Origin of the sequence: Paenibacillus glycanilyticus NBRC 16618 (assembly GCF_004000805.1) — a bacterium.
In the GTDB taxonomy this organism is placed as follows: domain Bacteria; phylum Bacillota; class Bacilli; order Paenibacillales; family Paenibacillaceae; genus Pristimantibacillus; species Pristimantibacillus glycanilyticus.
This window is the reverse complement of record NZ_BILY01000029.1, coordinates 1-56,912: the sequence shown is the minus strand read 5'-3', so window position 1 is coordinate 56,912 and position 56,912 is coordinate 1. Positions and strand designations below refer to the sequence as shown.

55 protein-coding genes and 1 other annotated feature are annotated in these 56,912 nt (G+C 52.1%); of the genes, 41 read left to right on the top strand and 14 right to left on the bottom strand.

The annotated features are described in order from the left end of the window. The first annotated feature begins 74 nt into the window (after nt 1–74). Genes PGL01S_RS21120 through PGL01S_RS21110 form a run of 3 tightly spaced genes read left to right on the top strand, consistent with a single transcriptional unit; the run spans nt 75 to nt 3,293 of the window. On the top strand, nt 75–1,433 hold the full coding sequence (locus tag PGL01S_RS21120; protein ID WP_127496556.1) for an ammonium transporter: 1,359 nt from the start codon (nt 75–77) through the stop codon (nt 1,431–1,433). A gap of 40 nt (nt 1,434–1,473) precedes the next feature. After that, nucleotides 1,474–2,541, top strand: coding sequence for a DUF294 nucleotidyltransferase-like domain-containing protein (locus PGL01S_RS21115; protein ID WP_127496555.1), 1,068 nt, complete (start codon nt 1,474–1,476; stop codon nt 2,539–2,541). 17 nt (nt 2,542–2,558) lie between these two features. After that, the gene (locus PGL01S_RS21110) at nt 2,559–3,293 is read left to right on the top strand and encodes a 3'-5' exonuclease (RefSeq protein WP_127496554.1); all 735 of its coding nucleotides are present in this window, start codon (nt 2,559–2,561) and stop codon (nt 3,291–3,293) included. Here PGL01S_RS21110 and PGL01S_RS21105 read toward each other — a convergent pair. Together PGL01S_RS21105 and PGL01S_RS21100 are read right to left on the bottom strand one after the other, a co-directional pair. Further along, a complete protein-coding gene (locus PGL01S_RS21105) occupies nt 3,279–3,710 on the bottom strand; it encodes a M67 family metallopeptidase (RefSeq protein WP_127496553.1) in 432 nt (143 codons plus the stop codon). The genes PGL01S_RS21110 and PGL01S_RS21105 overlap by 15 nt on opposite strands. A 58-nt stretch (nt 3,711–3,768) precedes the next feature. Beyond that, entirely contained in the window at nt 3,769–4,974 is a 1,206-nt protein-coding gene (locus tag PGL01S_RS21100) for an MFS transporter (RefSeq protein WP_127496552.1), read from the bottom strand. A gap of 128 nt (nt 4,975–5,102) precedes the next feature. Here PGL01S_RS21100 and PGL01S_RS21095 point away from each other — a divergent pair, with 128 nt between their 5' ends. After that, nucleotides 5,103–5,636 (top strand): TlpA family protein disulfide reductase, encoded by a 534-nt coding sequence (locus tag PGL01S_RS21095; RefSeq protein ID WP_015843748.1) that lies wholly within the window; start codon nt 5,103–5,105, stop codon nt 5,634–5,636. 50 nt (nt 5,637–5,686) lie between these two features. Here the strand turns inward: PGL01S_RS21095 and cimA are convergent, their stop codons facing one another. Beyond that, on the bottom strand, nt 5,687–7,303 hold the full coding sequence (gene cimA, locus PGL01S_RS21090) for a citramalate synthase (protein ID WP_127496551.1): 1,617 nt from the start codon (nt 7,301–7,303) through the stop codon (nt 5,687–5,689). A 174-nt stretch (nt 7,304–7,477) separates the two neighbouring features. Here cimA and PGL01S_RS21085 point away from each other — a divergent pair, with 174 nt between their 5' ends. Together PGL01S_RS21085 and PGL01S_RS21080 are read left to right on the top strand one after the other, a co-directional pair. Next, nucleotides 7,478–8,746, top strand: a complete 1,269-nt coding sequence (locus PGL01S_RS21085; RefSeq protein WP_127496550.1) for a DNA polymerase IV — start codon at nt 7,478–7,480, stop codon at nt 8,744–8,746. Between the two features lie 147 nt (nt 8,747–8,893). Further along, a complete protein-coding gene (locus PGL01S_RS21080) occupies nt 8,894–9,130 on the top strand; it encodes a ferredoxin (RefSeq protein WP_015843751.1) in 237 nt (78 codons plus the stop codon). 74 nt (nt 9,131–9,204) lie between these two features. On the opposite strand, the gene PGL01S_RS30930 is transcribed toward PGL01S_RS21080, so the two are convergent. After that, nucleotides 9,205–9,345, bottom strand: coding sequence for a hypothetical protein (locus PGL01S_RS30930; RefSeq protein ID WP_164775541.1), 141 nt, complete (start codon nt 9,343–9,345; stop codon nt 9,205–9,207). Between the two features lie 173 nt (nt 9,346–9,518). On the opposite strand from PGL01S_RS30930, the gene PGL01S_RS21075 reads away from it, so the two are divergent. The 6 genes from PGL01S_RS21075 (at nt 9,519) to PGL01S_RS21050 (ending at nt 16,172) form a co-directional block, all read left to right on the top strand. Then, on the top strand, nt 9,519–10,616 hold the full coding sequence (locus tag PGL01S_RS21075) for a quinone-dependent dihydroorotate dehydrogenase (RefSeq protein WP_127496549.1): 1,098 nt from the start codon (nt 9,519–9,521) through the stop codon (nt 10,614–10,616). Between the two features lie 17 nt (nt 10,617–10,633). Then, on the top strand, nt 10,634–11,440 hold the full coding sequence (yjbM, locus tag PGL01S_RS21070; RefSeq protein WP_127496548.1) for a GTP diphosphokinase: 807 nt from the start codon (nt 10,634–10,636) through the stop codon (nt 11,438–11,440). Between the two features lie 153 nt (nt 11,441–11,593). Next, nucleotides 11,594–12,604, top strand: coding sequence for a substrate-binding domain-containing protein (locus tag PGL01S_RS21065; protein WP_127496547.1), 1,011 nt, complete (start codon nt 11,594–11,596; stop codon nt 12,602–12,604). Between the two features lie 121 nt (nt 12,605–12,725). Then, nucleotides 12,726–13,943 carry an AGE family epimerase/isomerase gene (locus tag PGL01S_RS21060; protein ID WP_127496546.1) on the top strand — a complete coding sequence of 406 codons (1,218 nt, stop codon included), beginning with the start codon at nt 12,726–12,728 and terminating at the stop codon, nt 13,941–13,943. A 19-nt stretch (nt 13,944–13,962) separates the two neighbouring features. Further along, nucleotides 13,963–15,171 carry a glycoside hydrolase family 130 protein gene (locus PGL01S_RS21055; protein WP_127496545.1) on the top strand — a complete coding sequence of 403 codons (1,209 nt, stop codon included), beginning with the start codon at nt 13,963–13,965 and terminating at the stop codon, nt 15,169–15,171. Between the two features lie 41 nt (nt 15,172–15,212). After that, nucleotides 15,213–16,172, top strand: a complete 960-nt coding sequence (locus tag PGL01S_RS21050; RefSeq protein WP_127496544.1) for an acetylxylan esterase — start codon at nt 15,213–15,215, stop codon at nt 16,170–16,172. A 45-nt stretch (nt 16,173–16,217) separates the two neighbouring features. Here the strand turns inward: PGL01S_RS21050 and PGL01S_RS21045 are convergent, their stop codons facing one another. Then, the gene (locus tag PGL01S_RS21045; RefSeq protein WP_127496543.1) at nt 16,218–16,673 is read right to left on the bottom strand and encodes a MarR family winged helix-turn-helix transcriptional regulator; all 456 of its coding nucleotides are present in this window, start codon (nt 16,671–16,673) and stop codon (nt 16,218–16,220) included. Between the two features lie 187 nt (nt 16,674–16,860). Between PGL01S_RS21045 and PGL01S_RS21040 the strand changes: the two genes are divergently transcribed. Both PGL01S_RS21040 and PGL01S_RS21035 read left to right on the top strand, forming a co-directional pair. Continuing rightward, the gene (locus PGL01S_RS21040) at nt 16,861–18,861 is read left to right on the top strand and encodes a YhgE/Pip domain-containing protein (protein ID WP_164775545.1); all 2,001 of its coding nucleotides are present in this window, start codon (nt 16,861–16,863) and stop codon (nt 18,859–18,861) included. 77 nt (nt 18,862–18,938) lie between these two features. After that, nucleotides 18,939–19,514 (top strand): xanthine phosphoribosyltransferase, encoded by a 576-nt coding sequence (locus tag PGL01S_RS21035; protein WP_127496541.1) that lies wholly within the window; start codon nt 18,939–18,941, stop codon nt 19,512–19,514. A gap of 44 nt (nt 19,515–19,558) precedes the next feature. Here PGL01S_RS21035 and PGL01S_RS21030 read toward each other — a convergent pair whose 3' ends face one another. Beyond that, nucleotides 19,559–20,887 carry an FAD-dependent oxidoreductase gene (locus PGL01S_RS21030; RefSeq protein WP_127496540.1) on the bottom strand — a complete coding sequence of 443 codons (1,329 nt, stop codon included), beginning with the start codon at nt 20,885–20,887 and terminating at the stop codon, nt 19,559–19,561. A 363-nt stretch (nt 20,888–21,250) separates the two neighbouring features. Here PGL01S_RS21030 and PGL01S_RS21025 point away from each other — a divergent pair, with 363 nt between their 5' ends. From PGL01S_RS21025 to PGL01S_RS21015, 3 genes are read left to right on the top strand one after another with little or no spacing between them, the layout of a single operon-like run. Then, the gene (locus PGL01S_RS21025; protein ID WP_127496539.1) at nt 21,251–22,855 is read left to right on the top strand and encodes an RsmF rRNA methyltransferase first C-terminal domain-containing protein; all 1,605 of its coding nucleotides are present in this window, start codon (nt 21,251–21,253) and stop codon (nt 22,853–22,855) included. Between the two features lies 1 nt (nt 22,856). Then, nucleotides 22,857–23,606: a pseudouridine synthase gene (locus PGL01S_RS21020; RefSeq protein ID WP_127496538.1), complete on the top strand. Its 750-nt coding sequence runs from the start codon at nt 22,857–22,859 to the stop codon at nt 23,604–23,606. Nucleotides 23,607–23,634: 28 nt separating this feature from the next. Next, the gene (locus PGL01S_RS21015) at nt 23,635–24,432 is read left to right on the top strand and encodes a Cof-type HAD-IIB family hydrolase (protein ID WP_127496537.1); all 798 of its coding nucleotides are present in this window, start codon (nt 23,635–23,637) and stop codon (nt 24,430–24,432) included. 94 nt (nt 24,433–24,526) lie between these two features. Here PGL01S_RS21015 and PGL01S_RS31300 read toward each other — a convergent pair whose 3' ends face one another. The 3 genes from PGL01S_RS31300 to PGL01S_RS21000 all read right to left on the bottom strand — a co-directional run bounded on the left by PGL01S_RS31300 (nt 24,527) and on the right by PGL01S_RS21000 (nt 27,949). Continuing rightward, nucleotides 24,527–24,622, bottom strand: a complete 96-nt coding sequence (locus tag PGL01S_RS31300) for a dihydroorotate dehydrogenase (RefSeq protein WP_127496536.1) — start codon at nt 24,620–24,622, stop codon at nt 24,527–24,529. Nucleotides 24,623–24,829: 207 nt separating this feature from the next. Next, the gene (locus PGL01S_RS21005) at nt 24,830–26,221 is read right to left on the bottom strand and encodes an RsmF rRNA methyltransferase first C-terminal domain-containing protein (RefSeq protein ID WP_127496535.1); all 1,392 of its coding nucleotides are present in this window, start codon (nt 26,219–26,221) and stop codon (nt 24,830–24,832) included. A gap of 21 nt (nt 26,222–26,242) precedes the next feature. Next, on the bottom strand, nt 26,243–27,949 hold the full coding sequence (locus tag PGL01S_RS21000; RefSeq protein WP_127496534.1) for a DEAD/DEAH box helicase: 1,707 nt from the start codon (nt 27,947–27,949) through the stop codon (nt 26,243–26,245). A gap of 142 nt (nt 27,950–28,091) precedes the next feature. Between PGL01S_RS21000 and PGL01S_RS20995 the strand changes: the two genes are divergently transcribed. From PGL01S_RS20995 to PGL01S_RS20975, 5 genes are read left to right on the top strand one after another with little or no spacing between them, the layout of a single operon-like run. Beyond that, the gene (locus PGL01S_RS20995; RefSeq protein ID WP_127496533.1) at nt 28,092–28,289 is read left to right on the top strand and encodes a YwbE family protein; all 198 of its coding nucleotides are present in this window, start codon (nt 28,092–28,094) and stop codon (nt 28,287–28,289) included. A 19-nt stretch (nt 28,290–28,308) separates the two neighbouring features. Next, complete coding sequence (locus PGL01S_RS20990; protein WP_127496532.1) at nt 28,309–28,611, top strand: hypothetical protein; 303 nt, start codon at nt 28,309–28,311, stop codon at nt 28,609–28,611. Between the two features lie 17 nt (nt 28,612–28,628). Further along, complete coding sequence (locus tag PGL01S_RS20985) at nt 28,629–29,393, top strand: GNAT family N-acetyltransferase (protein WP_164775544.1); 765 nt, start codon at nt 28,629–28,631, stop codon at nt 29,391–29,393. Nucleotides 29,394–29,401: 8 nt separating this feature from the next. Continuing rightward, nucleotides 29,402–30,061, top strand: a complete 660-nt coding sequence (locus PGL01S_RS20980) for a LysE family translocator (RefSeq protein WP_127496530.1) — start codon at nt 29,402–29,404, stop codon at nt 30,059–30,061. A 29-nt stretch (nt 30,062–30,090) separates the two neighbouring features. Next, nucleotides 30,091–30,717, top strand: coding sequence for a HEAT repeat domain-containing protein (locus tag PGL01S_RS20975; RefSeq protein ID WP_244935683.1), 627 nt, complete (start codon nt 30,091–30,093; stop codon nt 30,715–30,717). 68 nt (nt 30,718–30,785) lie between these two features. Here the strand turns inward: PGL01S_RS20975 and lplA are convergent, their stop codons facing one another. Continuing rightward, nucleotides 30,786–31,775 (bottom strand): lipoate--protein ligase, encoded by a 990-nt coding sequence (lplA, locus tag PGL01S_RS20970; RefSeq protein ID WP_127496529.1) that lies wholly within the window; start codon nt 31,773–31,775, stop codon nt 30,786–30,788. Between the two features lie 97 nt (nt 31,776–31,872). Beyond that, entirely contained in the window at nt 31,873–33,087 is a 1,215-nt protein-coding gene (locus PGL01S_RS20965; protein ID WP_127496528.1) for a nitrate/nitrite transporter, read from the bottom strand. 448 nt (nt 33,088–33,535) lie between these two features. Here PGL01S_RS20965 and PGL01S_RS20960 point away from each other — a divergent pair, with 448 nt between their 5' ends. The 6 genes from PGL01S_RS20960 to PGL01S_RS20935 all read left to right on the top strand — a co-directional run bounded on the left by PGL01S_RS20960 (nt 33,536) and on the right by PGL01S_RS20935 (nt 40,440). After that, nucleotides 33,536–34,840, top strand: a complete 1,305-nt coding sequence (locus PGL01S_RS20960) for a molybdopterin molybdotransferase MoeA (RefSeq protein ID WP_127496527.1) — start codon at nt 33,536–33,538, stop codon at nt 34,838–34,840. Then, nucleotides 34,837–36,873 (top strand): nitrite reductase large subunit NirB, encoded by a 2,037-nt coding sequence (gene nirB, locus PGL01S_RS20955; protein WP_127496526.1) that lies wholly within the window; start codon nt 34,837–34,839, stop codon nt 36,871–36,873. The genes PGL01S_RS20960 and nirB overlap by 4 nt, the downstream gene beginning before the upstream one ends. Next, nucleotides 36,858–39,020 (top strand): assimilatory nitrate reductase catalytic subunit NasC, encoded by a 2,163-nt coding sequence (gene nasC, locus PGL01S_RS20950; protein ID WP_127496525.1) that lies wholly within the window; start codon nt 36,858–36,860, stop codon nt 39,018–39,020. Before nirB ends, nasC begins: the two co-directional genes overlap by 16 nt. Next, nucleotides 39,017–39,619, top strand: coding sequence for a molybdenum cofactor guanylyltransferase (mobA, locus tag PGL01S_RS20945; RefSeq protein WP_127496524.1), 603 nt, complete (start codon nt 39,017–39,019; stop codon nt 39,617–39,619). Before nasC ends, mobA begins: the two co-directional genes overlap by 4 nt. A gap of 2 nt (nt 39,620–39,621) precedes the next feature. After that, the gene (gene mobB / locus PGL01S_RS20940) at nt 39,622–40,134 is read left to right on the top strand and encodes a molybdopterin-guanine dinucleotide biosynthesis protein B (RefSeq protein ID WP_127496523.1); all 513 of its coding nucleotides are present in this window, start codon (nt 39,622–39,624) and stop codon (nt 40,132–40,134) included. A gap of 96 nt (nt 40,135–40,230) precedes the next feature. Next, the gene (locus PGL01S_RS20935) at nt 40,231–40,440 is read left to right on the top strand and encodes a DUF5316 family protein (protein WP_127496522.1); all 210 of its coding nucleotides are present in this window, start codon (nt 40,231–40,233) and stop codon (nt 40,438–40,440) included. 43 nt (nt 40,441–40,483) lie between these two features. Here PGL01S_RS20935 and PGL01S_RS20930 read toward each other — a convergent pair whose 3' ends face one another. Continuing rightward, a complete protein-coding gene (locus PGL01S_RS20930; protein WP_127496521.1) occupies nt 40,484–42,418 on the bottom strand; it encodes an ATP-binding protein in 1,935 nt (644 codons plus the stop codon). A gap of 148 nt (nt 42,419–42,566) precedes the next feature. Between PGL01S_RS20930 and PGL01S_RS20925 the strand changes: the two genes are divergently transcribed. The 4 genes from PGL01S_RS20925 (at nt 42,567) to arsC (ending at nt 45,759) form a co-directional block, all read left to right on the top strand. Then, a complete protein-coding gene (locus tag PGL01S_RS20925) occupies nt 42,567–43,298 on the top strand; it encodes an alpha/beta fold hydrolase (RefSeq protein WP_127496520.1) in 732 nt (243 codons plus the stop codon). 62 nt (nt 43,299–43,360) lie between these two features. Continuing rightward, nucleotides 43,361–43,819 (top strand): MarR family winged helix-turn-helix transcriptional regulator, encoded by a 459-nt coding sequence (locus tag PGL01S_RS20920; RefSeq protein WP_127496519.1) that lies wholly within the window; start codon nt 43,361–43,363, stop codon nt 43,817–43,819. A gap of 76 nt (nt 43,820–43,895) precedes the next feature. Then, on the top strand, nt 43,896–45,308 hold the full coding sequence (locus tag PGL01S_RS20915) for an arsenic transporter (RefSeq protein ID WP_127496518.1): 1,413 nt from the start codon (nt 43,896–43,898) through the stop codon (nt 45,306–45,308). Nucleotides 45,309–45,327: 19 nt separating this feature from the next. Then, the gene (gene arsC / locus PGL01S_RS20910; protein ID WP_127496517.1) at nt 45,328–45,759 is read left to right on the top strand and encodes an arsenate reductase (thioredoxin); all 432 of its coding nucleotides are present in this window, start codon (nt 45,328–45,330) and stop codon (nt 45,757–45,759) included. A gap of 13 nt (nt 45,760–45,772) precedes the next feature. Here arsC and PGL01S_RS20905 read toward each other — a convergent pair whose 3' ends face one another. Continuing rightward, nucleotides 45,773–46,228 (bottom strand): RNA helicase, encoded by a 456-nt coding sequence (locus tag PGL01S_RS20905; protein WP_127496516.1) that lies wholly within the window; start codon nt 46,226–46,228, stop codon nt 45,773–45,775. 133 nt (nt 46,229–46,361) lie between these two features. Between PGL01S_RS20905 and PGL01S_RS20900 the strand changes: the two genes are divergently transcribed. The 5 genes from PGL01S_RS20900 to leuS all read left to right on the top strand — a co-directional run bounded on the left by PGL01S_RS20900 (nt 46,362) and on the right by leuS (nt 52,799). Beyond that, nucleotides 46,362–46,688: an aminotransferase yhxA gene (locus PGL01S_RS20900; RefSeq protein WP_127496515.1), complete on the top strand. Its 327-nt coding sequence runs from the start codon at nt 46,362–46,364 to the stop codon at nt 46,686–46,688. A gap of 2 nt (nt 46,689–46,690) precedes the next feature. Continuing rightward, on the top strand, nt 46,691–47,935 hold the full coding sequence (locus PGL01S_RS20895; RefSeq protein ID WP_127496514.1) for a glutathionylspermidine synthase family protein: 1,245 nt from the start codon (nt 46,691–46,693) through the stop codon (nt 47,933–47,935). Nucleotides 47,936–47,949: 14 nt separating this feature from the next. Continuing rightward, nucleotides 47,950–48,393 carry a DUF350 domain-containing protein gene (locus PGL01S_RS20890; protein ID WP_127496513.1) on the top strand — a complete coding sequence of 148 codons (444 nt, stop codon included), beginning with the start codon at nt 47,950–47,952 and terminating at the stop codon, nt 48,391–48,393. Between the two features lie 282 nt (nt 48,394–48,675). Beyond that, complete coding sequence (locus PGL01S_RS20885) at nt 48,676–50,022, top strand: stalk domain-containing protein (RefSeq protein WP_164775543.1); 1,347 nt, start codon at nt 48,676–48,678, stop codon at nt 50,020–50,022. Nucleotides 50,023–50,072: 50 nt separating this feature from the next. Further along, nucleotides 50,073–50,290 (top strand) — a binding site (T-box leader). A 73-nt stretch (nt 50,291–50,363) separates the two neighbouring features. Further along, nucleotides 50,364–52,799, top strand: coding sequence for a leucine--tRNA ligase (gene leuS, locus PGL01S_RS20880; RefSeq protein WP_174806583.1), 2,436 nt, complete (start codon nt 50,364–50,366; stop codon nt 52,797–52,799). 49 nt (nt 52,800–52,848) lie between these two features. Here the strand turns inward: leuS and comER are convergent, their stop codons facing one another. Then, a complete protein-coding gene (comER, locus tag PGL01S_RS20875; protein ID WP_127496510.1) occupies nt 52,849–53,688 on the bottom strand; it encodes a late competence protein ComER in 840 nt (279 codons plus the stop codon). A 110-nt stretch (nt 53,689–53,798) separates the two neighbouring features. On the opposite strand from comER, the gene PGL01S_RS20870 reads away from it, so the two are divergent. From PGL01S_RS20870 to PGL01S_RS20855, 4 genes are all read left to right on the top strand, one after another. Next, the gene (locus PGL01S_RS20870; RefSeq protein ID WP_244935682.1) at nt 53,799–54,320 is read left to right on the top strand and encodes a ComEA family DNA-binding protein; all 522 of its coding nucleotides are present in this window, start codon (nt 53,799–53,801) and stop codon (nt 54,318–54,320) included. A gap of 155 nt (nt 54,321–54,475) precedes the next feature. Further along, the gene (locus PGL01S_RS20865; protein WP_127496509.1) at nt 54,476–55,777 is read left to right on the top strand and encodes a homocysteine synthase; all 1,302 of its coding nucleotides are present in this window, start codon (nt 54,476–54,478) and stop codon (nt 55,775–55,777) included. 107 nt (nt 55,778–55,884) lie between these two features. Continuing rightward, the gene (locus tag PGL01S_RS20860) at nt 55,885–56,415 is read left to right on the top strand and encodes a deoxycytidylate deaminase (RefSeq protein ID WP_127496508.1); all 531 of its coding nucleotides are present in this window, start codon (nt 55,885–55,887) and stop codon (nt 56,413–56,415) included. Between the two features lie 89 nt (nt 56,416–56,504). Continuing rightward, nucleotides 56,505–56,912, top strand: a 408-nt coding sequence (locus PGL01S_RS20855; RefSeq protein WP_164775542.1) for a DUF4131 domain-containing protein, incomplete at its 3' end; no start/stop codon positions are given.

The following is a 56,912-nucleotide window of genomic DNA, read 5'->3' as shown; positions in this document are numbered from 1 at the left end:
AGGTGTTCCTGACTATAATGACATTAAGTCTTTCCTAACATGTTAGTAAACATCACATTAAGGGAGTGGTCGTATTGATTAAGAAAATGGTGTTAACTTTAGCTGCGTTATGCTTGGTGTTCCCGGCTATGGCGTTTGCCGATGACCCAACGGCAGGAACACTTAACATGGGAATTAACTCGCTGTGGGTAATGGTAGCCTTCGTGCTCGTATTGCTCATGCAAGGCGGTTTTATCCTTTTAGAAACAGGCTCCACCCGAATGAAAAACGCTGGCCACGTTGCCGGCAAAACGATTTTCACGGCAGGACTTGCGGCATTGATTTACTGGGCGGTTGGTTACGGCTTCGCATTTGGCGCCGACAGCTCGATTAACGGATTTATCGGATTCGGCGATTTCCTGTTTGATCCTTCTATTATTAGCGTAGATGACGGTCTTCCTACTACCTTGTTCTTCCTGTTCCAATTGGCTTTCGCTGCTGTATCGTTGTCCATCGCATGGGGCGGCTTCGCGGAACGAGCTAAATTGTCCTCTTACTTTATCTTTACTATTGTTTTCGTTGGCGTTATTTATCCAATCGTGGCTCACTGGATCTGGGGCGGCGGCTGGCTTGCAAAAGACGGCGCGCAAGATTTCGCGGGTTCTACCGTTGTTCACTTATCAGGCGCGCTTGCGGCATTCGCGGCAACTGTTCTGTTGAAACCTCGTATCGGCAAATTTAACAAAGACGGTTCCGCTAATGAAATTTCCGGTCACAACCAAGTGTTTACTGCACTTTCCGTATTGCTGCTGTGGGTTGGCTGGTTCGGCTTTAATGCTGGTTCTACTCTTGCAATCGGCGATGGCTTCTTTGGTTATGTAGGCTTTACTACTATGCTGGGCGCCGGCGCCGGCGCCGTTGCGGCTCTTCTGATCTCATGGGCGGTTAATGGCAAAGCCGACATTACGACTATGCTGAACGGTACTCTTGCCGGTCTGGTTGCCATTACGGCTTCTTGCGCATTCGTAGAGCCTTGGGCTGCCGTTGTTATCGGTTTGGTAGCAGGCGTGCTTGTATTCTACAGCGCGAAATTCTTCGAGAAAATCAAAGTCGACGATCCGATCTATGCGATGTCGGTGCATGGCGCCGCAGGTATCTGGGGTACGCTGGCTAACGGTATTTTCGCAACGGACGAATTGGCTGCAAAAGTTGGCGTTGGTCAAGGCGGTCTGATCGATACAGGCAGCTGGCACCAATTGGGCGTTCAGGCGCTGTCGGTTCTGGTATGCGGAGTGTTTGTCCTTGCAGCATCGTTCTTGGTTCTTTTCCTCATTAAAGTAGCAATCGGCTTCCGCGTAACGGAAGAGCAAGAAATTATCGGTCTTGACCTGAGTGAGCACGGCGCTTATGGTTATCCTGAGCAACTTAAAAAAGGTCAAGGCATCCAAGGTTAAGGCAAGGTTTGTTGGACTGACCTGAGGGGAGAGGCGGCGGATGGGCGATCCGGTGCGTGTGCAGCTTCTGAAGCAAATCGGCAAAGCCGATAACGTGAATGTACTGCGCAATTTGCGGGATCAAGTACACGAGCATATGAAAGGTATTCTCCAGATGAGTCCGGTCGAACAATTCAACGAACAATTAAATGAGCTGCATGATACGCTTATCTGCCGCTCAATCATATTAGCGGAAGCGGAAATGGCACGGTTGGGGATGGGTTCTCCCCCCGTGCCTTACGCGTATCTATTGTTCGGCAGCGGAGGACGTCTGGAACAGACGCTGTCGAGTGATCAGGACAGCGGTATTGTGTTTGAAGACTCCGCAAGCGATTCGGAGGAAACAACGGCTTATTTTCAGCAATTAACCTCAATCATCGTCTCGATGCTGCATCAGTCCGGTTATCCGTTATGCGAAGGCAATGTGCTGAGCAACAACCCGGAATGGTGCATGTCGTTAACCGAATGGAAGGTCAAGCTGAATGGCTGGTTTGGAGAACCTTCCTGGGAAGCTGTGCGGTACTTGTTGATTTTGGCGGACGGAAGGTCGGTTTACGGCGATCATCGTCTCGCATTTGAGCTAAGAGATCAATATTTCAATAATGTAATAGAGTATCCGAATATCACGCGGCGAATGCTGGACAATACCATGCGTCATAAAGTGCTGCTCGGATTATTCGGTCATTTGCTGAAGGAACAATACGGATCGGATGCCGGCAGTCTGGATATCAAATACGGCGCTTATATCCCCCTAGTGAACGCGATTCGGCTTCTGGCCGTTCAAGCGGGCATCCGCGAGACGTCAACGTTGTCCCGAATCCGCACGCTTGCCCTCCACGATCAATTGCCATCGGAGGAGGCTGCGGCATATGAGCAGGCCTTCCTGCTCTTTCTCCGGCTTCGGTTAATGACAACGGAGCAGAATGAGGACGGCCTATATGCCAACAACGGTAAGCTCTCCAGCCGGAGCTTGTCGAGAGAAATGACCGAGGAGCTGAAGAGCGCGTTAAAAACCGGCAAGAAGCTACAGCGCAAAGTGTTTAAAAGGACAACGGGAAGGCTTATGTAAGGCGGTGATGAAAGGGAATGAAGGAACCAAAAGGCGTCGGACGGATGTGGAACCTGTATAAAATGGGAGGCTTTACGCCTGCCCTTGCTTCCATGCTGGGCTCGCAAAATGCGCAGCAGATGGCGTTTATCCGTTCCATCAACAAGGAGCAGCGCAAACAGTCCATGCTGGATACCCCTCTGAGGGAGCTCGATATCGTTGTTTTTGATTTGGAGACGACCGGTTTTTATCCTTCTAACGGCGACGAGATCATATCGTTTGGGGCTGTCCATATGAAAGGTCTTGAGCTTGACGAATCCAGGCAGTTCCATAGTCTGGTCAATCCGAAGCGCCGTATTCCAAGGCAAATTATCGAGCTGACGGGGATAACGAACGAGATGGTGCAGGATGCGCCCGATCTGATGCAGGTTCTCCATGATTTCATGGAGTTTATCGGAAGGAGGCTGTTGATTGCGCATGCCGCCGGACACGATAAGCAATTTTTGAACGCAGCATTATGGCGGACCTCCAAGGTCAGCTTGAATCACCGGGTATTGGACACCATGCTCGTTGCCAAATGGCTGGAGCCGAAGCGGGCTTCCTATGCGCTCGACGATCTTCTGGAGGACTTTGGGATTCCGATTACCGAGCGTCATCATGCCCTGCAGGACTCCCTGATGACGGCGAAGCTATGGCAAAAGTTTCTTGTCCGGATTTTGGACCGGAATATTACGACATTAGGGGATTTATACGCTTATTTAAGCAAGCACTAGAGCAAGCGGACGAAAGTTTTGTCCATCCATCCGGAAAGGCTGGACAACTGCCGCGGGACTGCCCGGCATAGAGATTATCCAATAAGAGAGCCCATCATCGGAGACCGGCAAGCCAAGCCAATCGCGTTTGGAAGGAACTGCCGATGAAATGGGATGGGAGTGGAAAAAACCGACGAGCGACTGTCGGTTTTTTTGTATGTCGTAATACGCGGATACCCATTCCCCGGGATGAAACCGGAATGAGCGAATGGGCTCTTCGTGTACATTCGATATCATGTAAACATGGGTAACAACCGCGGGGCTGTCTGGCGTCGCGGCCGCTCCTGCTAGAACACCGCATGCCTCCTGCGGCAGCGATTTTTGGCAAAAGCCAAGCAGCTGTTCGTATGCTGGACGTGTTATGGCAATGGAAAGCATGTAAGCCGGATGCTCCTTTCCTGAAGGTACAGCTCATTATACATGCCCCAGGAACGGTTTAGCTAGCCGGATTAGCCGTTTTTTCCGGATGCAGAAGACGAATTGCGAACAGTAAGGCGACAATAGCCAACACGGCCAAAAGGATAAACAGAGCGGTAACCGAACGGTCCGCGAGCCAACTGAACAGCGGAGGGCCTGCGGCAACGCCGAAAAACCTTAAGCTATTATAGAAGGAGGTTACAATCCCCCGGTGAGAGCTGTCGACGGAGCCTGTAATCCATGTGTTTAGGCAGGGAAGAAGCAATCCTGTGCCTACGCTGCTTATTGTGATGAAACCAATAAACACGTAGATGAGCCAATAGCTGAACAAGCAGCCGATCAGGGCAGCGCTCATAAGCGAGAGTCCGATTAGAATGCACCGGCGCATTTTTTTGCCATCCTTCTTGATGGAATGTCCGGTTAAATAGGCGGTTATGACAAGACCAAGCAGCGGAATGGCAAGAATACAGCCTTTCAGAACACCGTCGATGTTGTAGGGAGGTTTCTCCAGCAGATCGGACAAATAAAACAAGACCCCAAATAACAGGAATAGGCCTAATGCTCCCGTACAGTATGCGGTAATCAGCCATCGGCCTTTTTCACGGAATATTTTTTTCATGTCGGTCAAATATTGCTTAAGCTTCAAGGGCTCGGATTTGGAATCCGGTTCCTTTATAAAAAACCAAACGGCAAGCAGCGATGCCGCGCAAAATACGGGAAAAGCAAAAAATGGCGCGTACCAGATAATAAGGGCGAGGAGAGAGCCAAGAATCGGACTAACCACTTTGCCTGCGCCGTTGGAGGCTTCGACTATGCCTAACGCTTCGCTTTCCTGGCCATCCTTGTACATATCGCCAACCAGTGCCATTGCAATTGGAGCGGTTCCGGCGGCTGCGAGACCTTGCAAAGCCCTCGAGCTGATCAAAAGCCAATAAGACCCCCAAATCGCGGCAAAGCCCGCAACGATTCCCGCAGCCCCATATACCGCCAATGCGGGAATGATGATTGCTTTGCGGCGGAAACGGTCCGACAAATACCCAATCGCTGGTATGAAAACGGCGGCGCTTACCGAGAATAAAGTGATAACAAGGCTGGACTGCAGCTCGGACAGCTTCATTTGTTTGGCGAGGTCGGGCAAAATCGGGACAAGCATGGAGTTGCCGAGCACCAGGACGAGCGGGACGGAAGCAAAAGCGATATACTGCAGCCATTTGTGTTCGGCCATAAAAGGTTGTCCTCCGATCTAGGTGACATTGACGATTTTATGGCTAATGTGCCCCCCGGCTTGAGCTTCCATTCCTCGCCGTGTTACGATAGGCATAATCTAGAAATGAAGAAGAAAGAAGGGACACCATGAAGCGCGCTACGATGCTGTTTATCGCCGCATTTGTATTGGCTGGTTTAGCGGTGTATCAATATGTATCCAAGGATGAATCAAGCGTTACGGCAGCGGCTTCCGATTTCAAGCCAAAGGCCGGCTCCGAGGCGGTAACCTTTGAGCTTCCGGGGCTTGATGAGAAGAACTACGCAATCGGCGGCAAGCAGGACAAGCTGACCTTTGTGAATTTTTGGGCTTCCTGGTGCGGTCCATGCGAGCTGGAAGCGCCGGATTTGCAGAAGCTGTATGAGAAATACGGGGATAAAATCGCGTTTTACGGCGTAAATGCCACAAAGTTCGATAAGGAAAGAGCGGCAAGGCAGTTTGTGGACGATCATGAATTTACGTTCCCGGTTCTGATGGACCGGAAAGGGGATGTCACCAATACCTACAAGGTAGATACGTTCCCTACAACATTCCTGATCGACTCCTCGGGTGTCATCCGCGAGAGAATCAACGGCGTCATTACGATTGACGAATGGGAAAGGCTGATTGAGCAATACAGCTGATTTTAAAAAAGAAACGCCCGGCAGACTAGCTGCCGGGCGTTTCTTTTAATTTAGTGGTTAATTACGCCGATGCGTTCGATATTGTCAAAGTTTGCCGTTGTTGACTTCTCCATGTTAAGCAAAGCATAACGGATACTGTCGACAAGCGCTTCCCAGCTTGCTTCGATTACGTTGCTGGATACGCCTACCGTGCTCCATGTGCTGTCCACATTAGAGGATTCGATGAGAACGCGCACCTTGGCGGCTGTTGCATCCTTTTCGTCAAATACGCGAACTTTATAGTCGGAGAGATGAATCTCTTCGATCTTCGGATAGAACTGCACCAGAGCTTTGCGCAGGGCATTGTCGAGCGCGTTGACCGGACCGTTGCCTTCCGCTGCCGTGTAGACCTGCTGGCCGTCTACGTTCAGCTTGACGATGGCTTCCGAGTTCATTTGACCTTTCGCGCCGCTCTCAACCAGAATCTTGAACGACTCAACCTTGAAGACTTCAACCGGCTCGCCGAAGGCTTGGCGGAGAAGAAGCTCAAGGGAAGCGTCCGCGGCTTCGTATTGATAGCCTTGGTGTTCAAGCTCCTTGATATGATCCATGATCGCTTTGGTCTGCTCGTTGTTGGCATTCACATCCAGTCCAAGCGACTGCGCCTTCGAAATAATATTCGATTGGCCGGCAAGCTCGGATACCAGAATGCGCTGCTTATTGCCTACAAGCTCAGGCTGGATATGCTCGTACGTTTTGGAGTCTTTCATGATTGCCGACACGTGGATACCGCCTTTGTGGGCAAATGCGGCATTGCCGACATAAGCCTGTCCGACCGGCATATTCACGTTCGCAATCTCGCTCACGTAACGGGCGGTGCCGGTTAGTGACCGAAGCTTCTCTTCCGGGAGAACATCGTAACCCATCTTGAGCTGAAGATTCGGGATGATCGAGCAAAGATTCGCGTTGCCGCAGCGTTCGCCGTAACCGTTAATCGTTCCTTGCACCTGACGCGCACCGGCCTGAATGGCTGCAAGGGAGTTGGCCACGGCCAGCTCGCAGTCATTGTGGGTATGTATGCCGATAGGCGCCGTCAGCTCTTGGCGGATGCGGCTGACGATTTCGTGAATTTCACCCGGCAAGGTACCGCCGTTCGTATCGCAGAGCACCAGCCAATCTGCGCCGGCTTCCTGGGCTTTTCGCAATACCGCTACCGCATACTCCGGATTGTTTTTGTACCCGTCGAAGAAATGCTCGGAGTCAAACAAGGCTTCCATGCCTCTTTGCTTCAAGAAAGCGATGGAATCGTAAACCATGGACAAATTTTCTTCCAGCGTAGTCTGCAAAGCCGTATGCACGTGGAAATCCCACGATTTGCCTACGAGCGTAGCCGCCGGTACGCCGGACTCCGCAATGCGCACGAGGGAAGCGTCTTGATCAGCCTGGCTGAATTTACGGCGCGTGCTTCCGAATGCCGTAATTTTCGATTGCAGCTTCAAGCTCTTAACCCGTTGGAAAAACTCAATATCCTTGCCGTTGCTTCCAGGATTCCCGCCTTCAATATAATGAACGCCGAGAGCGTCAAGTTTTTGAGCAATTTTGAGCTTATCATCCGCTGACAGGCTGATCCCTTCGCCTTGCGTACCGTCGCGCAGCGTAGTATCAAATATTGTTATCGATGTTGTCATAGCCGGGACGCCTCCTTTTTCACTGATCGCCTACACAAAATATAATTAACTATTATAACACTTGTTGATTAGAATGTAGAGAGGAGCATGGAATTTTTTTGACGCCTCCATATGATTTGACGCACCTTCCTGCTGGGCGGTATGCTGGGAGGAGTAGGAAGGTGAATACAGGCTATGGCTGACGTACACAAGGATTATCCGGCCAAAGGGCGCGTCATTCTTCATTTGGATATGAATGCATTCTACTGCTCCGTGCACGAAGCGGAGGAACCAGAGAAATATAAAGGAAAGCCGACGGCCGTTGCCGGAAGCGTAGAGCTCCGCAAAGGGATTATCGTCACCTGCTCTTACGCCGCGCGAGGCAAGGGAATCAAGACGGGCATGACCGTTAGGCAGGCGATGCGGATCTGTCCCGATCTCATCATCATCCAGCCGGATTTTGAGCTGTATCGCATATATTCGCGCGGGTTTATGAAGATCGCAAGGGAATATACGCCCTTAGTGGAGCCGATCTCGATCGACGAATGTTATATGGATATTACCGGCTCAAAGATCTTCGGTTCGCCCCTGGAAATCGCGGAAGCGCTGCAAAAGCGGATCGCGGAAGAGTGGACGCTGCCATGCTCGATTGGCGTCGCGCCTAACAAGCTGCTCGCCAAAATGGCTTCCGATATGAAGAAGCCTAACGGATTGACGGTATTGCGGCTACGGGATGTACCGAATGTATTGTGGGATAAACCATGCGACGTGCTTCATGGTCTCGGGAAAAAAACGGCCGAAAAGCTGGAGAGGCTGCGCATACGAACAATCGGTCAGCTCGCGGCGGCCGACGAGGAGCTGCTTATTCGCCAGTTCGGCATATACGGCTCGTGGATGAAGTCGGCCGCCCACGGCATTGATCATTCCGAGGTGCGCGCGGACCGGGAGCAAAGCAAGTCGATCGGGCACACCACCACGCTGCCTTATGACGTAACGGACAGGGAGGATGCCCACCGGATTCTGCTCAATTTGGCCGACCAGACGGCCCGCAGGCTGCGGCGGCAGAAGCTTATGGCATCAACGGTCCAGATCACGATCCGGAAGCCGGATATGGCCACTATAACGCGTTCCAGCACGCTTCGCGCCCCGACCCATTCGACGGATGTTATTTATCATGAAGCCTGTCGGCTGTTCGATGAACATTGGAAGGGAAATGAACCTGCCCGGCTCCTAGGGGTTACCCTGCAAAATCTGACGGCGGAGGAAGAGACTGCCGTTCAGCTTGATCTGTTCGATTATAAGGAGCAGCCTCGCAAGGAAGCATTGACCAAAACGATGGATGTGCTGCGGGACAAATTTGGCGAGAGTGCCGTACTTACGGCGGGCATGCTGGGGGATGATCCGTCCGTGCTTATCCGCAATAAGCGATTGCGCGGCACTTCTCTCCAAAAGGATGAATTGTAACAATTGCATGGGCATAGCTTGTTGCCAAGGTGGTCGGTTTGTTATATATTGATGAGTGAAGGTTCACAATAATTATAGCGAGCGGTAGATACATCACGACGTTTGCAGAAGCATTTTTATGTCTATTTTTTGTGGGAGGGAATACCAATGGCTAAATTTACATGGGTAGAGAAAGACACCTGTATCGCATGTGGAGCTTGCGGCGCTACGGCACCAGATATTTACGATTACGACGATGAGGGTATTGCTGAAGTCATCTTCGGTAACGACGGCAACCATGGTAATACAGAAATTCCTGAAGATCTGTACGACGATCTGCAAGATGCTTGCGACGGCTGCCCTACAGATTCGATCAAAATCGCTGACGATCCGTTTAATATGTAAGCTGTCATAATAAAACTCCATGCTACTTCAGCGTTCGCTGGGAGCATGGAGTTTTTTTGCGCGTCTGCGTATGACTATTGATTGAGGATGAGGAGGACGGTAACGGCGGCGATAATAACAACCACGACCGAACCGATCCAGGCGAGCGCCTTGACGTTTACCTCTTCTTTTTGCTTCTGTTTCATAGCGGGAGCTTTCCGTTTGGCTGTGCTCATCGTCAATCAACCTTTCCGTGGGAAAAATGAATACCATATACCCACATTGTAAACGGTTTCTTGTTCTGCCGCAATATCCGGAAGGACTTGCCGGCCAGCGTCGCCCTTTTCTTTTTCTTATAAAAAAGATAAACTGTCAGGTAGGACAGAAACTTGAAACGGAGTGTGTAATCTTGCTTTATTCTTCTATTCTTAAACCGGTATTTTTCCAAATGGATCCCGAAAAGGCTCATCATCTCGTCATTGACGGCCTGCATACAGCCGGACGCGTTCCGGGCATGAACAACATGCTGCATGCCATGTACGGCGTGAGCGATTCGCCAGAGCTTGCGGTTGATCTGTTCGGCATTCATTTCCCTCATCCGGTAGGGCTTGCCGCCGGCCTGGACAAGAATGGCGTAGCAGCGGACGGCTTCTCCAGCATCGGCTTCGGTTTTGCCGAGGTAGGAACGGTAACGCCAAAAGGACAGCCGGGCAACGAGCTGCCGCGGCTCTTCCGCTTGCCTTCCGACGAAGCGCTTATTAACCGGATGGGCTTTAATAACGAAGGGGCGGAAGCGATGGCCCGCCAGCTGTCGCAGCGCAAGATTAACCGGATCCCGATTGCCGTTAACGTCGGTAAAAATAAAGCAACGCCAAATGAACGGGCTCACGAAGATTACCGTTCCTGCATACAAGTGTTATATCCGTATGGCGACTTCTTTGTCGTCAACATCAGTTCCCCGAACACGCCGGATCTGCGCGCGCTGCAGCATGGCGACGAGCTGCGCACGCTTCTTGGCGAAGTGTTGGAGGAAATCGGGCTTCAGGCGTCGAAATTAGGTAGTAAAGCAAAGCCGGTTCTGGTGAAGATTGCTCCTGATATGACGGACGAGCAGCTTGAGCTTACCGTCTCGACGATTAAAGACAGCGGCGTAGCGGGCATTATCGCTTCGAATACGACGATTTCAAGAGAAGGGCTTAAGCATCCTAACGCCAAGGAAACGGGCGGACTTAGCGGAGCGCCGCTGCGCGAGCGCTCGACCGAGGTTGTTAGGGCGGTATACCGGCAGACGGAAGGCAAGCTTCCGATTATCGGTTCGGGCGGAATTTTCACGGCGGATGACGCATACGATAAAATCCGCGCCGGAGCCTCGCTCGTCGAAATTTATACCGCTTTGATCTATAAAGGTCCAGGAGTACTCCGCGAACTGACGAACGGCTTAAAAGAACGATTGCGTAAAGACGGCTACCGTAACATATCGGAGGCAGTGGGCGCAGATCATCGATAGGAACAGGAGGCGGCCGGATGGATGGAAGAGATTGGAATCTTTTTTTACAGCCTTACGAGCAAGCAGTCGAAGAATTGAAAGTGAAGTTGAAGACGATGCGGGTCGAGCTTAAGATGCGTGAGGCGTATGCTCCGATCGAGTTCGTTACCGGTCGTGTTAAGAAAGTGTCAAGCATACTGGAGAAGGCGAGACGGCTTAGCGTTCCCGCCGATCAGCTGGAAAAAGGCATCGAGGATATCGCGGGTATCCGGATCATGTGCCAGTTCGTAGACGATATTCACCGTGTCGCCGGATTCATCCGCATCCGGAAGGATCTGAAGCTTGTCTACGAGAAGGACTACATTACGAATTACAAGGACAGCGGCTATCGCAGCTACCATATGATTGTGGAATATCCGGTGCAAACGGCGCTTGGTCAAAAATTCGTGCTCGCCGAAATTCAGATTCGCACGCTTGCGATGAATTTCTGGGCTACGATTGAGCATTCGCTGAATTATAAATATAAGGAAAGCTTGCCGGACGACGTTCGCGAGCGGTTGAAGAAAGCAGCCGAAGCGGCTTTTCTGCTGGATACCGAGATGTCGAGCATCCGGCACGAAATTTTGGATGCGCAGCGCGACTTCGAGGAGCGCTCCAACGTGGTTTCCACCGTGCTCAGCGCCATTCAGGATTTGTATTTCTATCACCGCGTAAGAGAAGCGGCGCAATTCCAGATGAAATTCAACGAGCTGTTTGAGCAGGAGGACCTGTATGGTCTCAAGCAGCTGTCGGTTGATATTGAAGCGGCGATTCTCCGCGCGAAGAAAGGCAACAATCCTGGCTGAGGCTCATCTTCAAAATCCCGCGTACTGCTTATAGGCAGGACGCGGGATTTTATTTGCGCTGAAATTTGACAAAAACTTGAGTCCGCCTTATCTTAACGATGTAAGGTTAACGATAAACATGAAGCATGAAGCTTAACGGCCGGGAGGCATAAGATGCAGCAGAACCATGTAACGATGAAGGATATCGCAAATAGGCTTGGCGTCAGCAGCGTAACCGTCTCGAAAGCGCTGGGCGACAAAGAAGGCGTCAGTGACGAACTCAAGCAGAAGATTAAGGAGATTGCCCAGGAAATGGGCTACCGGTTCAATACGGCGGCGAAGGCAATGAAGGAAGGGCTCTCCTACAACATTGGCGTTGTTATAGCAGAGAGGTATGCCAGCGTAACGCAGTCTTTTTATCTTCAATTTTATCAGTATCTGTCTACCGCTCTGGAGGATGTGCAGTATTCCGGCATTCTGCATACGTTGAGCGAGGAAGATGAAGGGCAGCTCGTACTGCCGAGAATCTACCATGACCGCAAGGTCGACGGGTTTATTATATTAGGCCAGCTAAGCAATGCTTATATTTCGGCCATTCATGAAACCGGCATCCCTCTTGTATTTCTGGATTTTTATACGGACCGGACGGAACTGGATTACGTCATTACGGATAATTTCTACGGCATGTACGAGATGACCAATTATTTGATCGCAAACGGCCACCGGGATATCGCTTTTGTTGGCAGCTTGCATGCTACCAGCAGTATACAAGACCGTTTTCTGGGTTATTATAAATCGCTCCTTGAGCATCGCATACCGCTGCGGCAGGAATACATCCTGAATGACCGGGATGAGAGCGGCAAATTGCTGGATGTCGCCATCCCGGAAGCACTGCCAACCGCTTTTGCCTGCAATTGCGACCAAGTGGCCTATCTTCTGATGAATACGCTGCGCAAGCAAGGAGTTCGGGTACCGGAGGATTGCTCGGTTGTTGGCTTCGATAACGATATTTACGCCACCCTTGCCGAGCCGGCGCTTACGACGGTTGAAGTTGACAGACAGGAAATGGCTAAAACGGCGGTTAACAAGATGGTCCGCAAAATTAGTGACCCCGCATTAAACAGCGGCAGGGTACTGGTCAGAGGGAAAATGATTTACCGGGAATCGGTAAGAAGCATGAAGTGACGATAGTCGCTTCATGCTTTTTTTATTGACGGGAGTGAGCAGTCCTTTTACAATGAACTTGTAACTTAATCGATAACTTAATATTTAATTTACTTAAGTTATAACCGGGGAGCTGAAACGGGTGGAGCAGCAAGACTTAAAAAGCTGGCGGCAAGAGATCGAAAGCGAGCTGCAAGATAATATTCTTTCCTTTTGGATGAAGCATGCGCTTGATGAACGGGATGGAGGGTTCGTTGGGCGGATCGCCAATGATTTGAAGATTCAGGAGAAGGCGGATAAATCCCTCGTATTAAACGCGCGCCTTTTGTGGACGTACGCTTCCGCATACCGAAAGTATGGAGAGCCTGCCTATTTGACGATGGCTGAACGGGCTTACCGTTATTTAACCTCCTGTTTTTACGACCGGGAGAACGGAGGATACTTCTGGCTGTTGAACCACGAGGGAGAGCCCATATCGAAGAAAAAACAAATTTACGGTCAAGCCTTTGTTTTGTATGCTTTTTCGGAATTCGTGCGGGCTTGCCCGAATGAAGAGGTGCTTAAGCAAGCCGTTCAGTTATTCGAGCTGATCGAACGATATAGCTATGATCCTGTATACAAAGGGTATATCGAAGCACTTGATAGCAACTGGGATGCCACGGATGAGCTTAGCCTTAGCTCTACCGATTTGAATGAGAAGAAATCTATGAACACGCATCTGCACGTGCTTGAAGCATATACGAATTTGTGTCGGGTATGGCCTTCGGAGCGTTTGAAGGAAAGTCAAAAGGAGCTTATCGCGACGATGCTTGATCATATCGTGGACCCGCAGTCCGCGCATTTCAAGCTGTTCTTCGATGAACGGTGGAATTCCAAGTCGCACGAGATTTCTTACGGACATGATATCGAGGGCAGCTGGCTGCTCATGGAAGCAGCGGAGGTACTGGGAGATGGGGAGCTGATTGACCGTACGGAGGCGGTTGCGCTTGCCATGGCGCAAGCCGTCTACGAGGAAGGCGTGGATACCGACGGCGCGGTCGTTAACGAAGCGGACCCGAAGGGCTGGACGGATACCGATAAAGTGTGGTGGCCGCAAGCGGAGGCGGTCGTGGGATTCCTGAATGCCTATCAGCTGTCGGGCAAGGATTATTTTCTGAATGCGGCTTACCGGACCTGGCGGTTTATCGATCGTTATCTGGTGGACAAGGCAAACGGAGAATGGTTCTGGAAGGTCAATCGGGCGGGTGAGCCCGACATGGCGGACATGAAGGTTGATGCTTGGAAATGCCCGTATCACAATGGCCGTATGGGCCTGGAAGTGCTGGAACGACTCGAGAAGCTGAACGTACAAACCAAATAGGCGAAGGGATGAATAGACAATGAACGAAACCGTTTTTATGGAAAAACTACAACGTTTGCATGCGGAGCACAAGGAGCTTCTTACTCGGACGAACACGCCCGTTCATGGCGGAAACGGCATCTATGCCCGTTATGCATACCCGGTTATTACGGCTGCTCATGCGCCGGTTTATTGGAGGTATGATCTTAATCCGGAGACCAATCCCCATCTTATGGAGAGGATTGGCGTAAATGCCGCTTTTAATCCCGGAGCAATCGAATTAAACGGAAAGTTCTATCTGGTTGCGCGAGTCGAAGGTCATGACCGGAAATCATTCTTTGCGGTTGCGGAGAGCGTTAACGGCATTGACGGATTCCGTTTCTGGGATTATCCGATAGTAATGCCGGAGACGGATATTCCGGATGTCAACGTGTACGACATGCGGCTGACGAAGCATGAGGATGGATGGATCTACGGCGTATTCTGCACGGAACGGAAGGATCCCGAAGCGAAGCAGGGAGACACTTCCAGTGCCTTCGCAAGCGCGGGCATTGCGAGAACGAGGGATCTGAAAGCATGGGAACGGCTGGATGATCTCCGGACACCTTCCTCCCAACAGCGCAATGTCGTGCTTCATCCCGAATTCGTGAACGGCAAGTATGCATTCTACACTAGGCCGCAGGATGGGTTTATTGAAGCCGGATCCGGCGGCGGTATCGGTTGGGGCTTGTCAACTAGCATCGAGCATGCGACTATTGAGTTGGAAACGATAGTGGATGAGAAAAAATACCATACGATCAAGGAAGTGAAGAACGGACAAGGTGCGGCGCCAATTAAGACAGATAGAGGGTGGCTGCATATTGCCCATGGCGTTCGGAATACGGCGGCAGGACTGCGTTATGTGATCTACGCGTTTATGACGGATTTGAATGATCCAAGCAAGGTAATTTATGCGCCCGGAGGCCACTTGATTGCGCCGGATGGGGATGAGCGGGTTGGCGATGTGTCGAATGTCGTCTTTACGAACGGGCTGATCGCAAGAGACAACGGAGAGGTGTACATCTATTATGCTTCCTCGGATACGCGTTGTCATGTCGCGGTTACGACCGTTGAGAAGCTCGTCGATTACGTTGTAAATACGCCTGCGGATCCGCTTCGTTCCTATGCCTGCGTGCAGCAGCGCAGCGAGTTGATCGCCAACAATCTGAAGCTTATGGAGCGTCCCGATTTCAGCTTTCTTAATGAATGAAGTCCCGAAGCAGTCGGGGCTAAAAGAAAGGGATATGATCTATGCCGCTAATTGATATGCCGCTTGAACAGCTGTACAACTACAAAGGACGCAATCCTCGTCCGGAAGACTTCGACGCTTATTGGGAGCGTGCGCTGGATGAAATGCGTGCGGTCGATCCGCAAATCGAGCTTGTGCCGAGCAGCTTTCAAGTACCTTTTGCAGACTGCTTCGACCTGTATTTCACGGGTGTGCGCGGAGCGAGAATCCATGCCAAATACGTCCGTCCGAAAAATGTCCCGGAGCCGCATCCCGCCATTATTCAATTTCATGGCTATACCGGGAATGCGGGAGACTGGTCCGATAAGCTGACTTACGCGGCCCTCGGATATTCCGTGTTCTCGATGGATTGCCGCGGACAAGGCGGGCTGTCGGAGGATACGGGCGGAGTAAAGGGCACTACCCACAACGGGCATATAATCCGGGGGCTGAACGACCACCCCGACAATCTGCTGATGCGCCATATTTTCCTTGATACCGCGCAGCTTGCGGGGATTGCCATGGACCGGCCGGAGGTTGACCCTGACCGGGTAGGGGCAATAGGCGGATCGCAAGGCGGCGCGTTAACGATTGCCTGTGCATCGCTGGAACCGCGTATTTCGAGACTTGCGCCCGTGTATCCGTTCCTGTGTGACTACAAACGCGTGTGGGAGATGGATTTGGCGAAGGACGCGTACGGTGAGCTGAGAACCTTCTTCCGGCATTTCGACCCGCGGCATGAGCGGGAAGAGCAAATTTTCGAGAAGCTTGGTTACATCGACCTGCAGCATTTAGCCAACCGGATCAAAGGGGAAGTGCTGATGACCGTAGGACTAGCGGATACGATTTGCCCTCCTTCCACGCAATTTGCGGCGTACAACAACATTACCGCGCCGAAGTCGGCCGATATTTATCCGGATTACGGTCACGAGCATATTCCGGAAGTGTCTGACCGGACGATTCAGTTCATGCTTGGTCTATAAAGGAGAAAGAGGAGGTTGCCCATTTCGGGACAACCTCCTCTTTCATTATGCCCGTGACCGGATTCGCTGCTCGGCCGTCTCGTTAAACTTAAGCAGCAGAGTGCCGAAGGTACGGATATCTTCCTCGCTCCAATCGTTAAGAAGATCCTTGAAAAATGCCTCTCTCGACTCGCGAACTTCCGCGAGCAAGGAAGGCGCATCCTCCGTCAGCTGCAGCAGGCTGATCCTCGCGTCATTCGGATCGGTCAACCTTGAGATTAGTCCTTTGGCTTCCAAGGCCGCAATCTGACGGCTTACCGTAGAGATATCCAGCTGGAAGGTGGTGGAAAGCGTTTTGATTCCGGTTGGTCCCGCTTTTTCCAGATGCTGCAGGATCAAGTAAGAGGAACGGTCCATTTCCTTGCCCATAATATTGGAGAGCCGGGCAGCCTCGGCGCGGCGGATGAAGAGGGAGATTTGGCTTTCGATCAAGCTGAATGGCGACTTATCGTTCCTGTCCATAGGGCTGTTTTCCATTCCTGTCTTAGTTTCTTAATGTTAGCTTACCTTTCGTGTTTGCATAATGCAAGCAAGTCCATGGTAAGTAATGTATGTCCTCACGATATGTATTTGCATTCCGAAAATAAACTTGTATAATACAATGGTTATTACTTGTATCATACAAATAAATAGTAGGAGTGCATGTCAAATGAAAGGGAACTTATTCTGGCTTAATCTGAAGCTGATGGCTAATCACAAAACGCTTCGGATCGGCTCGATTGTTTTGTTGTTTATACCGCTGCTCTATACAGGCATGTTTCTGGCTGGCTATTGGGATCCGTACGGCCATATGGACAAGCTGCCCGTAGCGATAGTCAATGAGGACAAAGGGGCCGTATCGGAGGGCAAAAAGCTGCATCTTGGCCAAGATATCGTGGATAATATGAAAAGCGCCCATACGCTTGATTATCATTTTGTAGAGAGGTCAGAGGCGGAGAAAGGGCTCTATGACGGCGATTATTATTTGACAATCGTTATTCCGGACAACTTCTCGCAAAGCGTTACAACGCTGACGGAAGAGCATCCGCAGCCTGCCGATTTGTTCTATATGACGAATCCGGGCAACAACTATGTATCCGGTCAGATCGGAAGCAACGTGCTTAAGGAGCTAACGAATAAGGTCAGCCAAAATATCGTAAAGAGCTATACGCAAACCGTTTACGGGAAAATGCAGCAAATGGCTGACGGCTTCTCGGCTGCGAGCAGCGGCGCGGAGCTGCTGGCGCAAGGAACGGAATCCGCGCAGGATGGCGTAAGCAAGCTGAATAACGCGATAGCGTCGCTGGCCAGCGGTGCAGGAAAGCTGAGCGATAGCATGAAGCCGCTCGGGCAAGGGATTCAGCAATTAGCTAGCGGAGCTGCCGGCCTATCTACGGGGACAGCTTCTTTGAACGATAATCTTTCCAAGCTGAAGTCGGCAGGACAACAGCTTGCTGACGGGGCAAATGCGCTGCAAAAAAATACGGCAGCATGGAATGAAGCGGCAGACTCCGCAACGAAGGCTGCTTCAGGAGTGGACAACTCGGCTGAAAGCCTTCAATCACGGATCAAGGCTTATGTCGAGCAGCATCCCGAGTTGAAGGATGACACTGCCTTCGCTGCGATTGTAAGCGGCAGCGAGAAGCTTGCTCAGGATGCTGACGGCGCCAGCAAGTCTGTTGAAGGGTTAAAGCAGCCGGCGGAAGCCGCCCGGCAATCCGGCGTTAAGCTGGCTGCAGGACAATCGGCATTGGCGGACGGCCTTGCGCAAGCGTACGAGGGCAGCGGCAAGCTTGCAGCCGGCAGCGCCCAGCTGAAGGACAGGCTGGACACCTCCAGCACTGGCATCGGCAAACTGCAGAGCGGCATTCATCAGCTTGCCGGAGGCGCACAGCAGCTGAACAACGGTTCGCAAGAGCTGCTTGGCGGGGTTATCCGCCTCGTGGACGGCTCGCAGCAGCTGACGGACAAGCTGTCGGATGCCGCACAGTCAACAGCGGGTATAAAAGCAAGCGATGCCGAGCTTAATATGTACGCCCAGCCGGTGCAGCTCGAACAAAAAGAGCTGAATACGGTTAAGACGTACGCAACGGGCTCAGCCCCTTATTTTCTGGCGTTAGGCCTCCTGGTTGGTTCTTTGATGGCCTCTAACATTATTCATTTCCAAGAGGGGCAGGTCCGTTCCGCTTGGCAAAAGTTCTGGGGCAGAATCGGCGTCTTTTATCTGGTAGCCCTGCTGCAGACCATCGTGCTTGACCTTATCGTGCTGTACGCGATTGGACTGGACGTGCAAAGCGTGCCGAAGTTCCTCCTGTTCACTCTCGTTACGGCCTGCATGTTCACGACCCTCATTCTGATGCTTGTCGCGATCTTCGGAACGCTGGGCAAGCTGGTTGGCATTGCTCTTGTGGTAACCCAGCTGGCGAGCAGCGGCGGCACGTTCCCGATGGAGCTTGCGCCGCAATGGATTCAATCCGTTGGGGCATGCCTGCCGATGACATATGTGCTTCGCGGCATGAAGAGCGTCATCTCCACAAGCAACTGGGATATGTATTGGAGCAATACGGGCATTCTGCTTGCCTTTCTTGCGGGGTTTGCGGTTATTATGCTTGCGGCGTATCTGCTTCGTTCTGCCAAAGAAGCACCTGCGGCGCCGGCAGCCGCACACTAGAAAAACTTGCGCGCTTGCCCGTTTCCGGGTAGTCTCAATATAAAAGAGAAGAAATCGGGCAGGAGGATTGCAAGAGAATGAAAGCATTGCAGGATAAGATTCGCAACGAAGGCATTGTATTAAGCGAGACCGTACTGAAGGTGGATTCCTTTCTTAATCATCAGGTAGATCCGCAATTGATGTTTGAGATCGGGCAGTTTTTCGCCGCGGCGTATGAAGGAGAAGGCATTACCAAGGTGTTGACGCTGGAATCGTCAGGGATTGCTCCCGCGGTTATGACGGCACTGGCACTCCGGGTGCCCCTTGTTTTCGCGCGCAAGCAAAAATCGCTTACGCTTCGCGACGATCTCTACGTCGAGGAGGTATACTCCTTCACGAAGCAGGTGAAGAGCGAGGTGGCGATCTCCCGCAAGTTTTTGTCGCCGGGGGAGCGGGTGCTTATCATTGACGATTTCCTTGCTTACGGGGAAGCGGCCTTCGGGATGGCGAGAATCGTGGAAGCGGCAGGCGCAAGCGTAGCGGGTATCGGCATTGTAATAGAGAAGTCCTTCCAAAGCGGAGCGGACAAGCTGAAGGAAGCGGGCTATCGGGTAGATTCGCTGGCACGCATCGCTGTCTTGTCTCCGGACGGCATTCAATTCGTAGAGGAATAAATAAAAAGCGGAAGCTCAGTAAGGGAGCTTCCGCTTTTGTATTTTCACATCGCCTGCAAGCCGGCCTGATTGAGCAGATTCCAAGGCTTGTTGTAATGAGGCTGGAAGAAGAAGTCGACGAAGGTGAGCTCATTCATCGTCATGCCGTTCTGAATGCAGACCGACATGGTATTGATCGCTTGCGTCAGATCATCCTTCGACATTACCTGGGCGCCTACAATCCGGCCGGTATCCGCTTCGTAGACGACCTTGAGCAATACTTTCTCGTAGGTCGGCATAAATTCAGGACGGTCATTGTCTTCCAGGGTGACGGTTTTTACATCCATCCCCGCATCGAGGGCAGCCAGCTCGGTCATGCCGGTCGAAGCGATGTTTTGCTCATAGATCTTAATGCCCGAAGTGCCTTGCGTACCCATGTAACGGACCGTTGGAGCGACAAGGTTGCGGGCAACGAGCGTTCCCATCCGGACGGCGTTAGTTGCGAGAGGGATGTACGCATGCTTGTGGGTCGGGTTATAAAAGACGGCGCAGCTGTCGCCCGCGGCCATGACATCCGGGTTGCTGGTGCGCATATACTCATCCACGATAATGGCTCCGTTAGGCAGCATGTCGATCTGGCCTTTCAGCAGATCCGTATTCGGACGGAAGCCGATGCAGAGGACAACAAGGTCCGTGTCGTATTCGCCGGCTGTAGTTACGACGGTGTTTACCTTGCCTTCTTCGCCGCGGAAGCCGGTTACGGTCTGTGCCAGCTTAAGCTCGATACCGCGGTTGCCAAGCTCTTGTTCAATCGCGTCGGTAAACTCGCGGTCCAAATATTTGTACAAAATCCGGTCCATATTGTCGATAAGCGTGACTTGCTTGCCAAGCTGCTCGAAAGCTTCAACAAGCTCGATTCCGATGTAGCCGGCGCCAATAACGGTAATCCGGTTGGCATGCTTCGCTTTTTCGATGATCGCTTGGGCGTGATTGTAGTTTTTGCACAAGACGATATTTTCAAGCTCCATCCCTTTCAGCTTTGGAATAATCGGCCACGAACCGGTTGTTACGACCAGCTTGTCGTAGCTTTCCAGCTTCTCCTCATTGGTTTCGAGATTTCGAGCCAGAATTGTCTTGGCTTCCGTGTGGACTTCGAGCACATCATGGCGCAGCTTCATCTGAACACCCATGTCCGTCAGCTGCTGAGGCGAAGCGTAGAACAGCTTCTTCACATCCTGCACAACGCCGCCGACATGAAGGGCAATGCCGCACGAGAGGAACGATACGTTGTCATTGCGCTCGTAAACCGTAATTTGCGCCTCGGGATAAAGCTTAGCCATCTGAGTAACAGCGGCGGTACCTGCATGCGTGCATCCAATAACAGCGATCTTCATATAAAATTCCTCCTCAAATTTTCCTGTGAAAATATTCACATACTTCTGCGTAAGTAAAGGAAGCGGATCTTGACGGGGGAGCATGTTGCTTGTTCATTGCATCGCCGGCTTCCTTCCGGGCTCAGTGAAGATGGTGACGAGAGCTTGCGGTTTGATAAACGGCGATGCCGCTTCATCTTGTGTGAATTAATTCACAATCTCTTGTTGCTCTTATCATATGCCACTTTTATCAAATTAACAAGGGGTTGTGATTAATTTCACATATTGATCACAAATGCTCAGCCCTTCTAATTAGAGATGCATTAGAGTATACTCGATGTTATATTTCTAACGTATTTTAGCTGCTTGCAAGGGGATGACCAGATGTCCGGCTATTTGCCGATTGCTTTTACGACAAAAATGAAATCACTGCTTGGAGAAGAGTTTGACCGGTTTATGTCTTCCTACGAGGATCCTCGTGTGTACGGTATCCGGATCAACCGTTTGAAGCTGGGTGCCGAAGAGTGGAAGCCGATCTCGCCGATGGGAGAAGCCGTTCGCCCGATCCCGTGGGCGCCGGAAGGCTTTTATTATGAAGAAGGAGCAAGACCGGGCAAGCATCCGCATTATCATGCCGGTCTTTACTATATTCAAGAGCCAAGCGCGATGGCTCCGGTTGAGCTGCTTGATGTCCATCCCGGACATCGCGTGCTTGATCTATGCGCGGCGCCGGGCGGCAAGTCGACTCAGATTGCGGCCAAGCTGCAAGGCGCTGGCGTGCTGGTAAGCAACGACAACGCCAGGGAACGGACGAAGGCGCTTGCCAAAAACATCGAGCTGGCCGGCGTCCGCAACGCCGTTGTATTAAACGAGGAGCCGTCGGCTCTTGCGCCGGTCTTCCGGGAATGGTTCGACCGCATACTGGTCGACGCGCCATGCTCGGGAGAAGGCATGTTCCGCAAGGATGAGTCGATGATCGCGGAATGGGAGAAGCATTCCATCGAACGCTGCTCGGCGATGCAGAGGCCTATTTTACGCGATGCGGCAGCAATGCTGGCTCCGGGAGGCATTTTGGTCTATTCAACCTGCACATTCTCTCCGGAAGAAAACGAAGCTCAAATCGCGGAGCTGCTTGCCGAATATCCGGATTTCGAGGTTAAGCCGGTTCAGCATCAATTCGGCTGGAAGCCGGGGCATCCGGAATGGGCTGGAGAAGCGGGCGAAGGTCTTGCGGCCGAGCAATCGGCGTCGCTGGCGGGAACGGTCCGGCTGTGGCCTCACCATATCGAAGGCGAGGGTCATTACGCGGCGGTGCTGACCCGCAAAGGCACGGCTCCCACGGAGGGAATGCCTTACAATGAGCCCCTTATCCAGATGGAGGAAGACAACGTAAAAAGAAAAAAAGTAAAGGGCAATGCAGGCGCTGCCTTGCGTGCAGCGGAGAAGAAGGGCGGCCGCGGAGCAAAAGACGGCGGCAAGCTTCAGCGGGCTGGCGGTTCGGTACGGCATTCAGGCAAAGGCCAGCCGGAGGTTGTTGATGCAGCCGCGTCATGGCATTCTTTCGCGGATCAAGAGCTGTCGGGTAGTTTTGCCGGTACGGGGTCTATTCAGAGCTTTGGCTCTCGTATCTATCTTCAGCCGGAAGGAATGCCTTCATTAGACGGTTTGCATGTCGTGCGCGCCGGCTGGTACGTCGGGGAAGCGGGCCGCAACCGATTCGAGCCTTCGCAAGCGCTTGCCATGGGGCTCCGGCATTCGGAAGCCGTACGATCGCTCGATTTTGCGTCGGATAGTCCCGAAATTATCCGGTATTTGAAAGGCGAGACGCTTTTTGTAGAAGCCCATAACATAAAGATTGAAGGAAATCCCGCACAGCCGCTTAAAGGATACGTGCTTGTATGCACGGACGGTTATCCGGTCGGGTGGGGAAAATATACGGGAGACGGCATGCTGAAGAACGAGCTGCCGGCTGGCTGGAGGTGGATGTAAGTTGGGTAAAAAGATGCGGATAGACAAGCTTCTGTCCCATACCGGATACGGAACCCGCAGCGAGATCAAGAAGCTGGTGAAGCAGGGAAAAGTTACGGTAGCCGGAAAAGTCGTCAAAGACAGCGGGCAACTCGTTGATCCGGAGCTCGATGAGGTTTCGTTCGACGGGGAACGGGTGATGTACCGAGAGGTTATTTACTTGATGATGAACAAGCCTCCCGGCGTCATCTCCGCTACGGAAGACCGCCGCGAACGGACGGTTATCGATTTGCTTGAGCCGGAGGATCAAGTAATGGATCCGTTCCCGGTCGGAAGATTGGACAAGGATACGGTTGGTCTCCTGCTGCTCACGAATGACGGACAGCTGGCGCATGAGCTTCTGTCGCCGCGCAAGCATGTTCCCAAAACCTATGAAGCGGTTGTGCATGGCGATGTCGGCGAAGAGGATCAGACGCAATTCAAGGCCGGCGTTACGCTGGATGACGGATACGTCACGATGCCTTCGGATTTAAAGATATTGAAAAAGGACGGCGGCGAGGGTGGCGTAACTTCGGTCATATCGCTTACGATAATGGAAGGGAAGTTCCATCAGGTGAAGCGGATGTTCGAAGCGGTAGGCAAAAAGGTTGTATACCTGAAAAGGGTATCGATGGGACCGCTTGAGCTGGATGCCGACCTGGAGGAAGGGACTTACCGCGAATTAACCGATGAGGAAATCGCGCTTTTGCGCGCTCACCGGGCTGCGGATTAAAAATAGAGACCGGGATGGAGAGAATCGTATGGCATTACAGTATGATTTGATTGCGCTTGATGTAGATGGCACCTTATTGACGGATGATCATCAACTGACAAGCAAGACTCGTGAAGCCGTGCGGGAAGCGGCAGACCGGGGAGCAAGCATTGTATTATGCACGGGCCGGGCGCCTTTCAGCGTCTTTCCGGTACTGGAGGAGTTAGAGCTGACCGGTACGATTATTACGCATAACGGCGGAGCGACGATTGACTCGGATACGAGGAAAATCATCCACCAATACGAGATCGCGCCGCAGCAGCTGGAACCATTCGTGGATTATTGCCGGAAAAATCAAGTCCATTACGACGTAAATACGGCTTTTGAAATGATGGTTGAATCGTTAACGCCAGAGGTATCCGATATGTACAGCAAGTTCCATGCGTCGCCTTCCGTTCTGGGACAAGGAGCCAGCCTGCCGCAGGGGCTTGTCAAGTTTACGGTATTCGGCAGCAAAGAGGTGATGGACCGGGTGCAGGAGGAATGGGAGAAATGGCCGTCGTCCCTGCAGACGATCCGAAGCGGCGATTTCTTTATCGACGTGCATCATCCGGAAGCAAGCAAGGGCAGAGCATTGCGGCAATTTGCTCTCAGCCATGGCATTGACCGGAGCCGGATTCTTGCGATCGGCAATTATTATAACGACATTTCCATGCTGGAGTTTGCCGGCTGCGGAATTGCGATGGGCAACTCCCCGGACGGGGTAAAGGAAGCGGCGGATGTCGTGGGACGTTCCAACGCCGAGGATGGCGTTGCGTACGCCCTTCGGGAGTTCGCCTGGAGCTGAGCGGATTGAGAATGAACAATAAGAAGGGGCAGCCCCCTTGGTGATGTCGACCTCGGGAGCTGCCCCTTCTTTCATTGGGTTTAGTACCAAGTCCTTAGTGCCAAACTCCTCTAATGATGATTACCAGAAGAATGAAAAGGACAAGGATGAAACCTACCGTATTGACGCCGCCTCCATATACGCCAGACATGCTAATTCCTCCTTGTGATTATATTCCGCTGGAAGGCTGCTGTCACTCGAGTACATTCGCCCTCTGTTCGGTATACCGTATAGTATTGTGGGAGGCCTTCTTTGGAATGGACTCCTGTCACGATACATCGGGATTTGGGTAGTTACCCAGAAGGAAAAAGCTTGCTGGCAGCGGGTTTCGGCATCATCCCCGGCATTCGCCGCGGTATTAATTGAAACGCCGAAGCCCTTTCGGCAGATGGTTCTTAAGCTGGCCGCCGCTTGCTTTAGCCCAGCCAAGCGGAAGCCCGTCTACGGCAACAAGGCCCCAGCCGCTCTCTTCGCCCGCAGCGGGCAGCGTCTCTCCGCGAAGGTAAGCGGCAATCTCCGCCGCATCAGGAGGATAGCTCCGTACCCACGTTGCGTCCTCCGCTTGAATCGCGAGAGCAAGCGCATGCGCCGGCTCCAGCCGGTTCTTGCGGATATCGCCGAGATGAAGGCCGGGCCGCGCGACCTTAAGGCCGTCAAGATCGGAGGCGCCAAAGCTGCCGTTTGTTTGATGGGGCAGCCAATAGAGGGCGTCGCCGAAGCGAAGCGGCTCGCCCGGACCAAGCTCGAAGCCGGGCAATGCCTGCTCGGCAAAGCTGTGGAACAAGGCCATCTCGGCCGTCAGCGGCTTGGGCCGTCCCGCCGCGCGTTTATCGCGCCGTTTGTCTCTGCCTTTTGCCGGTTCATCCGCCGACTCAGGCTGCTCGCCTTCGGACGTTTTCCGCAGGCGGGCGACAAAATGTCCTTCGCCGCGGACCTGCTGCGGCCATAAACGCTCGATTTGTTCAACCTGGAAGGAAGGGTGATTGGCAACGAATTGCTCGATCGTATCCTCGTTCTCGGCACGGTTAAACGTACAGGTCGAGTAGACGAGTATGCCGCCGGGCTTAAGCATGACCGCGGCATGCTCCAGAATTTCGGACGAGCGTTCGGCGCAATAGGCGACATGAGCCTCCGACCATTCGGCTACCGCATCTTCATCCTTGCGGAACATGCCTTCACCCGAGCAAGGAGAATCCAGCATGATGCGGTCGAAAAAGGCGGGAAACCGTCTCGACAGCTCATGCGGCGCGGCATTCGTAACAACAGCGTTGCGGATGCCGAGACGTTCAACGTTTTCGCTTAAAATTTTCGCTCGGGCAGGATGGATCTCATTGGCGATCAGCAGGCCTTCGCCATTCATGCTGCCGGCGATTTGCGTCGTTTTGCCGCCCGGAGCGGCCGCGAAATCAAGAACCGTCTCGCCGGGCCGGGCATCCAGCAGCTCGGCCGCCGACATGGCGGACGGCTCCTGGATATAATAAAGACCGGCTGTATGATAAGGATGCTTGCCGGGTCTTGAAGCTTCGTCATAATAGTAACCGGTTTTGCACCAAGGTACGGGCTCCAAATGAAACGGCTGCTTAAGAGCAGCCGCTTGGTCCCCGATTGGTTGTCGACATTTCAAAGGATTAAACCGAAGCCCGTAAACACGGGCATCATTGTAGCTGTCAAGAAACCGCTCGGCTTCTTCCCTTCCGAGAAGAGCCTGCATTTGCCGGACATAAGCCTCCGGCAGCTGCACGTTCTTCAATGTACTGCAACTCCTTTATGCTTATCTGTTGCGTCCGCGTCGACCGCCGGGAGCAGGACCACGGGAACCGCCGCCGTTATTGCCACCGCGCGAATCTCTGCCGCTGCGTGGAGCGCTGCCGCCCGAGCCGCGTGAATCTTTGCCGCTGCTTGGACGGCCTTCCCATCTGCCGCCGCCAGCTGCCGCGCCGCGCGTATTACCGCGTGCTGCGCCGTCTTGGCTCCGTTCGCCTCTGCCGCTGCCGGTTGCTGCGCCGCGCGTATTGCCGCGAGCAGAACCGCCTTGAGCCCGTTCGCCTCTGCCGCCGCGAGCGTCTCTGCCACCGCGTCCGGATTCGCGTTCGCCGCCTCTGCCGCCGCGTTCGGGAGCAGCAGCTTCCCACGGATTGCCCTCGGTGCCGCTGACGGCAGCTCGTTCCGGCTTGCCGCGTCCGCCTGCTTGCGAACGGCCTGCACCCGCGCCGCGCTCATTGCGCTCGCCTCTGCCGCCCCGTCCGCCTTGCGCCGGTTTGAAGTCGCGATTGCCGCGACCGCGGCCTCCGCGATCCGGTTTTTTGTCATAGCTCTTGCCTTCGCTGCCGGAACGCGGAGCGCTAGTCTTCACGATTGTGCCGTCCGGTTCAACCGTGCGGCGCTCAAGTACAGCATTGATGCTGCGCTCGATATGGGCAACCGCACCGCGGTCGTAAGGCGATGCGATGGTAATTGCCACGCCGCGTTGTCCGGCACGGCCTGTCCGGCCGATCCGATGGATGTAAATCTCGGAGTCGGTTGGCACATCGTAGTTGAACACATGGGTAACGCCTTCAACGTCAAGGCCGCGTGCCGCCACGTCCGTTGCGACCAGAATTTGAAGCTTCGCATCGCGGAAGCGTTTCATGACCTGCTCGCGTTTGGCTTGCGTAAGATCGCCATGCAGCTCGTCCGATTCGAAGCCGTGGTCTTGAAGATCCTTGTTTAGTTTTTTTGCGCGAACCTTCGTCCGGCAGAAAATAACGGCCAGATAAGGGCGCTGTGTTTCGATCATGGAAATCAGCGCTTTTTGGCGTCCGCGGTCAGTCGTCTCAATAACCAGCTGTTTGATATTGTCCAACGTGACATTCGCGCTTTGAATTTTAATATCGACCGGAGTCTTCATGTAATTCTCGGCGAGACGTTTGATCTGATCCGGCATGGTAGCCGAGAAGAGCATCGTTTGACGGGCGCGAGGCGTCTGTTCAACGATATTTTGCACTTCGGGCAGGAAGCCCATGTGAAGCATTTGATCCGCTTCGTCGAGTACAAGCATCTTCAGCTTGCCGAGGTTGATCGTCTCGCGTCTCATATGGTCGATCAAGCGGCCGGGCGTAGCCACAACGATGTGAGGCGAATTGTTAAGCTTGCGAATTTGCGCGTCTACGTCTTGTCCGCCGTATGCGGCAAGGACTTTGGCACCAACCGCCGCGGCAAGCTTTTTCAGCTCGCTTGTAATCTGGATAGCCAGCTCGCGCGTCGGAGTCAGAATCAGCGCTTGAACCTGCTCCTTTTCGACGTCGATGCGCTGCAGAATCGGCAAGGTGAAGGCGATCGTTTTACCCGTCCCCGTTTGGGCCTGAGCGATGACGTCTTGTCCGGACAGCAGGACGGGGATTGCTTTCTTTTGCACGGGAGTTGGACTCGTAATCCCATTGGATTGCAGGACATCGGTCAGTTCCGGGATAATACCCATGGAAATAAATTCAGTTGACATTTTGTATATGTTCCTCATTTCATCGAACTCGTTTATCGTTTAGTATACCAGTTGTGCCTTGGAAGTGCATCTTTCATCTACATATGCTATGCTGGGCGTCATAAGCTATTAAGCATACATGCAAACAAAGGAATGATCAACAATGAATAGCGGTACAGAGCGCGCTTCGGTGAAGCCGGGGCTTGAGGTGGATATTGTCCTGAAGCAGGATCAGCGGACGGGGAAGCTGACGCGCGGCATCGTAAAGGATCTGCTTACGAATTCGCCGACGCATCCGCATGGCATCAAGGTGCGTCTCACTGACGGCCAAGTCGGAAGAGTAAAACGCATTTATTCGTGATAAAGGAGCTTAGAGCGCGATGGCATTCGGGATTTCCAGGTCTGAAGTGACGGCATGGAAGGAAGCGGTCGCCCGCGGGGAGATTGCCTACCTGACGCATTATTGGGTGGATCCGCGTTTTCCGGGCATGAAGACCGTAACCAAGGTAGGCTGCTCCGATCTGGACAAGCTTGCGTTATGGTGCAGGGATAACGGTCTCAATCCGAGATATATTCATAGACGGGATAAATACCCGCATTTTGACCTGTTGGGGCCTAAGCAAAAAGAAATTCTCTTGCGGGAAAATCTACATGCGCAGCTGGAACGGTTTCATCTTCTATGAAAAGGAGGACGTTGGACATGCAGACGAACACGCTGCATCAGATGATAGAAGAGTTAAGTCTCAACGCATGGCCGTCTCTTCAGACGGTCGTTTACGACGGCTGGCTCCTCCGGTTCGCGGATGGTTATACGAAGCGTTCGAATTGCGTGATGCCGCTGTACGAGAGCCATGGCCAAGTGATGGAAAAAATCGTTCGCTGCGAGAAGCTGTACGCGGAGCGCGGTTTGGACGCGGTATTTAAAATCACGCCGTTTGCAAGACCTAGTCAGCTGGATACTCTATTGGAGGAGCGGGGCTACCGGATGGTGGATCCCGTTTACGTGAAGACGGCGGCGCTGGAGGATCTTCCGGAGCCGGCAGACTTCGCATGCCGGATCGACGAACGGCTTAGCGAACATTGGCTGGATGAATTTACGCAGATGATGCCGCTCTCGGACAAGCAGCGGGAAACGGCGGTCAAGATGCTGACCGGCATGCCGCTCCGCCTATGCTTTGTCACATTGCATGCGGATGGGGTTCCGGCGGCATGCGGAATCGGCGTAATCGAGCATGGCTATATCGGCTTGTACGATATTGTCACCTCCGAGAGGTTCCGTAATCGAGGACTTGGCTATCAGCTGCTGCTGCACATTTTTCGTTGGGGGAAGCGGAACGGGGCGGATAAAGCCTATTTATTGGTCGTTCAGGCGAACCAACCCGCAAACCGGCTGTATGACAAATTCGGTTTCGAGACGCAATACGAATATTGGTACCGGGTTAAATCTTTGAAGCAGGATGAGTGAACGTTTAGATGGTCTTAGGGTTAGCATTCATACAAGGCTTTTTATTTTCTTTATCTCTATGTTTGGATTTGGGCATGGTGAACGTTGCCATTATTAAAACCGGGGTCGAGCGCGGCTTTAAGCCTTCCTTTATGATAGGTTTCGGTTCATGCTTTGGAGACTTGACCTATCTTGCGCTTGCGCTGATCGGGTTCAGCTTTATACTCGAGATTACCGTCGTTCGTTGGATTTTATGGATTGCGGGAACGGCGGTTTTGCTTCTGCTTGCTTATAAAATGGCGAAAGAATCGCTCCATCCGAGAATGATCGATTGGAAGGCGAGGGAATCGGAAGCAGGGCAGCGGCCCAAGCGGAGGCTCGCGGATTTTCTGTTTGGACTCGGAGCGGCCTTGTCGTCGCCTACGGTTATGCTGTGGTTTGTCGCTTCGGCGGGGCCGATTGTAGCCGAGGTTCACGGCGATAGCCGTTATACGATTGCGGTATTTATCGCGGGCTTCTTTTCCGCCGGCTTATTGTGGTCGCTTGGCATGGCCTACCTAAGCGGGCGGGCAGGCAAAGCGCTAGGCGCAAAGTTCGTGAGGATCATTTCGATTTTCTCGGCTCTGCTTTTTGTTTATTTCGCAATCCGCGTATTCTGGTCGGGGCTGCAGTTTGTGTTAGGCGAGTAGGTTATTATTGTGCGAAAGAGAGGGATATCGTGTCCGTTGTGAATGTGTTGGCTTCCCGGCTTGGCCGTAATGACGAGGAACCTAATATTGAACTTGCGCGAAGGCTGGCAAGCGAAGAAAATCTTGCCGGCATACAAGTTATCATCGAGAATTTGTCCGGTAAGGATAAAAAGGTTCGGCATGATTGCATCAAGGTTGCCTATGAGATTGGCGAGCTTCGGCCGGACCTGATAAGCCCATTCGCTGCACGATTTATCGAGCTGCTGGACAGTTCGGATAATCGGCTGGTATGGGGCGGGATGACGGCATTGTGCACCATTGCGGATGCGGCATCGGAAGCGATTATGGAGCATTACGGTCAAATCGCGAAAGCCATGAACGAAGGTTCAGTCATAACCGTGGACAAGGCTGTTCTTACGCTTTCGAAATTAGCGGCAGCAAACGAGGACAACAACAAGTTAATTTTTCCGATCCTGCTCCGCCATCTTGAAAGCTGCAGGCCCAAGGAAGTGCCGCAGCATTCGGAAAGCGTGCTTCTTGCCGTGACGGCTCTAAATAAGGAGGCTTTCCTGAAGGTACTGCGTGCAAGAGAGCAGCAACTCACGGACGCTCAGTTAAAGAGAGTCAAAAAGATCTATAGGACGTTAGACAAATAGCACAAAATTAAAAACTCGGATGCGCTTATCAAGGACAAGCACATCCGAGTGTTTAGTTTGAAGCCTAATTACAGCATGAGCGACAACAGCTGCTCTTTCGTAATCGGACCGAAGTAGAAGTTCACGTCGATCTCATCCAGCAGCTTGCCGAGCGATTCCGCGTCGTAACGCGTGCCGATCAGCTTCGAAGTCACTTCGCTTGTCTCGCCTCTGCCGAAGAAGTCGCCAAATACGGCGGCATCCACGATTTTGCCTTCTTCCACCTGCAGGCGTATGTCGTAGGTGCCCGCGCCTTCAATGCGCTTTGTCTGACGGACGTTAAAGGCAGGGGAGCGGCCGTAATTCCAGTCCCAGCTGCGGTAACGCTCGTCAGCCAGCTTCCGGACATTCGCCCAATCCTCTTCAGTCAGCTTGTAAACCGGAATTTCCGGCTCGCCTTCGAATATCGACTCCAGCAAATATTGTCTCAATTCCTGAATGGTCATTGGTTCTTTCAAAAATTCCGAGATGTTGGCAACGCGGCTCCGAATGGATTTGGTTGCTTTCGAGACGTATTTCTCCGCATTAACCTTAAGCGCCGAAACGACGTTCTCAATCTCCGAATCAAATAAAAGAGTGCCGTGGCTGAACATTTTCCCTTTGGTAGCAAATTGGGCGTTGCCGGAAATTTTGCGTTCGCCGACCTGAAGGTCGTTGCGTCCCGACAGCTCCGCGTCTACGCCAAGCTTGCGCAATGCGCGGACAACGGGCTCCGTGAACTTCTTGAAGTTGTGGAACGACTTGCCGTCATCCTTCATGATGAAGCTGAAGCTGAGGTTCCCGAGATCATGATAGACCGCGCCGCCTCCCGACAGCCTGCGCACCACATGGATGCCGTTCTCGTTGACGTATTCGGCGTTAATTTCCTCAACCGTATTCTGATTCTTGCCGATAATGATAGACGGCTCGTTAATGTAGAACAGCAAATATTCGTCTTCCGGCAGCGAACGTAAAATATATTCCTCGAGCGCCAGATTCAGCGTCGGGTCCGTGATATTGTGATTGTCGATAAAGCGCATGCGTGATTCTCCTCTTCCTATTCCGTCCTGCTCCCATTATAACCCTCACGGAAAGATTTTTCATGCGGGAGCGGACAAAATGTTGGCGCGTCCTATCTTACACGCTGCGTGCTTTGCCGCCTTCCCCGATCCAGGTTTTCTTCCAGTCCAGCTGGGCAATCGCAAGCATAATGACGCTTAACAGCGCTATGCCGCACAAAATGAGGAAGCCCGGCGTGTAGGAGCCAGTGGACTGATACAGGTTGCCTAGAATAAGCGGCAGAGCATATCCGCCAAGTCCGCCGGCTGCGCCAACGATCCCGGTTACCAGTCCAATCTCGTCGCCGAACCGCTGCGGTACGAGCTGGAACACGGAGCCGTTGCCGGCGCCAAGACACATCATGCCTACGAATAACAGGCCAATCACGAGATAGAGAGGCGGAAGACTCGAAATCGTTGCGAGCATAACAGCCGCTCCCGTATACAAAATCATTAGAACCTTAATGCCGCCAAGCTTATCGGACAAGTACCCTCCTATCGGACGAAAGAAGCTGCCAGCGATGACGCACAGCGTAGTGAAATCTGCTGCTTTGACGGCAGACAAGCCGTATTGGGTGTTGAAGAAGATCGTCAGGTAGTTGGATAGGCCAACAAAGCCGCCAAACGTAACGCCGTACATGATGCAGAAGAGCCAGGTATCGCGCTGCTTCAATATTTTTGCGTATTGTGACAGCTTTTTTGGAGCGGGCTGGTTCGGGCTGTCTTTCGCGAAGATCGTAAAGACGATGAAGGCGATTGCGATCGGAATAAGCGCAAGGCCAAAAACCACTTCCCAACTGCCGAAATGCTGGGCGATCCGGTTGGCGAACAAGGTGGAGAAGACCGTTCCGCTGTTGCCCGCGCCGGCGATTCCCATGGCGAGACCTTGATATTGAGGCGGATACCAGCGGCTTGCAAGCGGAAGCGCAGCGGCAAACGATGCGCCTGCGACGCCAAGCATGAGAGCAACGATATGCAGATCCGACAGGGAATCAACAAATTTCCAGCCCCATACAAGAGGGATCATCGTAAGCAGCATACCGAGCTGTCCGGTTCTCTTTGGTCCGATATAGTCGGTAAGGAAGCCGAACACAAGGCGGAGAATGGAGCCGCCAAGCACCGGCAGGGCAACGAGGTTGGCTTTTTGAACCGGCGTCATATCATAATCTCCGATAATAACGACGCTAAGCGGCCCAATCAGTACCCAGATCATAAAGCTGATATCGAAATACATAAAGGCGCTAAATAATGAAGGCTTATGACCGCTTTTCCAGAACGACGTAGGGTTACTCATAACCAATTCCCTCCAATGGATATATTTCTGTTTTTCGGTTGCAGACGCGCGTTCCCGGGGCGAGAGTCTGATTTTCGTTTCATTTCAACATTAAAAAAAGGCCGCAAACTGCCCTTGCGGACAGAAGCGGCCTCTTTGCCGAAGGCGGTACAGCATTGTACCCACCGGATCGTACGGTCACATCATTGTGAACCCAATTCGAATTATAGGTGAATTGTCAAATGCATGTCAATAAACTTAACACCAAATTTTAAAATATTCTTAAAACAAAGCGGTATTCGATATTTTTATGTAACTTATATTGACATGTAAATAAACTTCCATTATGCTCAAAACAAAAGTTCAGCACAACGATGTGCTGTCGACCTTGGCAACGGAGCCCGCTTCCTTATTTATATAGGAAACGGGCTTTTTATGTTCATTTTGTGCGGTGGGGAGGGAATGTCTAATGACTACCTTGCAGAAGCAGCAGCTTGTTGTATCCGTAGAAGAAGCGCTTCGTCATTTGTGCGGGGGAGCGTCCCCCGTTCGAACCGAAAAGCTGCCCTTGGAGGATTGCGTGGGCAGGGTGCTGGCGGAAGATTTCTTTACGCCGTTTCCAATGCCGCCGTTCCGCCGGGCTGCTATGGACGGGTATGCCGTACGCTCTCAAACCTTGCTTGAAGCCGGTCCGGGCAGTGAGGTCATGCTTAAAGTGATTGCGGAGGTTAAGGCGGGCACATCCAAGGAATGGGCTCAGGAGTGTACCGTAGACCGGCCGGTTAATGATAGGGATGCCGTGCGGATTTTTACGGGTGCGCCCGTGCCGCATCGTTACGATACCGTTGTCATGCAGGAAGTGGTTACCCCCATTTACGGAGAAGACGGGAAGCCCCTGTGGATCGGAATAGACCGTCCGCATCCGGCAGGCCGACATATCGCGGAAGCCGGAGAGGATCTTGCCCCAGGCAAGCTGATTCTTGTGAAAGGAACCGTGATAGGGGCAAAAGAAATGGCGGTGCTGGCCTCTTACGGGCAGGCTGAAGCGGTTGTGCGCGTGAAGCCCAGGATCGTTGTTCTGCCGGTTGGCGATGAGCTTCAGGAGCCGGGTACGGCGCTTTCCGCAAACCGGATTTATGACGCTAACGGACTTGTAGTTTACGCTTTCCTGAAGCAGCTTGGCGCTCAAGTCACCCGCCGGAAGCCGGTTCCGGATCATCCCGCCATTCTGGCTAATGAAATCAGGCTTGCCGCGGAGCAGGCCGATATAGTTATAACGACAGGCGGGATATCGGTCGGTGACCATGATTACGTTGAGCGGTCCGCTGCCAGCGCCGGCTTTGTGCCGATGTTTACGAAGGTGCTGATGAGACCGGGAACCCCAACCTCCGCTTTTAAAAAAGAGGGCTGTCTGCTGCTTGGTTTGTCGGGTAATCCGTCCGCTTGTTATTCCGGTCTTGAGCTGCTGGTGAAGCCGGCCGTTCAATGGCTCAAGGGAATGAAAAATTACCGCAATCAGTGGTTAAAAGGTAAGCTGGAGGACTCGGTCGGCAAGCCTTGCCCTTATCCCCGATATATTCGCTCGATAGCAACCATGGAGCTTGGGGTATGGCGAATTTCACCGCTGCCCAACGACAAATCGGGGAATATTGCGGCATTCGCGGAAGCAAACGCCATTGCCGTAATCCCGGCGGGCGGAAGAGGTGCGGCGAAAGGGGAAATCGTTTCTTTTCTATTACTAACGCATATGGCAAACGGAGGATTAACGTTGTGACGACAAGGAAACTAGCGGTAATCGGCAATGGAATGGCAGGCGTAAGATGCGTAGAGGAGATAGACCGGTTATCGCCCGGAGCCTTCGAAATCACGATTATCGGGGATGAGCCGCATCCGAACTACAATCGGATTATGCTGTCGAAAGTGCTGCAGGGCGATACCTCCATTTCGGATATAACCATCAATGACTTTGCCTGGTATAAGAAGCGGGGGATCCGGCTGCTGCTGGGCGAGAAGGCTGTGCGGATCGATGCGGTTGGAAAAAGCATTTATCTGGAATCGGGCAAGACGGTGCCTTACGATGAACTTATATTGGCAACGGGATCTTCGGCTTTTGTCCCGTCGATCTCGGGTATTCAGAAATCTGGCGTAACGGCCTTTCGCAACATAAAAGATTGCGAGACGATGATCGAAGCCTCGGAATCCTACCGGAGAGCGGCGGTTATCGGTGGCGGTTTGCTGGGGCTGGAAGCTGCGCGCGGTCTGCTTAACCTGGGCATGGAGGTGCATGTCGTTCATAATGCCTCCTATCTGATGAACAGGCAGTTGGATGCGATGTCGGCCGATATGCTGAAGCGGGAGCTAATGCAGCAGGGCATGCGGTTCTGGATGGAGAAGCGGACGGAGAAAATTATCGGCCGCAAAAGGGCGGAAGGGCTGTTGTTCAGTGACGGCACCAAGCTCGTGGCGGATCTAATTGTCCTGGCTGTAGGGATCAGTCCCAACATCACGGTAGCCGTTAACAGCGGAATTGCCACGAACCGGGCAATTCTTGTCGACGATTACATGCGGACCAACGTGCCTCATATCTATGCGGTTGGAGAATGCGCGGAGCATAACGGGACGGTATACGGATTGGTCGCCCCGCTGTACGAGCAGGGCAAAGTGCTGGCCAAGGTGCTTACAGATACGGACACCGGGCCGTACAAAGGCTCCATTCCTTATTCCATGCTGAAGGTGTCCGGGGTGGACGTGTTCTCGGCAGGAGACATTCAAGGCGATGTTGAGGTGGCGCTGCAGCAATATAACGGTCTTCAGGGCACCTACAAGAAAGTAACCGTCAGAAACGGAAAAATAGCCGGTGCCGTCTTGTACGGGGACAGCTCTGAAGGAATGAAGCTGCTTGATTACTTAAAGAAGAAAACGGATGCGAAGATACTCCTTGAGAAGCCAGAGGGGGCATCCGGCGGTGCCGATGAGGCTGTTGTTGCGATGGCCGATCACCAGACCGTATGCTCGTGCAACGGCGTCAGCAAGGGAGCTATCGCATGCGCGATCCAGGAAGACAATTTGCAGACGGTCGAGCAGATCCGGGATAAGACAAAAGCATCCGGCTCGTGCGGCGGCTGTAAGCAGCTCGTTGGCGCGGTGCTGGCAAGCGTGCTGGCGGGAGCGGGAGGCGGAACTAAAAAGGTAGTCCCAATCTGCGGCTGTACCGAGCTTGGTCATGAAGAAGTAAAAGCCGAAATTGCGAAACGGGAGTACGCAAACGCGGCGCAGGCAAGAGAAAAGCTTGGATGGAGCAAGGCAGACGGCTGCGTCGTTTGCCGCGGCGCCATTCCTTATTATATGGGATTGATCCAGGAATCCAAAAAGACAGTAAGCCCGTTGTTGGACGATGAGCGCAAGGAGTTATCATGGGATACCCGGGAACTCAAACTGCCTTATCCGGTGCAAACCGAGCGGTCTGCCCATTATTTGAAGCCTTCGGACGTCCTGGTCCGGGATTTTGGGCTTGCCGCCGTACCTGCCGGCTGGGAGGTTTACGTCGGAGGCCATTCGGAGCATCCGGTCAAGCAAGCGCAGCTGCTTGCGGTTGAGGCGGACGAGGAGCAAGCCATGCAGCTGGCGGCAGCCTGTGTTCAATGGTACCGGGAATCCGCTTATTACGGGGAGCGTCCTTGGAAATGGCTTGAGCGAATCGGCCTCCAGCCGCTTAGGGAAAAGCTTCTGGATCGCGGAGAGCAAGAAGATTTACTCAGCCGGTGGCAGGCGGCGGAAAGGGCGGAGATGGTATGGAGCGGCACGTAGAAACAATGACATTCTCGGTGGAGCAGGCGAGGCAAGTGATGGCCACGCAATGTCCCTTTTGCAGCGTGCAATGCAAGATGGAGGTTGTGGAGGACCGTTCGGGACGGCGGCCGACCTATCAGGTAACGGCGATCCCGAACAAAGCTTCGGAAGGCCGGTTATGCGTGAAAGGGATGAACGCGTATCAGCATGCGGTCAGCAGGGAAAGGCTGCTTCACCCGATGATTCGCAAAAACGGCAAGCTGACGCAGGTGACGTGGGAAGAAGCTCTCGAGGCAGTCAGCAGCCGGCTGTCCGGATTGCAAGCGGAGCATGGCGCCCATGCCGTTGGTATGTACGGCGGCGGATCGCTTACAAACGAATCTGCTTATTTGCTGGGCAAGTTCGCGCGGGTAGCCCTGCAGACCAAATATATTGATTATAACGGCAGGTTTTGCATGTCGGCGGCGGCATCGGCGGGCGTAAAAACCTTCGGCATCGACCGCGGCCTGACAAACAAGCTGTCGGATATTCCGCTAGCCGAATGCATTATTTTGGCGGGGACTAACATCGCGGAATGCCAGCCGACGCTGATGCCGTATTTTACGAGAGCGAAGGAAAACGGGGCCATCATCATTGTTATTGATCCCCGAGTATCGGCCACCGCTTCTATCGCCGACGTTCATCTGCAGGTGAAGCCCGGTATGGATGCGGCTCTGGTGAACGGCATGCTGAAGGTTATTTTTGACGAGAAGCTGATTGACGAAGCCTTTATCAAGAGCAGGACAAAGGGCTTTGCCGAGGTGAAGGAGCATCTGGATTCGCTGGACCTTAGCGAAATGGCGGATATTACCGGCGTAAGCTTGGAGCTGATCCGCAAAGCGGCAATCAGCTTTGGCAAAGCGCGTACGGGAATGGTCTTTACAGCCCGCGGCGTCGAGCAGCATGCGGACGGGCATATGGCCGTAAGAAATTTTCTTAACATGGTTCTGGCCACGGGCAAAATCGGCAGGGAAGGCTGCGGCTATGGCGCGGTGACCGGACAAGGGAACGGACAAGGCGGACGCGAGCATGGGCAAAAGGCGGATCAGCTGCCCGGCTACCGATTGATCGAAAATCCCGAGGACCGCGCTTATATAGCGCGCGTATGGGGGATTGAACCGGAAGAGCTTCCCGGCAAAGGAGTATCCGCGTACGAGATGATGGAGCTTGTTCATAGCCGGGATATAAGAGGGCTGTTCGTCATGGGCTCTAATCCGATTGTATCGAACCCAAACGCCGTTCTGGTGGAAGAAGCGCTGGAACGGTTGGAATTCCTTGTTGTTGCGGATATGTTCCTCTCGGAAACCGCAAAGCTCGCCGATATCGTACTGCCTGTGACGTCCTATCTCGAGAATGAGGGAACGATGACGAATCTGGAGGGCAGGGTTCTGCTGCGGCCGGCTGGCCGTCCGGCTCCGGGTGAAGCGCGTCATGACTGGCAGATTCTATGCGATTTGGCTTATTGGCTTGGCAAAGAAAAGTATTTCACCTTCCGCCAGGCGGAGGATATTTTTAATGAGCTACGCATGGCAAGCCGCGGCGGCATTGCGGATTATTACGGCATTACGTACGAAAGGCTCCGCAAGGAGGAAGGAATCTATTGGCCATGCCCTTCTCTTGACCATCCGGGAACACCGCGGTTGTTCGGAGAACGATTCGCCCATCAGGACGGGCTTGCCGTATTCCAGTCCGTAGACAGTCAGTCTCCGGCCGAGCAGCCTAATCATGAATACCCGCTGTACATGACAAACGGCCGAATGCTGTCCCATTACCTAACGGGAGTGCAGACGCGAAGAAGCCCCGTCCTGGCTGCCCGCGAGGTGGAAAACATATTGGAGATTCACCCGTCGACAGCGCGGAAATACCGGCTTGAGGATGGCGTGCTCGCCAGCCTGCAATCCGTCAGGGGAACGGTTATCGTTCGCGCGAAGGTGACCTCGGATATTCGCGAGGATACGTTATTTATCCCAATGCATTGGGGAGATGCCCAGAACGTGAATCGGGCAACCCCTGCTCTGCTGGATCCGAATTGCAAGATGCCGGATTTCAAGACAAGCGCGGTAAAGGTTCAGCCTCTTGCCGAGTATTTGTTGGAGGAGCAGGAGAAGGGGCTGATGAAGGAATGATTGGCGGCATTATATTGGCCGGTGGCCAAGGCAGGCGAATGGGCGGATTAATGAAGGCGCTCCTGCCGATCGGCGGGCAGTTTATGATTGAGCGCGTTCGTGAAAACATGCTGCCCTTATGCGGCAGCGTGACGGCCGTGGTCGCGTCGGAGGATCAGGCTAAGCTCCTCTCCGGCTTGAGGCTGCCATGCCTGATTGATGCGGCGCCCGGTCAAGGTCCGCTTGCGGCTCTTCATACCGCTTTTGAATACAATTGTTATTCCGCGCTGTGGGTATCCGCTTGCGATATGCCTTTCGTATCGGGTAAGGCTGCCGCTTTATTGCGGCATCGGATGGAAGAGAGCGGCAGTCTGGCTGCCGTGCCCGAAGTGAATGGTCGGCTTCATCCTCTTCATGCTATTTACCGCGCGGAGTGCCTGGAACAGGTTGAGCGTTGTCTGTCGGAGGGCGATTACAGCATGAACGGATTTCTGAAGCGGATCAACTATGCCAAGGTTCCGGAGGAGAAGTTTAAGGCGGCCGGCATTTCCTTTAGCTTTGTTGACAATATTAATACGCCGGAGCAATACGAAGAAGCGAAAATTCGAAAGGAGGTGTAGCCATGGCAGCAGCCGTGTATCAGATTACGGGTTATAAAAATACGGGCAAAACAACGCTCATGTGCCGGCTGATCGATTATTTGGCGTCCCGCGGAATTAAGGTCGCCACGGTTAAGCATGACGGCCATCAATTCGAGGCAGAGCCGGCGCATGCGGATACCGCCCGGCACCGATCCTCCGGAGCGGTCTGGTCGGCGATTACTTCGGCAGACCGGACGGCTATTGTGAAGGAGAAGCCTTCCGCATTGCTTGAGCTGATCGGAGAAGCGCCGGCGGAGGCTTTTATCCTTGTTGAAGGGTTTAAGGCGGAGCGGTTGCCGAAGCTTGTAATCGTGAGGCGGGCGGAAGACGAACGGCTGCTGGGCGAACTGAAAGGCATTACGGCAGTAGCGGTCTGGCCGGGGTATAATTTGCAGGAAGAAGTGATTCCGGCAGGGGCCGAGTTATTCGAGATAGACGATGTGCAGGGGATAGGAGATCATATACAGATAAAAGGTTCGAGAAGACAGTCCTGAACGGGACTGTCTATTTTTTTGCATCCTGAGAAAAACTTTTTCGGTATTGAACCGTATACAATACTTAACGAAGAAACAGCAGCAGGAGGCGAACCCATGTTTCAATTATTCATCTATATCGGCTGTGGATTTATTTTGATATCCGGAGTGGCTTTGGGAGCCTGGACAACGCCTGAGCAGCAAAGAAGCAATTTTAATTCGGAGCAGCCAGCGGATAAAAGAATGAGAAACAAAGTTGCTACCTGGTCCTTTGTGCTCGCTTTGGTCTGTCTCGCAATTGCCGGACTGATCAACTGGCTGGATTAAATAGAAAGCGCCCCGTTTATGACAAACGGGGCGCTTTTTCTCGTCAGCTTTCCGGAAAGGGTGTTTCCGAGGGGTTCGTCGAAACGGAGGGAAGGCGGATGACGGCTTCCGTTCCAACCCCTTTGGTGCTGCTGAAGCGGATCGAACCCTCCATAGCCTCGATAATCCGGAAGGTGACCATGAGACCAAGGCCCGTTCCCTTGGATTTGTTGGAGAAATAGGGCTCGCCAAGCTTGTCCAGCTTCTCGGGATCAATCCCTTCGCCATTATCGATTACCCGGATGAGAACCTCATTGTCTTCCTTGTTGGCCAGAATGGATACGGCTCCGTCAAAGCTGGATATAGCCTCCAGGCTGTTTTTGATCATATTTATGATTGCCTGTTTAAACTTCTCGGCGCTGCCGAGCACATAAAGGTCCGGTTCCGCGATGACTTCAAGCCTTGTGCTTTGCATTGCGGCAAGCGGTGAGATGATATCCTGAATCTGATTCAATTCTTCCGAAATATTCAAGGTTTTTATATCTTCAAGATGAGGCTTGGCGAACGTGAGGAACTCGGTAATGATGCTGGACGCGCGATCGAGCTCTTGTACGGCCAGCTGCAGGAACTGCTTCTCCTTGTTTACGGCCTTTTCTCCTACCAATTGAATGAATCCGCGCGTCACCTGCAGCGGATTGCGTACCTCATGCGCGATAGAAGCGGCCAGATGGCTGATCAGCTCCATTTTCTCCGCGCGCTGAATTTCCCGGTTGAACATTTCAAGCTCCTTGGAATATTTAACGAGCTGGTCGTGGTTGCGGGAGAATTGCCTGCCCATCACGGCAATGAGCGACAGCAGGAAGGCGAGCAGCCCCCACTTCCAATAGATCAGATGATAGGTCTCATCCCTGAAATAGATAATAATTTCCGAGATAAACACGCTGAAGAAGACGGAGTATCCGACGGAAATCATAATCGCGTCCCGGTTCCCCTTCCAAGCGTAACCAATCGCGTGAACAGTCAGAATGAGAAATTGAATAGCGGCGATAAAGGTAAGCGGTACAACTTGAAGCAAGCTAAGGCTTATGCCCGGAACAATGGTTTTGCCAAGCGCCCATAACACAATAACCAAGACCGTAACCGGAATAAGGACGATTCTGAATTTTTTTATAATGCCGTGAATGCCAGGTCCAAGAGTCTGTTCGAAAAAGACCGCGAGAGCAGGAGTAAGCAGGAACAGGGCTAGATCAAACAAATCGAGAAACGGTTTTCCGTAAGCATAATAATGGTGGTATAGAGCGGGAGAGTAGGCTAGTATAATTTCACCCAGGCATAAGATGATCAGGCATAAAGACATCCACAGCACAATTTGCTCGCGTTTAAGAAAAAACAGGCAAGTCATCATGATTAAGGCAATGAACATAAACGAACCGCCATAGACCAATTCAATCAATCCGTAACGCTCATATTCGGGAAGCATCTGATTGTAATCGCCGATGACCATTTCAGGCTCCAGCGATTGTCTCTCATCGGATAAACGGAGCAGGATCAGCAAGTGATTGCCTTTTGTCGCATCGGACAGAGGGAGCAGCGTATAGTTCACATCGTAAGGATACGATCTTTCCATGTTATAGAGCAGGCCTTCCCGATGTTCAAAAGCTACGCTGACAGCAGTCCCGTAAGCACGTTTTATCCATATTCCCGGCGTATTCCAATCCAGGGACGGAAGTGTGATGCGCAGGATCAGGGCATCGGCACCGGCTGCCCGCTTCTGCATAGGCTGGTCTTTGTCTGCATGCTGCCATTTTGTCGGGTCTCCCTCTGCGATACATTCCGGTTGATAGGGCTCCTTAGGCTTGTACAGCCACTGGTAGTCCCATTCCTTGATGACGGAATAGTTTTGCTGGGGTTTCTCTATGGAAGAGACATGTTGAATCTGGTAGACCGAACATATAACCAGTACAATTATGCCTGTAATCAGAAGAATGGTTGATCTCATTACCGTCACCTACAGTTGATATTTCTGTCATCTTTTACCATACTTGCTAATTCGACAAAAATCAATATGATGCAACAAAGTATATATCACCTTCATACTTGAGTGCTATAATAAAGCCATTTAAATTGAGGCAGGGGCGGTGTAAAGCATGGCGGTAAGCGAGTATTACGCGCGTAATGGCGAGGTCAGCATTCATTATTACGATTCAAGAGACGAAGCGGATGAAAGGTTGGTTCCGATTGTAGTCTGCCCGGGATTATCGGAAACGGCGGAAGAATATTTGGATTTTATGGAAGCGGCGGCGCCAAGGCGATGCATTCTATTATCATTCCGCGGAAGAGGGAAAAGCGATACCCCAGAGGCTGGTTACGATCTGAAGGATCATCTGACTGATCTGGAATCCGTCGTGAGGGATGCCGGGGTGAAGAGCTTCCATCTGTTTGCTTATTCAAGAGGGGTATCCTATGCGCTGCAATACGCCCATGCCTATCCAAGCGATGTGCGTTCCTTTATCGTTGGTGATTATCCGCCCGAACATCGGGCGATGCCTGACGGCTGGGCGGAGGACTATATCCATCATTATCTGATTCCATATAACCGGACATCTAACATACGGGCTGACGCAGTATGGGGAATACAACGGGAGTCGGTTCAAATTCCGCTGGATCAGCCATTGCAGCTGCCGCTTATGGTGGCAAGGGGACAACGGGAGGGCTCGTTGGTTACGGAAGAGGATCTGGCCAGGTACAAACGGATGAGTGAAGCGGTCAGCGTGAAAGAGTACGCCCGGTCTGACCATGCGCTGAAGGGTGAAGACAAAGCATTGTTTTACGCGGATATTATCCGGTTTGTTAATGAGCAGGACGGAGGTACGGAATAAGAAAAAAAAGTAATTGCAGGTCGCAACTATTGTATGTTATAACTATTGCGGGTGATGTAGGAATGGAACAATTGCCGCAGTATGTGGATGTGCGCGAAATACTGCAAGGCGTCGTTAGAAGATTCGGCCTGCAGCAGAAGGGCGGAGCCCAGGGATTCGGGATTTCCGTTATTCAAAGCCATATTCTGTATGAGCTGCACAAGCGTCCGAATCTATCGTTGAATGAGCTGGCAGATGTGCTCTGCGTGGAAGCAAGCACGTTAAGCAGGCAGGTCCAGCAATTGGTTGAGCTTGATCTGCTCAGTCGCGAACCGGATCAGAAGGACCGTCGATACGTAACCTTAACCTTGACGGCAAAGGGACATGAGCAGCAGAAGGCCGTTGCGGAAGCAATGGAAGATTATATCTTAAGCATTTTTCAGTATGTGCCCGCAGATAAAAAAAGGCAGGTGCTCGAAAGTCTTCAGCTATTAAATGAGGCGATGGGGCAAAGTTCTCATTGCTGTTTACCTCCTCTATAGAGGAGTTTATTTTTGGATAATAGTTGCAAATTGCAATTATTAACGAATCGATATGAATTAAAGCGGGGAACGACAAGTGGCATTTATAGCAATTATTCTTTTTTTGATTACGTTAACGTTTGTTATTTGGCAGCCGAAAGGGCTTGGTATTGGCTGGTCAGCCGCAGGCGGTGCTGTACTGGCGTTGCTTTTTGGCGTTGTCAGCTTTGCGGATGTAGGAACCGTAACCGGCATTGTATGGAATGCAACGATTGCTTTTATCGCCATTATCCTGAACTCGTTGATCCTTGACGCAATTGGTTTCTTTGAGTGGGCAGCCCTTCATATGGCCCGTCTAGCTAAAGGAAACGGCAGAAGAATGTTTGTATACGTCATTATGCTTGGCGCAGCGGTATCGGCCTTTTTCGCCAATGACGGAGCAGCGCTTATCCTTACGCCAATTGTGCTCGCCATGGTCAGGGCGCTTAAGTTCGACAGTAAAATGATCCTGCCGTTTATTATGGCCGGTGGTTTTATATCGGATACGACGTCATTGCCCCTCATTATAAGCAATCTGGTAAATATCGTTTCGGCCGATTATTTCGGAGCGGGTTTTGTGGAATATGCCAGCCGGATGATCATCCCGAACCTCTTCTCGCTTGGCGCAAGCCTTCTTGTGCTGTATCTTTTTTACCGGAAAAGCATTCCCGCGGATTACGATGTCCGCGAGGTGAAGGAACCAAGAGAAGCGATTAAAGATCACAAGCTGTTCCGCTTGTCCTGGATTTTGTTGGCGATTCTGTTTGTTGCCTATCTGGCCAGCGAATTTATTCATGTGCCGGTATCGATCATTACGGGGGCCGTGTCTTTGGTCTTCTTGCTGTTCGCCCGCCGGAGCCCGGCGATTCAGACCAAGAAGGTGTTGAAGGAAGCTCCATGGACCGTTGTTGTGTTTTCGATTGGCATGTATGTCGTGGTCTACGGGCTGCGAAACGCGGGACTTACGGATGCGCTTGGGAACATCATTCAAGCCATTGCCGACCATGGACTTTTTGCCGCAACGATGGGTATGGGCTTCCTGTCGGCGATCTTATCCTCCGTAATGAACAACATGCCAACGGTAATGATTGATGCCTTAGCGATCAAGGGGACAGCTACGGCAGGCGCGATCCGGGAAGCGTTGGTTTACGCGAATGTGATTGGATGCAATCTGGGTCCAAAGATGACGCCAATCGGTTCGCTGGCCACCTTGTTATGGCTTCATGTTCTCGCAAAGAAGGACGTGAAGATTTCATGGGGCTCTTATATGAAAGCAGGCTTCGTATTAACCGTGCCGACCTTGTTTATCACGCTGGCCGGGTTATATATCTGGCTTGAGTTTATTCATTCGTTTAACGTGTATGTTGGCTTTGCGATTGCAGGATTCCTATTGGCAGCGGGTGTTGCCCTCGCCTTTTTCTTCAGGTTGAAATCCGGCAAAAAACAAGAAGCGGAAAAACAAATGGCATAGCCATGACAGGAGGATACGGATGACAGCAAAACCTATCGTATATTTCCTATGTACGGGCAATTCGTGCAGAAGCCAGATGGCGGACGGATTCATGAAGCTGCTGGGCGGAGACGAATTCCAGGTGTACAGCGCCGGCTTGGAAGCGCACGGACTAAATCCGAAAGCCGTGCAAGCGATGAAAGAAGCGGGAGTGGATATTTCGGGCAATACCTCCGATGTGATTGATGTCGAATTATTAAACCGGGCTAATTACGTCATTACATTATGCGGGCATGCGGACGAGCATTGCCCGGTCATTGCCAATGAAAATGTCGTTAAGTGGCACTGGGGATTTGACGATCCGGCGAAGGCTACCGGCACCGAGGAAGAAATCATGGTCCAATTCCGTGCCGTGAGGGATGCCATTCATGATCGAATTAAACAATTTGTAGATGAAAAAAGCTGCCGTTAAGGCAGCTTTTTTATTAATCCTCAGGCTCATTCATGCCGCGGACGTAAATCACGTAACAGCCCCGGTCTTCGTCAATTTCGGTTGATGTCGTAAACATGGGACCGTAACCCGGAACATCTACGATGTCCTTCAGCAAGTAACGGATAACCTCATAATGGTTGGCGCTGCCGATCTCGGTCAGCTTGCGTCCCCGCTCGTTAGGCTTCCTGAATTCGATATAAATGCCGCGTCCCCGGTAGTTGGATTCGTCTCCGTAATTCTCGTTTGGCCCGATGCGTTTGACGATCAGCATTTCTTCTTTTTCCTGCATCTCGTTTGAGGTTAATTCGTATTGAACTCCGTTTGCAATCAGGTAGGTGCATAATTGACGGGCATACATCTCATCGATTCCAACGGAAGCGGCAGGATACTCCATTAACGGCTCGTATTCATTAAAGCCTTTGTCGACAAAATAAATTAATTTATTCATCTCTCTCACTCCGAATCAAAATGATTTCACTATCATACCATCATTTTATGGAAACTTTAACTTTTCTTGCTGCATCCCTATTAAAATATGATATAACTTTATAGGAACTATGAAGCTTGGAGGATACCAGTTTATGAATTTAACTCAAAAAGCAATGCTTGGCGTCTCTGCCGTTGCCATGGCTACCGCCCTTGCGGGCTGCGGTCAAACAACGACTTACCCGCGAACGGCTCCGCCAACGGACAGCCAATGCAGGGACTGGGAGTGGGACAGCAAAAACGGCGTATACCGCTGCGACGATTCCAGCTCCTCTTACTACCGGAATTATTACTATGGCAACAGCTATTATTCCTCCCGATCGGCGCTGCAAAAAAGCAGCTCTTATTCTGCTTATAAATCCAGCATTACAAGCAAAACGAGCTCCGGCTTTGGCAAAGGCAGCTCCATTGGCGGAGGCTGAACGTGGACCAATTCGCCAAGGCGAGAAACGCCTTTTATTCCGGAATTAAAGATTATTGGGCAGATTTGTATGGCGAAGAGTACTCCCTTTACGACCTATACGGCATGACGAAAGAAGAGGTTCATAAAATTCGCGAATCGACGAACCGCATTGGCTATATTTTCTATAAGACCGCGCAATTGCTTCGGACCGTGGATGACGAGACTTTGCTGATGCTTGGTTTCCCGCGCGAAACATTGGCGTACATAAGAATCAGAAGCTTATCGGTCGAAAGCGTTATCGCCAGACTGGATCTGGTTGGGACGGGAGAGACGTACAAATGCATGGAGATTAATTCGGATACCCCGACCTTCATCAAGGAGCTCCATCATGTAAATGGCCTGGTCTGCGAGGTCTTTGATCACCATAATCCGAATAAGGGCTTTGAGAAGCAGCTTGCGCTTGCGGTTGAGAAAGCGGTTGTCGAGAGTCTGGAATACCTCGGTGAAGATCCGAATGATCCTCGCATCGTGTTCACGGCCCATGGAGATAACGTTGAAGACGCCAATACGGCTCTTTACTTGCAGAGCTTTCTGCCCTTCCCGTCGAGCTTTGTTCCGCTTGATCAGCTTCAAATTATCCGGCATGTCGGGTTGTTTGACGGAGAGGGAAATCCCATTCACGTGCTGTATCGCCAAACCTTCCCGGTAGAGAATCTTATTGAGGATGAAGATGAGGAAGGGAATCCGATCGGATTATGGCTGCTGGAGCTCATCGGGCAGAAGAAGGTCGCAGTCGTTAATCCGCCGTCCGCCTTCCTTCTCCAATCGAAGGCCGTGCAGGCCATTATTTGGGGACTGCATGAAGAAGGGAGTCCTTTTTTTACCGAAGAAGAGCACCGATGGATCGGAGAGCATTTTCTCCCTACCTATCTGGAGCCGGACCGCTTTCTTGAAGGCCGGACGAAATACGTGATGAAGCCTGCGTTTGGACGCGAAGGGGATACGGTCAAAATTTTCGAAGGCGACGGTACGGTAGCGGCGGAGGATAGTCATAACTCCTACGCTCATTACCTTCCGGTCTATCAGGAATACGTCGAGCTGCCAACCGCCAATTTCCGGACGGTAAAGGGAGAACGTGAAGGCTCGTACATGTACGGCAGCTTTTTAATCGGAGGAAATGCGGGCGCCATAGGCATTCGCATCGGCAGCCCGATTACGGATAATTTATCTTATTTTTTGCCGGTTGGCATTACTAAATCAGAGTAAGGAGATAAATAGGAATGGACACTAATTTATATGTGGATTTTTTGCTTTATTCATTGACGGGTTTCGCCATTATGATAGCAGGGCTGCTCTTGTTTGAACTGACAACGAAGAATAAGGAGTTTGCCCTTATCTTTAAAGGAAATGCTTCGGCAGCCTTGTCGCTTGGCGGCAGGCTGGCAGGTCTCGCCATCGTAATCCGCGCGGCTGCGGAAAACTCGGTATCGCTCTCCGACATGCTGCTGTGGGGCGTGATCGGGATCATTGCGCTCGTTATCCTCTACTACTTGACGGAGCTGATTACTTATTTATTCGGCAAGGGGCTTAAGGTGAACGTGACCATCTTTAAAGCCATTGAGCAGAACAACATCGCGGTAGGCATTCTTATTCTGCTTATTTCGTGCAGCGTAGGCATGATTATCGCCGGATGCCTTACTTATAATCCGGATTTGCTCGGGTAGCTGCAATATTAAAGTGAATTCTAAGAGACTTTCGGTGTAAATTCCGGAAGTCTCTTTTTGCGTCAATTCTATTAAATATTTGGTATAATTGGAATTGTGTGCAATGCGAATAAAGAGGGAGCTGACAATTTTTTGATCACGAAAATAATAATATCCAATTGGTACTCTAAACTATTGATCTTAGCGATGTTTGTGACATGTACCTTACCATTGTCAATTGCTGAGGCTCAAATAGCCTCAAACAAGGGCTGGAAAGCAATTGCGGTAGGGAGTATTCACAGTGTGGCAGTGAAAAATGACGGGACGGTATGGCAATGGGGCGATATTACGACGTATAGAGGAGCAGAAGGTTCAGAAACGAACTTATATGCGCTGGTTCCGGTGCAAGTGGCAGGATTAGTGGATGTTATTTCAGTTGCAGCGGGTCAAGTGCATTCACTGGCGCTCAAAAAAGACGGTACGGTGTGGACGTGGGGCGGTAATCATGAGGGTCAGTTGGGAAATGGCAATCATCAAAGCTCTGCCATTGCTCAAAAGGTGGAGGGGTTAACCAATGTTATTGCCGTTGAAGCGGATTGGACCCGAAGTTTTGCGGTTAAATCAGATGGTACCGTTTGGGGCTGGGGAGGATTTTATACGGAAGATTCGTTAGGCAATATCAGTTCTTCGGAGCAGCCGGTAAAACTGCCTGGATTAAGCGACATTGTAACTATATCCTCAGGGTATGGCAGCTTTGTAGCACTCAAGAAGGACGGGACGGTATGGCAATACCAGACTCAATTGCAGGGAATACAAGATATTATCCAAGTAGCTGTAGGGGCTGAATATACATACGGATTAAAAAAAGACGGTTCGGTCTGGTATTGGGGATCCGATGGCGAAGGGCTAGTTAACGGGGTCTCTGTCTCAGAAGACTCGGCTCCTAGGCTGATTGAAGGCGTCAAAGACATTGTTGCCATTCAAGCGAGTGCGGGTGGACCGCTTATGCTACGGAGAGACGGTACGGTTTGGGCTAGCGGAACAAATTCCGGCGGGCAACTGGGCAATGGAACTTGGGAGTCCAGCGATGTGCCTGTTCAAGTAAAAGGACTAAAGAAAATTACGAATATCGCAGCCCACGGTATTGGGTTCCGTTCAATGGCGATTCGAGCAGACGGTACATTATGGGCATGGGGCGGCGGTTTTGTCGGAGATGGTAAAAAGGGCAGCCGTACGATCCCGGTTGGAATCGCGAGCTTCCCAAATCAAACTTTGGATCAGGATCCTATCTTTGTGGAAATTGACGGAAATATTTTGCAATCCGATCAGCCGTCTGTAAGTATTAAAAATCGTACAATGGTACCTCTGCGGGCAATTATGGAAGCATTAGGCGCGGAATTGACCTGGAATTCCTCTACTTCTTCTATTACGGTGAAGAAAGGTGAAATTACTGTTAAACTAACAGTTGGCCAAAAAACGGCATACGTAAATGATAAGAAGGTCACTCTAGATTCCCCGCCTGCTTTGGTTAACAATAATACAGTTGTTCCTGCCAGATTTGTAAGCGAATCTTTAGGAGCGAAAGTCGGATGGGATGAAAAAGGGAAGACGGTAGTCATTACAACTGCTGAATTAGCCCAGACTTCTTGACATGCGTCAAACGAAATATTATAATCGGGTCTAACCATGTTTTTCTATACTTAATGGCGTTGAAGAGGAGCAGTAATGTCGCGGAGCAAGGCTAAGAGAGCCGGCGGATGGTGCAAGCCGGACCTGCAGCGATATGAATCTCGCCTTGGAGCTTTGCGTTATTATTACGCAACGAATAGCCTGCGTTAAAGGCAATGAGTGAACGAAAGGCAAAGCATGCCGGACGTTAACTAGGGTGGTACCACGGGAATAATCTCTCGTCCCTAGCGATAATACGCTAGGGGCGGGAGTTTTTTTATGTTTGTGATGCGCTCGCGCACACTTTTTAGGAGGAAATGATGATGAGTCAGGAATTTCAAGGCTACAACCCGCTGGCGGTAGAGCCGAAATGGCAGAAGTATTGGGATGAGAACAAGACATTTGCAACAACGGAAGATCCGGGCAAGAAAAAATTTTACGCCCTTGATATGTTCCCTTATCCGTCCGGCGCGGGCCTGCACGTAGGTCACCCGGAAGGTTACACGGCTACGGATATCGTATCCCGTTACAAACGGATGCGCGGCTATAACGTTCTTCATCCGATGGGCTGGGACGCGTTTGGTCTGCCGGCGGAGCAATACGCTCTGCAAACGGGACGCCATCCGCGCGAGATCACGGTGGAGAACATCAACAACTTCCGCCGCCAGATCAAATCGCTTGGCTTCTCGTACGACTGGGACCGCGAATTCAGCACAACGGATCCGGATTACTATAAATGGACGCAATGGATCTTTATCCAACTGTATAATAAAGGACTCGCTTATGTAGCCGAAGTACCGGTTAACTGGTGTCCTGCGCTGGGTACCGTACTGGCGAACGAAGAAGTGATCGACGGCTTGAGCGAACGCGGCGGCCACCCGGTTATCCGCAAGCCAATGCGCCAATGGATGCTGAAAATTACGGAATACGCCGAGCGCTTGCTTGAGGACTTGGAAGAGCTCGACTGGTCGGAAAGCATCAAAGACATGCAGCGCAACTGGATCGGCAAATCGACTGGCGCGGAAGTAACTTTCGCCATTGACGGTCATGATGCTTCGCTTGTCGTATTTACAACGCGTCCGGATACGCTGTTTGGCGCAACTTACTGCGTACTGGCACCCGAGCATGAGCTGGTTGCGGCAATCACGACGGCTGACCAAGCCGAAGCGGTTGAGGCGTACAAAGAAGCGGCGGCTCGCAAGAGCGATCTGGAGCGTACCGACCTTGCGAAGGACAAAACAGGCGTATTTACGGGCGCTTACGCGATCAACCCGGTTAATGGCGCAAAGACGCCAATCTGGATTGCCGACTACGTGCTTGCGGGTTACGGAACGGGCGCCATTATGGCGGTACCAGGCCATGATACCCGCGACTGGGAGTTTGCGAAGCAGTTCGATCTGCCAATCCTTGAGGTTGTTCAAGGCGGCGACGTAACGAAAGAGGCTTATGCAGGCGACGGTCCTCACGTCAATTCCGATTTCCTGAACGGTCTGAACAACGAAGATGCGATCAAAACGATGATCGAGCATTTGGAAAGCTCGGGCAAAGGCCACGGCAAGGTCACTTACCGTCTGCGCGACTGGCTGTTCAGCCGTCAGCGCTACTGGGGTGAGCCGATTCCGATTCTGCACCTGGAAGACGGCACCATGAAGCCGGTTCCCGTAGATCAGCTGCCGCTTGTATTGCCGGACGTAGATGCGATCAAGCCATCCGGCACCGGTGAATCGCCGCTTGCGAACGTTACGGAATGGGTAAACACGATTGACCCGGAGACGGGCATGAAGGCTCGCCGCGAGACAAACACGATGCCTCAATGGGCTGGAAGCTGCTGGTATTACCTGCGCTTTATCGATCCGAAGAACGAGAACGAAATTTGTTCGCCTGAAAAACAAAAGGAATGGCTGCCGGTTGACCTGTACATCGGCGGCGCGGAGCATGCGGTGCTTCACTTGCTCTACGCGCGCTTCTGGCACAAAGTGCTGTACGATCTTGGCGTCGTAAACACGAAAGAACCGTTCCACAAGCTGGTGAACCAAGGCATGATTCTCGGCACGAACAACGAGAAAATGTCCAAATCGCGCGGCAACGTTATTAACCCGGATGATATCGTGAACGAATTCGGTGCGGATACGCTCCGCATGTACGAAATGTTCATGGGACCTCTGGAAGCGACGAAGCCTTGGAATACCAACGGCGTAGAAGGCACATACCGCTTCTTGAGCCGCGTATGGCGTTTGTTCGTCAGCGAAGACGGCAGCGTAAACGCGAAAATCGCAAACGACGGCGAAACAACAAAAGCGTTCAAGCAAATATGGCACCGTTCCATCAAAAAGGTGACCGATGATTTCGAGAACCTGCGCTTTAACACCGCGATCAGCCAGTTGATGATTTTCGTTAACGAAGCCTACAAAACGGATGTATTGCCGGTTGAAGCCATGAAGAACTTCCTGCAAATGCTGTCCCCGCTGGCTCCGCATATCGCTGAAGAGCTGTGGGAGAAGCTGGGCGGAACGGGCTCCATCACTTACGAGCAATGGCCTTCGTACGAAGAAGCATTGACCGTGGATGATGAAGTTGAAATCGTCGTGCAAGTGAACGGTAAAATTATCGAGCGCGTTTCCATTGCAGCCGATACGGCGGAAGCAGAGATGGAAAGCCTCGCCAAAGACATGGATAAAGTGAAAGAACTGATAGAAGGCAAAACGATCCGCAAAGTGGTCGTTGTCAAGGGCAAGCTCGTTAACATCGTAGCGAACTAAATAGCAAGCAAAAAAAGAAGAGGTGAGCGGCCCAGCAGCGCAAAATGTGCTACTGTCCGTTCACCTCTTCGCCGTAGAAAGCCGTATTTATTTTGGCGACGTCTTCGTCGAATTTTTTATGCGTCGTCCGGATCAGCCGGTTGAAGGTGCCGTCAAGCTCACGATTCAGCAGCTGCAGGGCCTGGGCCGTAATTCCTCCGGGAACGGCTACTCTCTTCTGGATATCTTCCGGAGATAGTCCGCCTTCCGTCAGCAGAAGTCCCGTGCCGAGCAGCATGTTGCTTGCAACGCTGATTGCGTCCTCGCGGCTGATTCCCGTTTCGCATACGGCGGCATCTACGAACTGCTCGACCAGATAAGCGAAAAAGGCAGGTCCGCAGCTGGAGAGGTCCGATACGATCCGGGTGTAAGGCTCTTCGATAGGAAGGGGCTCGCTGATGAAAGCAAGCATATCTTCGATAAGGGTCTGGTCCTCTTCCGTAATGCGGGAGCCGTAGATGCATAAGGTGGCTCCACTCCAGACAAGGTTGGTGACGCTTGGAATAACCTTTGCGATTTTGCAAGGCAAAAGCTCTTCCAGATGCCCGATCAGAACCGGGCTTGTTATGGATATAAGAAGCTGCTCCGGCCGCAGGACCGGCAGAAGATCATCAATCACTTTCTTATATTCAAGCGGTTTGACGCATAAAAACAAAATGTCGCTAACGCTTGCGGTGCTTGCATTCGAACGCTCGGCTCTCATTCCGGGATATCGTTCAGCAAGCGCCTGGGCTTTGGCGTAGGTGCGGTTGCTGATTACGATCTGACACGGGTCGAGTGCTCCAGATGCGACGAAGGCTTCGATAAGCAGGCTTCCCATCGCGCCCGTCCCAATGAATCCGACATTCATGCTCAGCCCTCCTAACAGATTTGCTCTTTTAACCTATTCCTCAAGACTTGCCTAATATGACATGGAAATGCTAAAAATCCCCTTTTTTTTGGGTAGAAGGAGTGTTCGCAGTGGCTCGTTTCCTGCAAGGACGTCAAACGAATTCGAATAAAAACGGATTTATAATCCCTCTATTTCTTGTCGCGGCTGCGGTTGTAATGCTTGCTGCAGCCTTCGCGCAGCCAAAGGAGAAAGCGCCGGATGAGTGGGTGAAGCTAAACCGGGAGGTTGGCGCTGCCCTGCAAATGAATGAAGAACCGGAAGCGGCAGTGGAAAAGGCGGATCTGCCGGAAAAAACGAAGGAGATCGGAGCGCAGTTGCCGAACGCCCAAACTGGGAGCATTCATGCGGAGGCTAATGCCGGAGAGACTGCAGGGAAAGAAGAAGTCTCGTCAGGCAAGCTTGATATTAACCGGGCAACGGCCGAGCAGCTGGATACGCTGAAAGGGATTGGCCCGGCAAAAGCGCAGGCCATTATCGCCGACCGGGAACAGAATGGACTTTTTTCATCCGCGGATGATCTTCTTAGAGTGAAGGGAATAGGCAGCAAGCTGCTTGCCGGAATAAAAGATAGCATTGTCGCATCGCCATGATTATGAGAGAATGGGACAAGGTGCAGGGAGGTTTTCCCAGGCCTATATAACCATATTCGGGCATTAAGTTCGATTCCATTGGACTACCCAAACCGAGCCGTTTGCTTTGAAATGGTTGAAGCATGTCCATCCCATATACCAAGGAGTTGTTGCACATGACGAATCAAGAACAAAACAAACGTTCGCTCGACACATTGGCTGTCCATGGCGGACAGGAGATTGACCCGACTACTTTTGCCCGCGCGGTTCCGATTTACCAGACGACCTCTTACGGCTTCCGTGACACGGATCATGCGGCGAACCTGTTCTCGCTTCAGGAATTCGGCAATATCTATACCCGCTTGATGAACCCGACAACGGATGTATTCGAGAAGCGTATCGCCGAGCTGGAAGGAGCGCCTGCCGCACTCGCCGTAGCGTCCGGACAAGCTGCGATTACGTATTCGATTATGAATATCGCGGGAGCGGGAGACGAGATAGTATCCGCTACCAGCCTTTACGGTGGTACATACAATCTGTTCTCGACAACCCTTCCGAAGCTGGGCATTCAAGTCAAGTTCGTAGACCCGTCGAATCCCGAAAATTTCCGTGCGGCCATTACGGAACGGACAAAAGCTTTGTATGCGGAAACGGTAGGCAATCCGAAGGGTGATATCCTTGATATCGAGGCCGTAGCGGCTATTGCTCACGAGAACGGCATTCCGCTTATCGTGGACAATACGTTCCCGAGCCCTTACTTGCTCCGTCCGATAGAGCACGGCGCGGATATCGTGGTTCATTCCGCAACCAAATTCATTGGAGGTCACGGTACATCGATCGGCGGCGTTATCGTGGACGGCGGCCGTTTCGACTGGAAAGAAAGCGGCAAATTCCCTGGCCTGACCACTCCGGATCCTAGCTATCACGGCGTTGTGTACACGGATGCGGTTGGTCCGATTGCTTATATCATTAAAGCTAGAGTACAATTATTGCGTGACATGGGCGCTGCCCTGTCGCCGTTTAACTCGTTCCTGCTGTTGCAAGGTCTCGAAACCCTGCATCTGCGCATGGAACGCCATAGCTCAAACGCCTTGAAGGTTGCCCAGTTCCTGGAGTCGCACGAATCGGTGGAATGGGTAAGCTATCCGGGTCTCGAGAGCCATCCTTCTTATGAGCTGGCCAAGAAATATTTGCCGGACGGCCAAGGCGCCATTTTGACCTTTGGCATTAAAGGCGGCATCGATGCCGGCAAGAAGGTGATCAATTCCGTGAAGCTGTTCTCGCATTTGGCGAACGTCGGCGATTCGAAGTCGCTTATCATCCATCCCGCAAGCACAACCCACCAGCAACTGTCGGCTGCGGAGCAGGAAGCGGCAGGCGTAACGGCCGGGTTGATCCGCCTGTCGATCGGCACGGAAGGCATTAAGGATATTTTGGCTGACCTGGATCAAGCCTTGCGCGCAAGTCAATCGAACTAATACAACGATATCATCTATATACATCTAGATAGAGGCAGCTCCGTCGGGTTCCTTCCTTGAGGAATCTGACGGAAGCTGTCCGGGCAAAAGGAAAAGGAGTGGAAGACATGTCAGAAGCGCAGGATGCTTCACGCAAAGACTGGGATACGTATTTTATGGATATTGCCTATATGGTGTCGACACGCTCGCGTTGTCCCCGCCGTCATGTCGGATCGGTGCTCGTGCAGGGCAAGAAGCTGCTGGGAACCGCCTATAACGGCGCTCCGATGGGCGTGCAGGACTGTTCGGAAGCAGGCTGCATGATTGCGGAAGAATGGGAGACGCGAATCGGCGACGACGGTCAGGAGCAAATGGTCAAAAAACAGCGCTGCATCCGCACGATTCACGCGGAGCAGAACTTGCTTCTCTTTACGGACCGCGCCGACCGTGAAGGATCAACGGTATACGTAACCGATCAGCCTTGCTGGACTTGCGCCAACATGCTGGCAAACAGCGGCGTGAAGGAAATTGTGTTCCATCGCGGTTATCCGAAGGATAGTGACAAGGTAAGCCTGCTTATGAGCCAGAAGGGGATTGTATTCCGTTCGCTGACGGATTACGAGCCGCCGCCGCAGGCGAGCATGAAGGTTACATCCTAACTAAATAAGCGAATGGGGAAGAACCTCCGTATGCATCTGCTTTGATGCGTCCGGAGGTTCTTTTTTTTCTGCACGGAGGAGGGATTGCCGTGAATAGACGGCCTTTAGTATGGTTTGCCGTGTTCTGGATAGCGGGAAGCAGCATGGCCGCTCATCTGAGCGTAGGGGGAGCGGCTCTGGCCATAAGCTCGGCGGCGGCTTTGTTGCTTGCGCTTGTGCTAGTTGGACAATCGACAAGGCGGCTTGCCGTTGTCTGCTTAATCGGCTGCATGCTTGCAGCCGGCGAGCGGCTGTGGGCCGATGCCCGCAACGGGAGCGCGCTGGATCTGCCGGGCGCTTCGTATGAAGCGGAAGTGACCGGCACGATTGTATCCGCGGTAGAGGTCGACGGAGACCGCGCGATGTTCCGCGTGACGGCCGATGCCGTCCGCGTGGGTGGCGAAGCGGCGCCGCGCCAGGTCCGCGAGCGCCTGCTTGTTCAAGTGCGGCTTGCCGAG

Excerpts from the sequence above, each read along its gene's own strand:
- mobA (WP_127496524.1), top strand. The coding sequence starts at position 39,017 with ATGATTGGCGGCATTATATTGGCCGGTGGCCAAGGCAGGCGAATGGGC.
- PGL01S_RS21000 (WP_127496534.1), bottom strand. The coding sequence starts at position 27,949 with ATGTCAACTGAATTTATTTCCATGGGTATTATCCCGGAACTGACCGAT.
- mobB (WP_127496523.1), top strand. The coding sequence starts at position 39,622 with ATGGCAGCAGCCGTGTATCAGATTACGGGTTATAAAAATACGGGCAAA.
- PGL01S_RS21035 (WP_127496541.1), top strand. The coding sequence starts at position 18,939 with ATGAAAGCATTGCAGGATAAGATTCGCAACGAAGGCATTGTATTAAGC.
- PGL01S_RS21105 (WP_127496553.1), bottom strand. The coding sequence starts at position 3,710 with ATGCTTTCCATTGCCATAACACGTCCAGCATACGAACAGCTGCTTGGC.
- PGL01S_RS21025 (WP_127496539.1), top strand. The coding sequence starts at position 21,251 with ATGTCCGGCTATTTGCCGATTGCTTTTACGACAAAAATGAAATCACTG.
- PGL01S_RS21030 (WP_127496540.1), bottom strand. The coding sequence starts at position 20,887 with ATGAAGATCGCTGTTATTGGATGCACGCATGCAGGTACCGCCGCTGTT.
- PGL01S_RS21065 (WP_127496547.1), top strand. The coding sequence starts at position 11,594 with ATGCAGCAGAACCATGTAACGATGAAGGATATCGCAAATAGGCTTGGC.
- PGL01S_RS20865 (WP_127496509.1), top strand. The coding sequence starts at position 54,476 with ATGACGAATCAAGAACAAAACAAACGTTCGCTCGACACATTGGCTGTC.
- PGL01S_RS20920 (WP_127496519.1), top strand. The coding sequence starts at position 43,361 with ATGGAACAATTGCCGCAGTATGTGGATGTGCGCGAAATACTGCAAGGC.
- PGL01S_RS21015 (WP_127496537.1), top strand. The coding sequence starts at position 23,635 with ATGGCATTACAGTATGATTTGATTGCGCTTGATGTAGATGGCACCTTA.
- PGL01S_RS21040 (WP_164775545.1), top strand. The coding sequence starts at position 16,861 with ATGAAAGGGAACTTATTCTGGCTTAATCTGAAGCTGATGGCTAATCAC.
- PGL01S_RS21080 (WP_015843751.1), top strand. The coding sequence starts at position 8,894 with ATGGCTAAATTTACATGGGTAGAGAAAGACACCTGTATCGCATGTGGA.
- PGL01S_RS20995 (WP_127496533.1), top strand. The coding sequence starts at position 28,092 with ATGAATAGCGGTACAGAGCGCGCTTCGGTGAAGCCGGGGCTTGAGGTG.
- lplA (WP_127496529.1), bottom strand. The coding sequence starts at position 31,775 with ATGCGCTTTATCGACAATCACAATATCACGGACCCGACGCTGAATCTG.
- PGL01S_RS20965 (WP_127496528.1), bottom strand. The coding sequence starts at position 33,087 with ATGAGTAACCCTACGTCGTTCTGGAAAAGCGGTCATAAGCCTTCATTA.
- PGL01S_RS20905 (WP_127496516.1), bottom strand. The coding sequence starts at position 46,228 with ATGAATAAATTAATTTATTTTGTCGACAAAGGCTTTAATGAATACGAG.
- PGL01S_RS21085 (WP_127496550.1), top strand. The coding sequence starts at position 7,478 with ATGGCTGACGTACACAAGGATTATCCGGCCAAAGGGCGCGTCATTCTT.
- PGL01S_RS21100 (WP_127496552.1), bottom strand. The coding sequence starts at position 4,974 with ATGGCCGAACACAAATGGCTGCAGTATATCGCTTTTGCTTCCGTCCCG.
- PGL01S_RS20985 (WP_164775544.1), top strand. The coding sequence starts at position 28,629 with ATGCAGACGAACACGCTGCATCAGATGATAGAAGAGTTAAGTCTCAAC.
- PGL01S_RS20980 (WP_127496530.1), top strand. The coding sequence starts at position 29,402 with ATGGTCTTAGGGTTAGCATTCATACAAGGCTTTTTATTTTCTTTATCT.
- arsC (WP_127496517.1), top strand. The coding sequence starts at position 45,328 with ATGACAGCAAAACCTATCGTATATTTCCTATGTACGGGCAATTCGTGC.
- PGL01S_RS20930 (WP_127496521.1), bottom strand. The coding sequence starts at position 42,418 with ATGAGATCAACCATTCTTCTGATTACAGGCATAATTGTACTGGTTATA.
- PGL01S_RS20900 (WP_127496515.1), top strand. The coding sequence starts at position 46,362 with ATGAATTTAACTCAAAAAGCAATGCTTGGCGTCTCTGCCGTTGCCATG.
- nasC (WP_127496525.1), top strand. The coding sequence starts at position 36,858 with ATGGAGCGGCACGTAGAAACAATGACATTCTCGGTGGAGCAGGCGAGG.
- cimA (WP_127496551.1), bottom strand. The coding sequence starts at position 7,303 with ATGACAACATCGATAACAATATTTGATACTACGCTGCGCGACGGTACG.
- PGL01S_RS20890 (WP_127496513.1), top strand. The coding sequence starts at position 47,950 with ATGGACACTAATTTATATGTGGATTTTTTGCTTTATTCATTGACGGGT.
- PGL01S_RS20935 (WP_127496522.1), top strand. The coding sequence starts at position 40,231 with ATGTTTCAATTATTCATCTATATCGGCTGTGGATTTATTTTGATATCC.
- PGL01S_RS21115 (WP_127496555.1), top strand. The coding sequence starts at position 1,474 with ATGGGCGATCCGGTGCGTGTGCAGCTTCTGAAGCAAATCGGCAAAGCC.
- PGL01S_RS30930 (WP_164775541.1), bottom strand. The coding sequence starts at position 9,345 with ATGAGCACAGCCAAACGGAAAGCTCCCGCTATGAAACAGAAGCAAAAA.
- PGL01S_RS20990 (WP_127496532.1), top strand. The coding sequence starts at position 28,309 with ATGGCATTCGGGATTTCCAGGTCTGAAGTGACGGCATGGAAGGAAGCG.
- comER (WP_127496510.1), bottom strand. The coding sequence starts at position 53,688 with ATGAATGTCGGATTCATTGGGACGGGCGCGATGGGAAGCCTGCTTATC.
- PGL01S_RS21055 (WP_127496545.1), top strand. The coding sequence starts at position 13,963 with ATGAACGAAACCGTTTTTATGGAAAAACTACAACGTTTGCATGCGGAG.
- yjbM (WP_127496548.1), top strand. The coding sequence starts at position 10,634 with ATGGATGGAAGAGATTGGAATCTTTTTTTACAGCCTTACGAGCAAGCA.
- leuS (WP_174806583.1), top strand. The coding sequence starts at position 50,364 with ATGAGTCAGGAATTTCAAGGCTACAACCCGCTGGCGGTAGAGCCGAAA.
- PGL01S_RS21110 (WP_127496554.1), top strand. The coding sequence starts at position 2,559 with ATGAAGGAACCAAAAGGCGTCGGACGGATGTGGAACCTGTATAAAATG.
- PGL01S_RS31300 (WP_127496536.1), bottom strand. The coding sequence starts at position 24,622 with ATGTCTGGCGTATATGGAGGCGGCGTCAATACGGTAGGTTTCATCCTT.
- PGL01S_RS20860 (WP_127496508.1), top strand. The coding sequence starts at position 55,885 with ATGTCAGAAGCGCAGGATGCTTCACGCAAAGACTGGGATACGTATTTT.
- PGL01S_RS20960 (WP_127496527.1), top strand. The coding sequence starts at position 33,536 with ATGACTACCTTGCAGAAGCAGCAGCTTGTTGTATCCGTAGAAGAAGCG.
- PGL01S_RS21045 (WP_127496543.1), bottom strand. The coding sequence starts at position 16,673 with ATGGACAGGAACGATAAGTCGCCATTCAGCTTGATCGAAAGCCAAATC.
- PGL01S_RS20925 (WP_127496520.1), top strand. The coding sequence starts at position 42,567 with ATGGCGGTAAGCGAGTATTACGCGCGTAATGGCGAGGTCAGCATTCAT.
- PGL01S_RS21095 (WP_015843748.1), top strand. The coding sequence starts at position 5,103 with ATGAAGCGCGCTACGATGCTGTTTATCGCCGCATTTGTATTGGCTGGT.
- PGL01S_RS21050 (WP_127496544.1), top strand. The coding sequence starts at position 15,213 with ATGCCGCTAATTGATATGCCGCTTGAACAGCTGTACAACTACAAAGGA.